Annotated in this window: 55 protein-coding genes (1 of these 55 running past the window's edge); 32 read left to right on the forward strand and 23 right to left on the reverse strand. The window is 65.9% G+C overall.

The window, feature by feature from the left end:
• Positions 1 to 347 precede the first annotated feature (347 nt).
• Both A7V84_RS04135 and ubiE read right to left on the reverse strand, forming a co-directional pair.
• Positions 348 to 1355 carry a Tim44 domain-containing protein gene (locus tag A7V84_RS04135; RefSeq protein ID WP_063491609.1) on the reverse strand — a complete coding sequence of 336 codons (1008 nt, stop codon included), beginning with the start codon at positions 1353 to 1355 and terminating at the stop codon, positions 348 to 350.
• A gap of 133 nt (positions 1356 to 1488) precedes the next feature.
• On the reverse strand, positions 1489 to 2259 hold the full coding sequence (ubiE, locus tag A7V84_RS04140) for a bifunctional demethylmenaquinone methyltransferase/2-methoxy-6-polyprenyl-1,4-benzoquinol methylase UbiE (protein WP_025515338.1): 771 nt from the start codon (positions 2257 to 2259) through the stop codon (positions 1489 to 1491).
• A gap of 141 nt (positions 2260 to 2400) precedes the next feature.
• Between ubiE and phoB the strand changes: the two genes are divergently transcribed.
• The 4 genes from phoB (at position 2401) to serA (ending at position 6334) form a co-directional block, all read left to right on the forward strand.
• Entirely contained in the window at positions 2401 to 3099 is a 699-nt protein-coding gene (gene phoB, locus A7V84_RS04145; protein WP_025515336.1) for a phosphate regulon transcriptional regulator PhoB, read from the forward strand.
• Between the two features lie 30 nt (positions 3100 to 3129).
• Complete coding sequence (phoR, locus tag A7V84_RS04150) at positions 3130 to 4446, forward strand: phosphate regulon sensor histidine kinase PhoR (RefSeq protein WP_025515334.1); 1317 nt, start codon at positions 3130 to 3132, stop codon at positions 4444 to 4446.
• Positions 4447 to 4533: 87 nt separating this feature from the next.
• Positions 4534 to 5007, forward strand: a complete 474-nt coding sequence (locus A7V84_RS04155) for a DUF411 domain-containing protein (protein WP_025515332.1) — start codon at positions 4534 to 4536, stop codon at positions 5005 to 5007.
• Positions 5008 to 5134: 127 nt separating this feature from the next.
• Positions 5135 to 6334 carry a phosphoglycerate dehydrogenase gene (serA, locus tag A7V84_RS04160; protein WP_033534956.1) on the forward strand — a complete coding sequence of 400 codons (1200 nt, stop codon included), beginning with the start codon at positions 5135 to 5137 and terminating at the stop codon, positions 6332 to 6334.
• Between the two features lie 8 nt (positions 6335 to 6342).
• Here the strand turns inward: serA and A7V84_RS04165 are convergent, their stop codons facing one another.
• Positions 6343 to 7215 carry a LysR family transcriptional regulator gene (locus A7V84_RS04165; protein WP_025515328.1) on the reverse strand — a complete coding sequence of 291 codons (873 nt, stop codon included), beginning with the start codon at positions 7213 to 7215 and terminating at the stop codon, positions 6343 to 6345.
• Positions 7216 to 7361: 146 nt separating this feature from the next.
• Here A7V84_RS04165 and A7V84_RS04170 point away from each other — a divergent pair, with 146 nt between their 5' ends.
• Genes A7V84_RS04170 through A7V84_RS04185 form a run of 4 tightly spaced genes read left to right on the forward strand, consistent with a single transcriptional unit; the run spans position 7362 to position 10326 of the window.
• Positions 7362 to 7787, forward strand: coding sequence for a VOC family protein (locus A7V84_RS04170; protein WP_063491610.1), 426 nt, complete (start codon positions 7362 to 7364; stop codon positions 7785 to 7787).
• A 24-nt stretch (positions 7788 to 7811) separates the two neighbouring features.
• Entirely contained in the window at positions 7812 to 8549 is a 738-nt protein-coding gene (gene pxpB, locus A7V84_RS04175) for a 5-oxoprolinase subunit PxpB (RefSeq protein WP_025515325.1), read from the forward strand.
• Entirely contained in the window at positions 8546 to 9565 is a 1020-nt protein-coding gene (locus tag A7V84_RS04180) for a 5-oxoprolinase subunit C family protein (protein WP_063491611.1), read from the forward strand. The genes pxpB and A7V84_RS04180 overlap by 4 nt, the downstream gene beginning before the upstream one ends.
• On the forward strand, positions 9562 to 10326 hold the full coding sequence (locus A7V84_RS04185; protein WP_025515321.1) for a LamB/YcsF family protein: 765 nt from the start codon (positions 9562 to 9564) through the stop codon (positions 10324 to 10326). The genes A7V84_RS04180 and A7V84_RS04185 overlap by 4 nt, the downstream gene beginning before the upstream one ends.
• A gap of 3 nt (positions 10327 to 10329) precedes the next feature.
• On the opposite strand, the gene A7V84_RS04190 is transcribed toward A7V84_RS04185, so the two are convergent.
• Both A7V84_RS04190 and A7V84_RS04195 read right to left on the reverse strand, forming a co-directional pair.
• On the reverse strand, positions 10330 to 11007 hold the full coding sequence (locus tag A7V84_RS04190) for a GntR family transcriptional regulator (protein WP_063491612.1): 678 nt from the start codon (positions 11005 to 11007) through the stop codon (positions 10330 to 10332).
• Between the two features lie 173 nt (positions 11008 to 11180).
• Positions 11181 to 15143, reverse strand: a complete 3963-nt coding sequence (locus tag A7V84_RS04195; RefSeq protein WP_025515318.1) for a DUF3683 domain-containing protein — start codon at positions 15141 to 15143, stop codon at positions 11181 to 11183.
• A gap of 245 nt (positions 15144 to 15388) precedes the next feature.
• On the opposite strand from A7V84_RS04195, the gene ilvA reads away from it, so the two are divergent.
• On the forward strand, positions 15389 to 16897 hold the full coding sequence (gene ilvA / locus A7V84_RS04200) for a threonine ammonia-lyase, biosynthetic (RefSeq protein WP_025515317.1): 1509 nt from the start codon (positions 15389 to 15391) through the stop codon (positions 16895 to 16897).
• Between the two features lie 177 nt (positions 16898 to 17074).
• Here ilvA and A7V84_RS04205 read toward each other — a convergent pair whose 3' ends face one another.
• Entirely contained in the window at positions 17075 to 18187 is a 1113-nt protein-coding gene (locus A7V84_RS04205) for a porin (RefSeq protein WP_033534953.1), read from the reverse strand.
• Between the two features lie 556 nt (positions 18188 to 18743).
• On the opposite strand from A7V84_RS04205, the gene A7V84_RS04210 reads away from it, so the two are divergent.
• Complete coding sequence (locus A7V84_RS04210; protein WP_025515314.1) at positions 18744 to 19640, forward strand: LysR family transcriptional regulator; 897 nt, start codon at positions 18744 to 18746, stop codon at positions 19638 to 19640.
• Positions 19641 to 19646: 6 nt separating this feature from the next.
• Here A7V84_RS04210 and A7V84_RS04215 read toward each other — a convergent pair whose 3' ends face one another.
• The 8 genes from A7V84_RS04215 to purT form a co-directional block, all read right to left on the reverse strand.
• Complete coding sequence (locus A7V84_RS04215; protein ID WP_025515312.1) at positions 19647 to 20195, reverse strand: adenine phosphoribosyltransferase; 549 nt, start codon at positions 20193 to 20195, stop codon at positions 19647 to 19649.
• 51 nt (positions 20196 to 20246) lie between these two features.
• Positions 20247 to 21896, reverse strand: a complete 1650-nt coding sequence (gene cydC, locus A7V84_RS04220; protein WP_025515311.1) for a thiol reductant ABC exporter subunit CydC — start codon at positions 21894 to 21896, stop codon at positions 20247 to 20249.
• A gap of 1 nt (position 21897) precedes the next feature.
• Positions 21898 to 23643, reverse strand: coding sequence for a thiol reductant ABC exporter subunit CydD (gene cydD / locus A7V84_RS04225; protein ID WP_025515309.1), 1746 nt, complete (start codon positions 23641 to 23643; stop codon positions 21898 to 21900).
• Entirely contained in the window at positions 23640 to 23765 is a 126-nt protein-coding gene (gene cydX, locus A7V84_RS04230; RefSeq protein ID WP_025515307.1) for a cytochrome bd-I oxidase subunit CydX, read from the reverse strand. Before cydX ends, cydD begins: the two co-directional genes overlap by 4 nt.
• A gap of 15 nt (positions 23766 to 23780) precedes the next feature.
• Positions 23781 to 24932 carry a cytochrome d ubiquinol oxidase subunit II gene (cydB, locus tag A7V84_RS04235; protein WP_025515305.1) on the reverse strand — a complete coding sequence of 384 codons (1152 nt, stop codon included), beginning with the start codon at positions 24930 to 24932 and terminating at the stop codon, positions 23781 to 23783.
• 14 nt (positions 24933 to 24946) lie between these two features.
• Positions 24947 to 26524, reverse strand: coding sequence for a cytochrome ubiquinol oxidase subunit I (locus tag A7V84_RS04240; protein ID WP_025515304.1), 1578 nt, complete (start codon positions 26522 to 26524; stop codon positions 24947 to 24949).
• 98 nt (positions 26525 to 26622) lie between these two features.
• Positions 26623 to 27195, reverse strand: coding sequence for a GbsR/MarR family transcriptional regulator (locus tag A7V84_RS04245; protein ID WP_025515303.1), 573 nt, complete (start codon positions 27193 to 27195; stop codon positions 26623 to 26625).
• Positions 27196 to 27431: 236 nt separating this feature from the next.
• Complete coding sequence (purT, locus tag A7V84_RS04250) at positions 27432 to 28649, reverse strand: formate-dependent phosphoribosylglycinamide formyltransferase (RefSeq protein ID WP_025515301.1); 1218 nt, start codon at positions 28647 to 28649, stop codon at positions 27432 to 27434.
• A 126-nt stretch (positions 28650 to 28775) separates the two neighbouring features.
• On the opposite strand from purT, the gene A7V84_RS04255 reads away from it, so the two are divergent.
• The 10 genes from A7V84_RS04255 to A7V84_RS04300 all read left to right on the forward strand — a co-directional run bounded on the left by A7V84_RS04255 (position 28776) and on the right by A7V84_RS04300 (position 36541).
• Positions 28776 to 29762 carry a KpsF/GutQ family sugar-phosphate isomerase gene (locus A7V84_RS04255; protein WP_025515299.1) on the forward strand — a complete coding sequence of 329 codons (987 nt, stop codon included), beginning with the start codon at positions 28776 to 28778 and terminating at the stop codon, positions 29760 to 29762.
• Positions 29759 to 30370, forward strand: a complete 612-nt coding sequence (locus tag A7V84_RS04260) for a KdsC family phosphatase (protein ID WP_025515297.1) — start codon at positions 29759 to 29761, stop codon at positions 30368 to 30370. The genes A7V84_RS04255 and A7V84_RS04260 overlap by 4 nt, the downstream gene beginning before the upstream one ends.
• A 13-nt stretch (positions 30371 to 30383) precedes the next feature.
• Positions 30384 to 31013: an LPS export ABC transporter periplasmic protein LptC gene (lptC, locus tag A7V84_RS04265; RefSeq protein WP_025515296.1), complete on the forward strand. Its 630-nt coding sequence runs from the start codon at positions 30384 to 30386 to the stop codon at positions 31011 to 31013.
• Positions 31010 to 31609, forward strand: a complete 600-nt coding sequence (lptA, locus tag A7V84_RS04270) for a lipopolysaccharide transport periplasmic protein LptA (protein ID WP_025515294.1) — start codon at positions 31010 to 31012, stop codon at positions 31607 to 31609. Before lptC ends, lptA begins: the two co-directional genes overlap by 4 nt.
• A 16-nt stretch (positions 31610 to 31625) precedes the next feature.
• Positions 31626 to 32417 (forward strand): LPS export ABC transporter ATP-binding protein, encoded by a 792-nt coding sequence (gene lptB / locus A7V84_RS04275; RefSeq protein ID WP_025515293.1) that lies wholly within the window; start codon positions 31626 to 31628, stop codon positions 32415 to 32417.
• 319 nt (positions 32418 to 32736) lie between these two features.
• Positions 32737 to 33075, forward strand: a complete 339-nt coding sequence (gene hpf / locus A7V84_RS04280) for a ribosome hibernation-promoting factor, HPF/YfiA family (protein WP_025515291.1) — start codon at positions 32737 to 32739, stop codon at positions 33073 to 33075.
• Positions 33076 to 33314: 239 nt separating this feature from the next.
• Positions 33315 to 33770 carry a PTS sugar transporter subunit IIA gene (locus tag A7V84_RS04285; RefSeq protein WP_025515289.1) on the forward strand — a complete coding sequence of 152 codons (456 nt, stop codon included), beginning with the start codon at positions 33315 to 33317 and terminating at the stop codon, positions 33768 to 33770.
• 11 nt (positions 33771 to 33781) lie between these two features.
• The gene (gene hprK, locus A7V84_RS04290) at positions 33782 to 34708 is read left to right on the forward strand and encodes an HPr(Ser) kinase/phosphatase (RefSeq protein WP_063491613.1); all 927 of its coding nucleotides are present in this window, start codon (positions 33782 to 33784) and stop codon (positions 34706 to 34708) included.
• Positions 34709 to 34805: 97 nt separating this feature from the next.
• A complete protein-coding gene (rapZ, locus tag A7V84_RS04295; protein WP_025515285.1) occupies positions 34806 to 35678 on the forward strand; it encodes an RNase adapter RapZ in 873 nt (290 codons plus the stop codon).
• A complete protein-coding gene (locus tag A7V84_RS04300) occupies positions 35675 to 36541 on the forward strand; it encodes a septal ring lytic transglycosylase RlpA family protein (RefSeq protein ID WP_025515283.1) in 867 nt (288 codons plus the stop codon). Before rapZ ends, A7V84_RS04300 begins: the two co-directional genes overlap by 4 nt.
• Before the next feature lie 16 nt (positions 36542 to 36557).
• On the opposite strand, the gene A7V84_RS04305 is transcribed toward A7V84_RS04300, so the two are convergent.
• On the reverse strand, positions 36558 to 37115 hold the full coding sequence (locus A7V84_RS04305; protein WP_033534948.1) for a methylated-DNA--[protein]-cysteine S-methyltransferase: 558 nt from the start codon (positions 37113 to 37115) through the stop codon (positions 36558 to 36560).
• Positions 37112 to 38044 (reverse strand): 16S rRNA (cytidine(1402)-2'-O)-methyltransferase, encoded by a 933-nt coding sequence (gene rsmI, locus A7V84_RS04310; protein WP_063491614.1) that lies wholly within the window; start codon positions 38042 to 38044, stop codon positions 37112 to 37114. Before rsmI ends, A7V84_RS04305 begins: the two co-directional genes overlap by 4 nt.
• Positions 38045 to 38085: 41 nt before the next feature.
• Here rsmI and A7V84_RS04315 point away from each other — a divergent pair, with 41 nt between their 5' ends.
• Genes A7V84_RS04315 through A7V84_RS04330 form a run of 4 tightly spaced genes read left to right on the forward strand, consistent with a single transcriptional unit; the run spans position 38086 to position 40399 of the window.
• The gene (locus A7V84_RS04315) at positions 38086 to 38535 is read left to right on the forward strand and encodes a YraN family protein (RefSeq protein ID WP_033534947.1); all 450 of its coding nucleotides are present in this window, start codon (positions 38086 to 38088) and stop codon (positions 38533 to 38535) included.
• 33 nt (positions 38536 to 38568) lie between these two features.
• Positions 38569 to 39162: a phosphoheptose isomerase gene (locus tag A7V84_RS04320; RefSeq protein ID WP_033534946.1), complete on the forward strand. Its 594-nt coding sequence runs from the start codon at positions 38569 to 38571 to the stop codon at positions 39160 to 39162.
• On the forward strand, positions 39159 to 39908 hold the full coding sequence (locus A7V84_RS04325) for a BON domain-containing protein (RefSeq protein ID WP_025515274.1): 750 nt from the start codon (positions 39159 to 39161) through the stop codon (positions 39906 to 39908). The genes A7V84_RS04320 and A7V84_RS04325 overlap by 4 nt, the downstream gene beginning before the upstream one ends.
• Positions 39905 to 40399, forward strand: coding sequence for a peroxiredoxin family protein (locus tag A7V84_RS04330; protein ID WP_025515272.1), 495 nt, complete (start codon positions 39905 to 39907; stop codon positions 40397 to 40399). The genes A7V84_RS04325 and A7V84_RS04330 overlap by 4 nt, the downstream gene beginning before the upstream one ends.
• A gap of 17 nt (positions 40400 to 40416) precedes the next feature.
• Here the strand turns inward: A7V84_RS04330 and A7V84_RS04335 are convergent, their stop codons facing one another.
• Entirely contained in the window at positions 40417 to 41199 is a 783-nt protein-coding gene (locus A7V84_RS04335; RefSeq protein WP_025515271.1) for a MetQ/NlpA family ABC transporter substrate-binding protein, read from the reverse strand.
• A gap of 236 nt (positions 41200 to 41435) precedes the next feature.
• Here A7V84_RS04335 and argB point away from each other — a divergent pair, with 236 nt between their 5' ends.
• The 5 genes from argB (at position 41436) to A7V84_RS04360 (ending at position 46405) form a co-directional block, all read left to right on the forward strand.
• Entirely contained in the window at positions 41436 to 42338 is a 903-nt protein-coding gene (gene argB, locus A7V84_RS04340) for an acetylglutamate kinase (protein ID WP_025515268.1), read from the forward strand.
• The gene (locus tag A7V84_RS04345) at positions 42338 to 43081 is read left to right on the forward strand and encodes a pyrimidine 5'-nucleotidase (protein WP_025515266.1); all 744 of its coding nucleotides are present in this window, start codon (positions 42338 to 42340) and stop codon (positions 43079 to 43081) included. Before argB ends, A7V84_RS04345 begins: the two co-directional genes overlap by 1 nt.
• A gap of 30 nt (positions 43082 to 43111) precedes the next feature.
• The gene (gene slmA / locus A7V84_RS04350) at positions 43112 to 43687 is read left to right on the forward strand and encodes a nucleoid occlusion factor SlmA (protein ID WP_025515265.1); all 576 of its coding nucleotides are present in this window, start codon (positions 43112 to 43114) and stop codon (positions 43685 to 43687) included.
• A 165-nt stretch (positions 43688 to 43852) separates the two neighbouring features.
• Positions 43853 to 45343: a DASS family sodium-coupled anion symporter gene (locus A7V84_RS04355; protein WP_025515263.1), complete on the forward strand. Its 1491-nt coding sequence runs from the start codon at positions 43853 to 43855 to the stop codon at positions 45341 to 45343.
• A gap of 12 nt (positions 45344 to 45355) precedes the next feature.
• Positions 45356 to 46405, forward strand: coding sequence for an Ldh family oxidoreductase (locus A7V84_RS04360; protein ID WP_025515262.1), 1050 nt, complete (start codon positions 45356 to 45358; stop codon positions 46403 to 46405).
• Positions 46406 to 46433: 28 nt separating this feature from the next.
• Here A7V84_RS04360 and rodA read toward each other — a convergent pair whose 3' ends face one another.
• The 5 genes from rodA to A7V84_RS04385 form a co-directional block, all read right to left on the reverse strand.
• A complete protein-coding gene (rodA, locus tag A7V84_RS04365; protein ID WP_025515260.1) occupies positions 46434 to 47570 on the reverse strand; it encodes a rod shape-determining protein RodA in 1137 nt (378 codons plus the stop codon).
• The gene (mrdA, locus tag A7V84_RS04370; protein ID WP_231940161.1) at positions 47567 to 49579 is read right to left on the reverse strand and encodes a penicillin-binding protein 2; all 2013 of its coding nucleotides are present in this window, start codon (positions 49577 to 49579) and stop codon (positions 47567 to 47569) included. Before mrdA ends, rodA begins: the two co-directional genes overlap by 4 nt.
• Positions 49580 to 49590: 11 nt before the next feature.
• Positions 49591 to 50109, reverse strand: a complete 519-nt coding sequence (mreD, locus tag A7V84_RS04375) for a rod shape-determining protein MreD (RefSeq protein ID WP_101605163.1) — start codon at positions 50107 to 50109, stop codon at positions 49591 to 49593.
• Between the two features lie 34 nt (positions 50110 to 50143).
• Positions 50144 to 51025 carry a rod shape-determining protein MreC gene (mreC, locus tag A7V84_RS04380; protein ID WP_025515255.1) on the reverse strand — a complete coding sequence of 294 codons (882 nt, stop codon included), beginning with the start codon at positions 51023 to 51025 and terminating at the stop codon, positions 50144 to 50146.
• A gap of 88 nt (positions 51026 to 51113) precedes the next feature.
• On the reverse strand, positions 51114 to 52157 hold the full coding sequence (locus A7V84_RS04385) for a rod shape-determining protein (RefSeq protein WP_025515253.1): 1044 nt from the start codon (positions 52155 to 52157) through the stop codon (positions 51114 to 51116).
• A 224-nt stretch (positions 52158 to 52381) separates the two neighbouring features.
• On the opposite strand from A7V84_RS04385, the gene gatC reads away from it, so the two are divergent.
• Genes gatC through gatB form a run of 3 tightly spaced genes read left to right on the forward strand, consistent with a single transcriptional unit; the run spans position 52382 to position 55681 of the window.
• A complete protein-coding gene (gene gatC, locus A7V84_RS04390) occupies positions 52382 to 52690 on the forward strand; it encodes an Asp-tRNA(Asn)/Glu-tRNA(Gln) amidotransferase subunit GatC (protein WP_025515250.1) in 309 nt (102 codons plus the stop codon).
• A gap of 3 nt (positions 52691 to 52693) precedes the next feature.
• Positions 52694 to 54223, forward strand: a complete 1530-nt coding sequence (gene gatA / locus A7V84_RS04395; protein ID WP_033534945.1) for an Asp-tRNA(Asn)/Glu-tRNA(Gln) amidotransferase subunit GatA — start codon at positions 52694 to 52696, stop codon at positions 54221 to 54223.
• Between the two features lie 3 nt (positions 54224 to 54226).
• Complete coding sequence (gene gatB, locus A7V84_RS04400; RefSeq protein WP_033534944.1) at positions 54227 to 55681, forward strand: Asp-tRNA(Asn)/Glu-tRNA(Gln) amidotransferase subunit GatB; 1455 nt, start codon at positions 54227 to 54229, stop codon at positions 55679 to 55681.
• 78 nt (positions 55682 to 55759) lie between these two features.
• On the opposite strand, the gene pyrE is transcribed toward gatB, so the two are convergent.
• Positions 55760 to 56171 carry the 3' portion of an orotate phosphoribosyltransferase gene (pyrE, locus tag A7V84_RS04405; RefSeq protein ID WP_025515245.1) on the reverse strand. 257 nt of this gene lie beyond the right edge of the window, so only the last 412 of its 669 coding nucleotides appear in the window; the start codon falls outside the window, past its right edge; its stop codon occupies positions 55760 to 55762.

Raw genomic sequence — 56171 nt, forward strand, 5'->3', positions numbered from 1 at the left:
ACAGCCATTACAGGGCACGGTGGGGATTAATGTAGTCTGGTAGGAACCGCCACCGCATTTTGAGCCAGGGCAGCAGCCCTGGCTTTTTGCTGTGTGATTCTCCATCGATGCGGCCGGTTTTTTTATCTGGGGAGGATCGGCCGGGATAGCCCAGGCTGTTTTGATGCCAGCCCGGCTCAATGGGAAAGCATTGCGGGCATAGCGCTAGAGAAAGGCGCAAGCCCTGACCCGCGCCGCCAGCCAGCGCTGCGCCCACACGGGTTCTGCGGCGGACGGCCAGGCATAAAAAAGCCCGCGCAAAGCGCGGGCCAAAAAACAGGATTGGGGTACTACAGAACTGCCGCCAATCAGCTGGCGTACTCGACCGGAATCTGTTGAATCCCGGCCAGCAGCCAACCGCCGCTGTTGGGTTTGAACAGGTTCCAGACTTCTTCAAAGCGGAAGGCCTCAGTACCTGGGGCTTCACGCAGCATGCCGGAGAAACGCACACTGGCCAGGTGACCGTCGGAGACGGTTTCGATGCCCAGGAGTTCGGCGTTCAGCAGCACGACTTCGGTTTTGTTGGCTTGCTCGCCACGGGCTTCAAGCTGCGGCTTGAGTTCGGCGATCAGATCGTCGGTCAGCAGATCGCGCAGCTGGCTGACGTCGCCGCTGTCCCAGATGCCCTGGATGCGAACGAACTGGTCCTTGGCCTGCTGCAGAAAGCGCGGGGTGTCGAAATCGCCCGGCACGAACCAGTTGCCGTCGTCGCCCGCCTTGGGCGCAGCGGCATCCTGGACCGGCGCAGCGGGCGCAGCGGCAGCCGCAGGCGCGGCAGCCGGCTTCAGCGCCTCACGCCACATGGGTTGCTGGCCTTGCTGGCCGCCTTGCGGCGCATTGTTGCCGCCATAGGCACCTTGCATGGCCTGGCGCGGCGCGGAAGCCCCCCGCAGACGGCGCACGATGAACAGCACGGCAAAAATGACCAGGCCGATCAGCAGGGCGCTGCTGAGGAATTCGGCCAGCGCACCGCCCAGCCCGAGGCTGGAGAACAGCGCAGCCAGGCCCAGGCCCGCGGCGATGCCGGCGATGGGGCCGAGCCAGCGGGATGCGCCGCTCTTGGCGGCCGCGCCTGCCGCGGCCGTACCGGCGGCAGCCGTACCCGCGGCGCCTGCCGTGGTGGCGCCAGCGCTGGGCGAAGTGGGCGGCTTGGTGGCCTGACGTTGGGTGGTTACGTTGGAAGATTGACGCCCGACGCTCATGCCGCCGCCAGCGCGACGGGCTTCGGCGTCAAAGGACGCGGTGACGAGCGCTGCGCCGGACACGGCGATCAGCGCTGCAGCCAGCCCACGGGACAGGCCAGACTTGATGGACATTAAAGAAGCTCCTCTTGTAGTACGCGCCCGAAAGCGCGGGCGGCGGACGATCGCCACCGCTTTCTTACAACAAACTGAATGGTGACAAGAATAACGGACAAGCGTATGCGCCACAAGTTCCGAATTTCTTTTTTCAGGCCAGCCGGGTTCCTTCGTGCAGGGCGGCCACACCGGCAGTCATGTTGAAGTACTGCACGCGCTCGAGCCCGGCAGCGCGCATCATGTCGGCCAGGGTGTCCTGGTCGGGATGCATGCGGATGGATTCGGCCAGGTAGCGGTAACTTGCCTCGTCCTGGGCCACCTTCTTGCCCAGCCAGGGCAGCACATTGAAGGAATACCAGTCGTAGGCCGGCGCCAGCGGCTTGGCGACCCGCGAAAACTCCAGCACCAGAAGCTTGCCGCCCGGCTTGAGCACACGCGTCATTTCGGCCAGGGCACGATCCTTGTGCGTCATGTTGCGCAGGCCAAAAGCCACGCTGACCCGGTCGAAATGGCCGTCCGGAAAGGGCAGTTTCTCGGCGTCACAGACCGCCACCGGCAACAGCAGGCCCTGGTCGGCCAGACGATCCCGCCCGACACGCAGCATCGAGTCATTGATGTCTGTCAGCCAGACCTCGCCCGTAGGGCCGGCGCGCTTGGCGAAAGCCCGCGCCAGATCACCCGTGCCGCCGGCAATGTCCAGCACCTTCATGCCGGGGCGCACGGCCGCGCGGCTGATGGTGAAGGCCTTCCAGACGCGGTGCAGGCCCGCCGACATGAGATCGTTCATGACGTCATAGCGGGAGGCCACCGAGTGGAAGACCTCGGCCACTTTGCGGGCTTTGTCGCTTTCAGGCACGGACTGGAAGCCGAAGTGCGTGCTGCCAGACGGGGACGAATCAGGGGAGGAGGAAGGGTTTTGCATAGAGAATTCCCGGAATTTGGCCCAATGGTAGCCGATTGGCGCGGGACGATCGGCGCCGCCGTCAGTCACATACCTGAAATATTGCGGCCATACTATGGCAACGTTCGCGCCATCTGGCGCATTGCAACGAACCTCGCCACCATGTCTAGCACCATTCTTGTCGTCGAAGACGAACCCGCCATCCAGGAATTGATCGCGGTGAACCTATCTTTCGCCGGCCACAAGGTTCTGCGGGCTTTCGACGCCGAACAGGCCCAGACCCTGATCCGCGCGGAACTGCCCGATCTCATTCTGCTGGACTGGATGCTTCCCGGCATTTCCGGCCTGGCTCTGGCGCGCAAGCTGCGCGACGATGAACGCACCCGCAACGTCCCGGTGATCATGCTGACGGCCAAAGGCGCCGAGCAGGACAAGGTCGATGGCCTGGAGGCCGGCGCCGATGACTACATCACCAAGCCGTTCTCGCCCAAGGAACTGATGGCCCGCATCAAGGCTGTGCTGCGCCGCCGTGCGCCCCAGCTGACGGACGACCTGATCGACGTCGGCGGCCTGCGCCTGGACCCGGTCACGCATCGGCTGTCCGGCAACGGCCTGGCACTGCAGATCGGGCCAACCGAATTCCGCCTGCTGCACTTCTTCATGACGCACCCGGAACGCGTTTTCTCGCGCTCGCAGCTGCTGGACCAGGTGTGGGGCGATCACGTCTTCGTCGAAGAGCGTACGGTCGACGTGCATATCCGCCGCCTGCGCAAAGCGCTGGAACCCAGCGGCCACGACATCCACGTGGAAACCGTGCGCGGCAGCGGCTATCGTTTCACGGCTCAGGTGCCGGCGCGGTAAGCTACCCTCCCTGCCCTAGAATCCGCGACGATGATCTGGTTGCGCACGCTTACGCTGATCGCCCTCTGGGGCATCCTCAGTCTTCTGCTTCACAGTGTGGCCGGTTCCCCGGCCGGCTGGGTGTTGTTCTCGGCTGCCATGATGGCCATGGTGCTGTGGCGCAGCTGGCGACTGCAGCGGGTCTCTGCCTGGGCCCACGACCCGGACTCCGCCCCCCCGGCAGGCGTGGGGCCCTGGGAAGACATCCTGGCGCCGCTGTATCGCTACACGCGCGCGCGCCGTCGCGAACTGGCCGAGCAGCAGGAAACCATGCGCAGCATGCTGGCTGCCGCCCAGGCCCTGCCCGATGGCGTGGTCACCCTGAACGAAGAATTCCAGATCGAGTGGGCCAACCGGATGGCCCGCCGCCATCTGGTGCTGCGCCTGCCGGCCGATCGTGGCCAGAACATCCTGAACCTGCTGCGCGCGCCTGAATTCGTGGCCTATGCGCACCGCGGCCACTGGCCCGAACCCATGCTGGTTCGCCTGGGCCACAACGGTCAGGAACGGGTCATGATGATCCAGCTGGCGGCCTATGGCAGCAACCGCCGTTTGCTGATCTCGCGCGATGTCACGCAGATCGAAAAGCTGGAAACCACCCGGCGCGACTTCGTGGCCAACGTCTCGCACGAATTGCGCACGCCCCTGACGGTGCTGGCCGGTTTCCTGGAAACGCTGCAGGACATGCCCGACGATGCGCTGGACGAGGCCCAGCGGGCCCAGTACATGGCCATGATGCTGGAGCAGGCGCAGCGCATGAAGGCCATCGTCGAGGACCTGCTGACGCTTTCCACGCTGGAGTCATCACCCGAGTCGGACCCGCAGGCCGTGGACATTTCCTCGCTGCTGCAGACCATACGCCAGCAGGCTGAGGCGCTGTCGGCAGGCCGACATCAGTTTCATTGGGACATCGCCCCGGGCCTGGATGTCCTGGGCAGCGCCACCGAGCTGTCCTCGGCGCTGGCCAATCTGCTGACCAACGCGGTGCGCTACACCCCGGAAGGGGGTGACATCACCATCACCTGGCAAGGGCACCCCGAACAGGGCGCGCGCTACAGCGTGCGAGACACCGGCATCGGCATCCCGGCGCGCCATATCCCCCGCCTGACGGAGCGTTTCTATCGGGTGGATCGCGGCCGCTCGCGCGCCGTAGGCGGCACCGGTCTGGGGCTCGCCATCACCAAGCACATCGCCTTGCGTCACGATGCCGAACTGCTGATCGAAAGCGAGCCGGGCAAGGGCAGTACGTTCTCGCTGCAGTTTCCCGCCGACCGTGTCACGCCGGCCGACAGCGACGCCAAGGACTGAGCCCGGCCGACGAACGAGCCGGACTATGATGCGCCCATCACCCCGCAGCAGGCTGCGGGGCCTGTACGACTGACTTCGAGGCGAATCATGACCCACCTTGTTGCTTCCCGCCGCCGGCTGCTGGCCGCCGCGCTGCTTGCCCCCTTGTCTGCGCCGCTGATGGCGCAGAGCGCGCCGGTGCTGGAGGTCTGGAAGACCCCCTCCTGCGGCTGTTGCGGCGTCTGGGCCGAACGCATGCGCCAGGCCGGTTTCTCACTGCGCCTGCATGATGTGCCCGATACCGCGCCGGTGCGCGCCCGCGCCGGGCTGGCGCCCCGCTATGCCTCCTGCCACACGGCCCTGATTGGCGCTTACGCCATCGAAGGCCATGTGCCGGCCGAAGATATCCAGCGCCTGCTACGCGAGCGCCCCCAGGCCGTGGGCCTGGCCGTGCCGGGGATGCCGATTGGTTCGCCCGGCATGGACGACCCGGCCTACGGCGGACGCCGCGACGCCTATGCCGTCCTGTTGGTGCAGGCGGATGGCGGCGCCAGCGTATGGCGCAGCATCGCCGGCGCGTAGGCCACACTGTTACCGGGGGATTGCGGCCCTGCAGCAAAAATCTGAGCCACAATGGGGCTGCCAGTGCCAGCCGGCACTGGCGCCGGGAAATTCCCCGGCGCTTTCTCTTTCTTTACGGCAAGCATCCATGGCTCAAATCGTTTTGTTCGAGAACGTTCATCCCAGCGCCCGCGAAGTTTTCGAGGCCGCGGGGTATTCCGACATCGCTACCCACAGCACGGCCCTGCCCCCGGCGCAGTTGCGCGCCGCGCTGCAGGGTGCGCAAGTCGTGGGGATACGCTCTCGCACGCACCTTGACCGCGACGTGCTGGCCGAATGTCCCGACCTGCGCGTGATCGGCTGCTTCTGCATCGGCACCAACCAGGTCGACCTGGACGCCGCCATGATGCGCGGCATCCCGGTCTTCAATGCACCGTTCTCCAACACCCGCTCGGTCGCTGAACTGGTGCTGGCCGAAGCAATCCTGCTGCTGCGCCGCATTCCGGAGAAGAACACCCGGGTCCACCAGGGACATTGGGACAAGACCGCCACCGGCGCCTTCGAGGCGCGCGGCAAGACCCTGGGCATCGTCGGCTACGGCAACATCGGCTCGCAGATCAGCACGCTGGCCGAGGCAATCGGCATGCGCGTGGTGTTCTTCGACGTCGAGGGCAAGCTGCCCCTGGGCAATGCGCGGGCGGCCGCCTCGCTGACCGAGCTGCTCAACCAGTCCGATGTCGTCACGCTGCACGTGCCCGGCGGCAAGAGCACCGAGAACATCATCGACGCCCAGGCCCTGGCCCAGATGCGCCGCGGCGCCATCCTCATCAACGCCTCGCGCGGCACGGTAGTCGACATCGAAGCCCTGAACCGCTCGCTGCGCGACGGCCACCTGGCGGGCGCGGCGCTGGATGTCTTTCCCACCGAGCCCAAGGGTCCGGACGAGCCGCTGGCCAGCCCGCTGATCGGGCTGCCCAACGTGATCCTGACGCCGCACATCGGCGGCAGCACACAGGAGTCGCAGGAGAACATCGGCCGTGAAGTAGCCGAGAAGCTGGTGCGCTACCTGCAGGCCGGCACCACCAAGACCGCCGTCAACTTCCCGGAGCTCGCCTACGTCGAGCCGGCCGGCACGGCGCGCATTCTGCACGTGCACCGCAACGCCCCGGGCGCACTGGGCACGCTGACCAACACACTGGCCGAGCACGGTCTGAATATCGTCAGCCAGACCCTGCAGACGCGCGGCCAGATCGGCTACGTACTGACCGATGTGGACGGCGTCGTGGGCGACCCGGTCATCGAGGCGCTGCGCCAGCACCCGACCACGGTGCGTTGCGACCGCCTGTAAAACCGGCCTCAGGCCGCTGGCGCAGGGGGCCTGAGCGCCGCCTGCGCCAGGCAGTCGATCATGCTTTGTACCAGTGGCGAGCGCGAGGGACGGCCGATCACGCCGATCTCGCGCTCGAATGCCGCCTCATCCAGCGTCAGCAGACGCAAGCCCCGGCCGTCCAACAGGCGGGTGCGCGGCAGCAGGGCTACGCCCAGACCGGCGCGAGCCAGGTGAGCCAGGGCATCGATTTCATCCAGTTCGACCGCCTCCTGCACGCGCACGCGATGGCGGCGCAGAAAGCCTTCGACCAGACGCCCCCCGAATGACGCGCGATCGTAGCGAATGAAGGGCTGAGTCTGCAGCAGCTCGCGCCATGGCAGCAGCGGCAGCGTGTCCGCCACAGCCAGGACCATCGGCTCGCGCAACAACACCTGCCAATCCAGTTCGGGCGGCAAGGCGAAAGGCGGACGGATCAGCACCACCAGATCGAGTTCGCCGGCATCGACCTGCCCAAGCAAAGACAGCGACACCCCCGGCACCACACGCACCTGCACTTCGGGAAAGGCGGCGCGGAAATCCATCAGCGCGCGCACCAGCAGATCCTGTTGCACTGAAGCAATGGCCCCGATACGCAGCACCCCGCGCACCCGCCCGCCGGCCTGCGATACCGTGCGATCGGCCAGCGCCAGCAAGGCTTCGGCCTGCGGCAGCAGCTCACGGCCGTGGGCATTGAGCAGCGCCGTCCTGGCCCCCCGGTCAAACAGCGCCAGGCCCAGCTGCTCTTCGAGCCGGCGGATCTGCGCACTGACGGCCGACTGGGTCAAGCCCAACTGCCGCCCGGCCGCGGTGAAGCTGCCTTCGCGGACCACCGCAATGAACGTCCTGAATTCTCTGAGCATCACGCATGCCTGGTTGGAGCAAGTGGAAAAGCATCAATTATTTTGTTGCTTAGGGCAAAAAATTATCGTTTTTCTATCAAAAAAACAATACGTACACTATCCAGGCCGCAGCCTCCCGCGCTGCCTGATGCAATGGAAATCCAGCCATGACCCAAGCCATCCCGCCCTTTCACCTCGCTTTCCCCGTGCGCGACCTGGCCGAGGCCCGCCGTTTCTATGGCGAGCTGCTCGGCTGTCCGGAGGGGCGCAGCTCCCCCGAATGGATCGATTTCAATTTTTATGGCCACCAGATCGTGGCTCACCTGGCCCCTGGCGAGTGCGGCGCGAATGCCACCAATGCCGTAGACTCTCACAACGTTCCGGTGCGCCATTTCGGGGTCGTGCTCTCCATGGACCAATGGGAAGCCCTGGCCGACAAACTCAAGGCCGCCGGCACGGAATTTGTCATCGAGCCCTATATCCGCTTCAAGGGCGAAGTGGGTGAGCAGGCCACCATGTTCTTCCTCGACCCGTCGGGCAACGCCCTGGAGTTCAAGGCCTTCAAGCACATGGAATCCCTGTTCGCCAAATAAGCCCTGGCGCCATGCAGGTTTGCCTTGTCCGAGACTGTTGCCGCTTCTCCCTGCCTCGCCCCTGCCTGGCGCCTCCAACCCCAGGGTGACCGCTGTGTGCTCGTCAGCCTGGAGGACGACCTGAATGAGTCGGCCGCCCGCCGCTGTCTGGCCCTGGCCCGCCAGATCCGTCAGGCAGGCTGGCCGGGCGTCAGCGACGTGGTGCCTGCCTTCACGTCAGTAGCCGTGCACTATCAGCCGCAGGAGCCCGGCAACCTCGACCATGCCGAACTGACACGGCGCCTGCAGGCCCTGCTCGCAAAGCCGCTGCCTGACACGGCGCAGACAGGACGCCTGATCGACATCCCGGTCTGTTACGGCGGCATCCACGGCCCGGACCTGGCGCAGGTAGCACAGGCCAGCGGCCTTAGCGAGGCCGAGGTCATCGCCCTGCACAGCCAGACCCCATGTACGGTGCTGATGCTGGGCTTTGCACCCGGCTTCGCCTATCTGGGCATCCATGACGCCCGCCTGGACATCCCGCGCCGCGCCGAGCCCCGCACCGAAGTGCCTGCCGGCTCGATCGCCGTGGCTAACCGGCAGAGCGTGATCTATCCCGGCCGGCTGCCCGGCGGCTGGAACATCATCGGCGCGACCACGCTGACCCTTTTCGACCCCGCCCGGGAACCCGCCGCGCTGCTGCAGCCCGGCGACCGGCTGCGCTTCGTGCCGATCACGGCCGATGCCTTCGCAGTTGCCCGACGCAAGGCAGCCACGCCATGAGCCTGAGCGTGCTGAAACCCGGCTTGCTGTCGACCTTCCAGGACGCAGGCCGCCACGGCCACCAGCACCTGGGCATCCCGGTCAGCGGCGCCATGGACTGGCGCGCCCACGCCCTGGCCAATCTGCTGGCCGGCAACGACACCCGGCCGGCAACGCTGGAAATCACCCTGGCCGGCCCGGTGCTGCGCTTCGAGGCGCCGACCTGTTTCGCGCTGGCCGGCGCCGATCTGAGCGCTACGCTCGATGGCGAACCGCTGGCCTGGAGCCGCCCGCAATGGGCCCAGGCCGGGCAGGTACTGGCCTTCGGGGCTCCGCGCCACGGCGCCCGCACCTATCTCGCAGTCCACGGCGGTTTTGCGCTCACTCCGGTCATGGGCAGTTGCAGCACCTATGTCCGCAGCGCCCTGGGCGGCTGGCAGGGACGTGCCCTGCGCGCCGGCGACCGTATCGGCCTGGCCCGCGCCCTGCCCCCGCATGTCGATGGCCTCCAGGCGCTGCTGGACAACCTGCGCATCTATCTGCCTGCGGCGCTGGGCGACCCGGCCCGGGCGCGCCTGCGCGTACTGCCCGGCGCCCACTGGGATGCCTTCAGCACCGTCAGCCAGCAGACATTGCTGGAAGCCGAGTTCCGCATCAGCGCCCAGGCCGATCGCATGGGCTATCGCCTGCAGGGACCTATGCTGGCCCTGAGTTCGCCGCGCCAGTTCCTCTCCGAAGCCGTGAGTTTCGGCACCGTCCAGGTACCCCCCGGCGGCGAGGCCATCGTGCTCATGGCAGACCGCCAGACCACGGGCGGCTACCCCAAGCTGGCGCAGGTGGCCAGTATCGATCTGCCTGCCCTGGCCCAGCGCCTGCCGGGCGCCACGCTGCGTTTTTCCCTGATCGACCTTGAGACGGCGCAGCGTCTGGATCAGGCCCGCCACGCCGCCCTGATGACGCTGCACGATGCCCTGCAACCTTTGCGCGCCTGCCTGCACGCTGCGCGCCGCCCGCTGCCCGAGGAAAATACCCCATGACCATCACCACGCTCGACCTGAACTGCGATATGGGCGAGAGCTACGGCGCCTGGCGCATGGGCGATGACGCCGCCGTGCTGCCACTGGTGAGCTCGGCCAATATCGCCTGTGGCTTCCATGGCGGCGATCCCGGCACCATGCGCCAAACGGTGGCGCTGGCCCTGCAGCATGGCGTGGCGCTGGGCGCCCATCCCAGCTTGCCTGACCTGGCAGGCTTTGGCCGACGGGTCATGCAGCTCTCACCTCAGGAGGCCTATGACGCGGTGGTGTACCAGATCGGCGCCCTGGCCGGCGTTGCCGCCTCGCAAGGCGCACGCCTGCATCATGTGAAAGCCCACGGCGCGCTCTACAACATGGCCGCCCGCGACCCCGCACTGGCACGGGCCATCTGCGCAGCGGTGCGCGACGTCGACCCCGGCCTGATGCTCTATGGGCTGGCCGGCAGCGCATGGATAGAACAGGGCCATGCAGCCGGGCTGCGCGTGGCCCAGGAAGTGTTCGCCGATCGGTCATACCAGGATGACGGCAGCCTCACGGCGCGCCATCAGCCGGGCGCCATGATCACCGACCCCGCACAGGCCGTGGCGCAAGTACTGCAGATGGTGCGCGAGGGCAGTGTGACCAGCGTGTCGGGCAAGACCGTGCGTCTGCAGGCCGACACCTTGTGCATCCATGGCGATCAGCCGGGCGCGGCCGACTTTGCCCGCGCCATCCGCCAGGCCTTGCAGACCGCCGGCATCGCCGTGCGCGCAGCGGCCTGACGCTCAGCCGGGCTCGCCCTCGATAGCCGCGGCATCCTGAGCGCTGACCGCGGGCTGGATCATATCCAGCACTCCCTGTCTGGCCGCCTCGGCAGCGGCGCCCGTATCTGCCTGAGCCAAGGCAGCGAGGATGCCGCCGTGAAAACGGTCATAAGCCAGGCTGCCCATCGCTGTGCGCAAGTACAGGTAGTGCACCGGTTCGAGTTGCGCGCACAGACGGCTCAGCGTATCGAGCAGCGCCTGGTCGCCCAGCAGACGACTTGGCGCCAGATAGCTGTCGCGAAGCCGGGCCACGTAGGTGTCGATGTCACCGGCCCCATGGGCCTGGCGCAGCTGCTCATCCAGCTCGCGCAGCTGCGTCTCCAGCTGGGCGATCTCGGGTGCTGACTGGATCTGGCGCAGGCCATAGGCAGCCAGTTCGGCATAAAGCGCATAGAGATGACGGATTTCAGTGACGGAATAGTGCCGCACGCGAAATCCCTTGCGCTGGATGTGCTGGACCATGCCCGAGAGCTCCAGCAGCCGCAATGCCTCGCGAATCGGGCTGCGGCTGGTGCCGAAGCGCTGTTCCAGGTCCTGCTCGCGCAGTGGTTGTCCGGGCCGGAACGTACCGTCAATGATCAGACTGCGAATCTGATCTTTGAGAAAGTAGGGGATCGTGGCAAGTGCTTGAAAGGGCACGAAGGGTTCCTCAATCGGACCAGTGGCAGGATTTGCTCGCAAGAATGACACAAATGAAATTTTATTCAATAAAAATTTCACTGTTAGACGATTTATCCATGGATTACCGCTTTCTTGCCGCAAAAAAAACTCAACCGGCAGTTGCCGGTTGAGTATCTGCTAGCCCGGGTGGATCACACCAGTACGCGTTCGATGCCGCCGGTATTGGCCTGGCGCACGTAATCCTCCATCCAGGTGTCGCCCAGGATGTGGCGCGCCATTTCGACCACGATGTAGTCGGCGTCCATGCCGGTGTCGCCCTGGTAGCGCGACAAGCCCTGCAAGCAGGAGGGGCAGGACGTCAGGACCTTGACCTCGCCGTCGTAACCGTCGCTGCGCACCGCCTCGCGGCCCTTGAGCAGCTCTTCCTGCTTGCGGAAGCGCACCTGGGTGGAAATATCCGGGCGGGTAACCGCCAGCGTGCCCGACTCGCCACAGCAGCGATCGCTCTTGATGGCTTCTTCGCCCACCAGCGAACGCACCGTCTTCATCGGATCCTGTTGCTTCAGGGGGCTATGGCAAGGATCGTGGTACATGTAGCGCACGCCCTTGGCCCCCTCCAGCTTGAGCCCCTTTTCGAGCAGGAATTCGTGGATGTCGATCAGGCGACAGCCGGGGAAGATCTTCTCGAATTCATAGCCGGCCAGCTGGTCATAGCAGGTGCCGCAGCTCACCACCACCGTCTTGATGTCCAGGTAGTTGAGCGTGGTGGCCATCCGGTGGAACAACACCCGGTTGTCGGTGATGATCTGCTCGGCCTTGTCCATCTGGCCATTGCCGCGCTGCGGATAGCCGCAGCACAGATAGCCCGGCGGCAGCACCGTCTGCACGCCTGCATGCCAGAGCATGGCCTGCGTGGCCAGGCCGACCTGCGAGAACAAACGCTCCGAACCGCAACCCGGGAAGTAGAACACCGCTTCGGTATCCACCGTCGTGGCCTTGGGGTCACGAATGATGGGCACGTAGTTGGCGTCCTCGATATCCAGCAGCTTGCGCGCCGTCTGCTTGGGCAAGCCGCCCGGCATCTTCTTGTTGACGAAGTGCACCACCTGCTCGCGCAGGGTTGGTTTGCCCACCGATGCGGGCGGGTGCGCGGTCTGTTTGCGCGCGGCACCGGCCAGCAGATCGTGGGCGGCGCGCTGGACCTTGTAGCCCACGCCTACCATCGCCTTACGGGTGACGTTGATGGTGGCCGGATCCTTGGCGTTGAGGAAGAACATCGCCGCCGCCGTGCCCGGATTGAAGGACTTGCGACCCATGCGCTGCAACAGCGCGCGCATGTTCATCGACACGTCCCCGAAGTCGATATCGACCGGACAGGGGGTATAGCACTTGTGGCAGACCGTGCAGTGGTCGGCCACGTCTTCGAATTCTTCCCAGTGCCTCAGGCTCACGCCACGGCGGGTCTGCTCTTCGTACAGGAAGGCCTCGACCAGCAACGACGTCGCCAGAATCTTGTTGCGCGGCGAGTAGAGCAGGTTGGCGCGCGGCACGTGGGTGGCGCACACCGGCTTGCACTTGCCGCAACGCAGACAGTCCTTGACCGACTCGGATATCGCCCCGATGTCGCTTTGCTGCATGATGAGCGACTCGTGGCCCATCAGGCTGAAGCTGGGCGTCCAGGCATGGCGCAGGTCCGCGCCCGGCATGAGTTTGCCGGCGTTGAAGTGGTTGTTGGGATCGACGCGGCGCTTGTAATCCTGGAAGGGAGCCAGCTCCGCTTCGGTCAGGAACTCATATTTGGTCAGTCCGATGCCATGCTCGCCCGAGATCACGCCATCGAGATCGCGCGCAATCTGCATGATGCGATCGACCGCCTCGTGGGCCTCGCGCAGCATGCCGTAGTCATCCGAGTTGACCGGCAGATTGGTGTGCACGTTGCCATCGCCGGCGTGCATGTGCAGGGCCACGAATACGCGGCTCTTGAGCACGCGCGCGTGCGTGGCCTTGATGCCATCCAGGATGGGCTTGGCAGCCGCGCCGGCAAAGATGCCCTGCAGCCCCGCCAATACTTCTTTCTTCCAGGACACGCGGACCGTGCGGTCCTGCACGACGTCAAAGACGCGCGCCTGGGGCTGGCTGCGCAGACGCTCGGTCAGCACCCCGGCCAGGCTGGCCAGACCGACGTCGCCCAGCTGCGGGATGGCAGCCGCCAGCGGCAGGTCCAGGTTGTCCAGCAACCACTGCCAGCGCAGACGCGCCTCGGTCAGCAGTTCGGCCGCCAGACGCGTACGCTCGCTCAGGACCTCTTCGCGGGTCAGGGCGGCGTCGGCGGCATCTTCGGGCTTGCCCACCGGCAGCGGCTGGGCCAGATACTCGCTCAAGGCGTCGAGCAGACGCAGCTTGTTGCGCGTGGACAGTTCGATATTGATGCGTTCGATATGGTCGGTGTACTCGCCCATGCGGTCGAGCGGAATCACCACGTCTTCGTTGATCTTGAAGGCGTTGGTGTGCCGCGCGATGGCCGCCGTGCGGGCACGATCGGCCCAGAATTTCTTGCGCGCCTCGGGGCTGACGGCCACGAAGCCTTCGCCATGGCGGCTATTGGCCAGACGCACCACTTCGCTGGCTGCCGCGGCCACGGCGTTCTCGTCGTCGCCGACGATGTCGCCGATCAGCACCATCTTGGGCAGCTCGGCGCGCTTGCTCTTGGTGGCATAACCCACCGCGCGCAGATAGCGCTCGTCAAGGTGCTCCAGCCCGGCCAGGATGGCGCCGCGCTTGCGGCCTTCGCCATCCAGGTAATCCTTGACCTCGACGATGGACGGAATCGCATCGCGCGCCTGGCCGAAGAACTCCATACAGACCGTGCGCGTGTGGCTCGGCATACGATGCACTACCCAGCGCGCCGAAGTGATCAGGCCATCACAGCCTTCTTTCTGCACGCCCGGCAGGCCGGCCAGGAATTTGTCGGTCACGTCCTTGCCCAGGCCTTCCTTGCGGAAGACGCGACCCGGAATTTCCAGGGTTTCGCTGCGCAGGGGACGGGCGCCCGGGGCGGCCTTGCCATCGAACCACTGCAGTTCGAAGCGCGCCACCTCGACATCATGGATCTTGCCCATGTTGTGGTCCAGGCGCGTGACCTCGAGCCAATCGCCCTGCGGATCGACCATCCGCCACCAGGCCAGGTTGTCCAGCGCCGTACCCCAGAGCACGGCTTTCTTGCCGCCGGCGTTCATGGCGATGTTGCCGCCCACACAGGAGGCCTCGGAAGACGTGGGGTCCACCGCGAATACGAAACCGCCGCGTTCGGCCGCCTCGGCCACGCGCTTGGTGACCACGCCGGCGCCGGTGTCGATCACGCCGACCTCGTCGTCGCGCCCGGGCAGACGCACGCGCTGCACTTCGCTGATCTGGTCGAATTTTTCGGTGTTGATCACCGCCGAGCGCCAGGTCAGGGGGATGGCGCCGCCGGTGTAACCGGTACCGCCTCCGCGCGGCACGATGGTCAGGCCCAGTTCGATACAGGCGCGCACCAGAGCGGCCGTTTCAGCCTCATTGTCCGGCGTGAGCACCACAAAGGGGTACTCCACCCGCCAGTCGGTGGCATCGGTGACGTGCGCCACGCGCGACAGGCCATCGAACTTGATGTTGCCCCGGTGCGTGATGCGTCCCAGCTCCTTGACGGCCTGCTTGCGCAGTTGCTCGGTCAGATCGAACTGGGCTTCGAACTCGGCCACGGCGGCGCGGGCGCGCTTGAGCAGCTCGACCACCTTGGCATCGCGTTGCGGGTCGTGCCCCTCTTCGGCCACTGCACCCGGCTCGCGACGCTTGTCCACTTCGCCCAGGCGATGGTGCAAAGCATCGATGAGCAAGCGGCGGCGCTTGGGATTGTGCAGCAGGTCGTCCTGCAGATAGGGGTTGCGGCGCACCACCCAGATATCGCCCAGCACCTCGTAGAGCATGCGGGCGGAACGGCCGGTGCGACGTTCACCGCGCAGATCGGAAATCAACCGCCAGGCGTCATCGCCCAACAGCCGGGCGACGATCTCACGGTCGGAGAACGACGTGTAGTTGTAGGGAATTTCACGCAGGCGCGCGCCGGTTGCCGGCGGGATCGCCGAAGTCAGTATTTGGCTGGCGAGAGGGGCATTCATGAGAGCAACAGGGAGGGGCCCTAAAAAAGCATTTTAAGACATTACAAAAAACCTTTCTTTCCGCCTTATAAATGACACCCCGTGCGCCAGCGGGTAAAGCCCTCGAATTATTAAGGGACACATGGACAAAGCCTTGTGAATCTGCCCCCCTCCCTGCCGGGACCCGGCCGGCGGACGCGCCGGGCGGGGCTTTTCGCTGTGGTAATCTGCCCCACGCTCATTTTCTACGCACCTACGGCTGTACCATGTCCACCGACTATCTGAAACGCATTCTGACCTCCAAGGTCTACGACGTCGCTGTCGAATCCCCGCTTGAACCCGCTCCCCTGGTGTCCCAGCGAATTTCGAACACGGTGTTGCTAAAGCGCGAAGATACGCAGCCGGTGTTCAGCTTCAAGTTGCGCGGCGCCTACAACAAGATGGCCAATCTGCCCGCTGCCGCGCTGGCGCGGGGCGTGATCGCCGCCTCGGCGGGCAACCATGCGCAAGGCGTGGCCCTGGCCGCCAAGCGCCTGGGCTGCCGCGCCGTGATCGTCATGCCGACGACCAGCCCGCAGGTCAAGGTCGATGCCGTGCGCCGCCTGGGCGGCGAGGTCGTGCTGGCCGGCGAAAGTTTCACCGATGCCTACCAGCATTCGCAGAAGCTGGAAAAGGAAGAAAAGCTCACCTTCGTACACCCCTTTGACGACCCCGACGTGATCGCCGGGCAAGGCACCGTGGGCATGGAGATCCTGCGCCAGCACCCCGGTCCCATCGAAGCGGTTTTCGTGGCCATCGGCGGCGGCGGCCTGATCGCCGGCGTGGCCGCCTACATCAAGCAATTGCGCCCCGAGATCAAGATCATCGGCGTGCAGACCGAAGACTCCGACGCCATGGTACGCAGCGTGCGCGCCGGGCGCAGGGTAACGCTCAACGACGTGGGCCTGTTCTCCGACGGCACGGCCGTCAAGCTGGTCGGCTCGGAAACCTTCCGCCTGACCCGGCAATACGTCGATGACTTCGTGGTGGTCAACACGGACGCCATCAGCGCCGCCATCAAGGATGTCTTCCAGGATCGCCGCAGCGTCCTGGAGCCGGCCGGCGCGCTGGCTCTGGCCGGAGCCAAGCAGTACGCCGCCGAGCACAAGCTCAAGGGCAAGACCCTGATCGCCATCACCAGCGGCGCCAACATGAACTTCGACCGCCTGCGCTTCGTCTCCGAGCGCGCCGAGGTGGGCGAAATGCGCGAAGCCGTCTTCGCCGTCAGCATGCCGGAGCAGCGCGGCAGCTTCCGCCGCTTCTGCGAACTGGTCGGGGCTCGCAACGTGACCGAGTTCAACTACCGCATCTCCGACGCCGAGCAGGCGCATGTCTTCGTCGGGCTGCAGGTGGACTCGCCCGCCGAGCCGGCCAAGATCGCGGCCCACTTTCGCAAGCACGGGTTCGAGACGCTCGACCTGACCCACGACGAAATGGCCAAGACCCACTTGCGCCACATGGTCGGCGGCCGCTCGCCACTGGCGCGCAACGAACTGCTCTATCGCTTCGAGTTTCCCGAACGGCCGGGCGCCCTGATGCGCTTTCTGAACGCCATGAACGCCGACTGGAACATCAGCCTGTTCCATTACCGCAACCAGGGCGCCGACTACGGCCGCATCCTGATCGGCATCCAGGTGCCGCCCTCCGACAAAAAACTGTTCCGCGCCTTCGTGGCCGAGCTGGGCTACCCCCACTGGAACGAATCGGAGAACCCGGCGTACAAGCTGTTCCTCTAAGCCACTCCACGGCGCCAGCAAGGCGCCCCGGAAAAGAACAGGGCCTCCCTTGCGGGAGGCCCTGTTTTCCAGACGACGGCGGCTTGCCGCCACAAACCGGCGGGGGTCGTGTCACTCACGGTCTACGGAGATAGGCGCCGCGAATTCCTGCAAGCAGAGGCGGCCAGCCGTCGTCGCTTAGAACTTGTGACGCAGGCCGACGGCCACGGCCGTGTCGCGCGCATCGCGCTGGAAGGCGTAGTTGTCGGCGTAGGCAGCGTAGGCGTAGAGGTTGGTACGCTTGCTCAGGTCGTAGGTGTAGCCCAGGCTGTAGACGTTGAAAGTGGCGTCGTCACCCGTGAGCTTGCTGTTCTTGGGCTCGGCACGTTGCCAGGAGCCGAACACCGCGTGGCGGCCCATCGGCACCGTGGCGCCCAGCATGTAGGAGTTGGCGCGGAATCCGTCGGCGCCCCGGAAAGAACCCAGGTCCTGCATGCCGTTGGGGGTCGTGCCCATGTCCTGGCCGACGAACCAGCCGTTGCGGGTCTGGCCGAAGGCAGCAGCCACCTTGACCACTTCGAAATCGTACGAACCGGCGATGGCATAAGCCTGAACGGAGTCGGTCGTCTTGCCGCCCTTCAGGTTGTTGCTGACGTTCATGCGGTCATAGACCACCGCAACGTTGACCGGGCCATTGAGGTACTGCAGGCCGGTCGTGATGACGCGGTTGTTGTCGTTGGTCTGGAAGCCCTTGCTGCCGTCTTCGTCCAGCGTGTCATCGGCATTGAAGGCATAACCGATGCCGAACTTCAGGCCATCAAAGCTCGGGGTCTGGTACAGCACCATGTTGTCCAGGCGCATGGTGTTGGCCGAGCTGAACGTGGTACCCAGGTTGGCGGTGTTGTAGCTGATCGAGAACGGATCGATGGAGCCGAGGAACTTGGACGCCATATTGGTCTGGCGGCCGAACTCCAGGCGCCCCCAGTCGTCGCTGTCCAGGCCCACCGTGGCCTGACGGCCGAACAGACGACCGTTCTGGGCCGACTTGCCGTTCATCGGGCCAAAACCGGCTTCCAGGGTGAAGATGGCGCGCACGCCATCGCCCAGATCCTCGACGCCACGCATGCCGAAACGCGAGCCGCTGCTCACGCCCTGCACCGTGCCGACGCGGCTTTGCTTGTGGCCCTTGAACTTGACTTGCTCGTAACCCATACCGGCGTCGATCAGGCCATACAGCGTGACCGAGTCAGCCGCCTGTGCCGCGCCGCCAAAGCCAGCCAGCAGCGCCATGGCCAAAAATGTCTTTTTCATCGTGAATTCCCATGGTGAAAGGGATTGAACAGGCTTGCGCGCGCAACACCCTGAAGAGTGCCTACGCCGTCGCAGCTTGCGTCGGCCCGGCGCGCACCTATGCAGTGTCAGGCAGCGCACGGGACGCGAATAAGCCCGTATCTTGGGAACACTTTTTCATCAATGGGATTATTTGGACGATATTTGTAGATAAAGGGCATTCGTGGGAAGACGCTTTCCCCAGAAAAATCCGGGGTTTGCATACCTCGTCACGAAGCTTCTCGACCCTGCTTCGTCTTATCCGTTGGGCTGGAAAGAATCCGTGCTCCTGTTGTAACCAGGCATCAAACGGAAGCGAACAACCTGCCTGGGCAGCTCATCGCCGTGCCAGCCATCCCGATCTCAATATTTCCATAAATGGAAAAAAGACCGCCATATTGGAGATAAATGTCCAATTCACATAGCAATCAGCGCCCTCTCCGAGCATGCTGCCGCTGCGATGAAATTGAGATTTCCACTGACGCAATAAATGGCGCACGTATGATAGAAAGCTAGCAAGTTTGTTTCGGGAAACACCATGGACATACAGCTCAACGACATCGCGCTATTCGTCGAGGTCGCCAAGCGCAAAAATTTCAGCCATGCAGCCGAGGCACTGAGCATCCCCACCTCCACGCTGTCGCGCCGCGTCAGCGAACTGGAACGCAGCATCGGCATGAAGCTGCTGAACCGCAGCACGCGCCGCATCGACCTGACGGAAGCCGGGGTGATCTATTTCGAGCGTTGCCGCCACATCGTCGAAGAAGCCCGCGTAGCCCACGAACAGCTGCAGGACATGGCGGCACAGCCCAAGGGCAGGCTGCGCATTTCCATGCCGACCAGCCTGGCACAGTTGTTCCTGCCGATCGTCATCCGCGACTTCCGCGAGCAGTACCCCGACATCGAGTGCGACTTCGATCTGAGCATGCGGCCGATCGATCCGATCAGCAACCCCTTCGATCTGGTGCTGCGCTTCGGCCCCCAACCGGACTCCAGCCTGGTGGCCAGGCAGATCGTGCTGATGACGCAGCAGCTCTACGCCTCGCCGGAATATCTGGAGCGCCACGGCGAGCCCCGCGTGCCAGCCGACCTGGGGCACCACGAATGCCTGCGCCCGGCCATGAACGAAGCCTATTCGTACTGGGTGCTGCACTCAGGGGAGAAGGTCGAACGCGTTCAAGTCACCGGCCGCTTGGCGGCCAACAACGTCGGCATGCTGGGCAGATTGGCCAGCAACGGCTTGGGCATCACGCCCTTGCTGGTCTTCGATGCGATGGAACGGGCCATTTCGCAAGGGGGGCTGCTGCGGGTGTTGCCACAGTGGAGCCTGACCCCGATCCCGCTGTTTGCGCTGCTGCCCTCGCGCCGCATTCCGGCCAAGACGAGGGCATTCCTGGATTTCATCCAGCCGCGCCTGGCAGAAGCCGACGCTTGATGCCGGCTATTCGCCGGCGTCGAACTGACAGACGGTGTAGAGCGGCGTGCCGGTATCGGCGATATGTTGCGAACCGCCCAGATAGGGCAGGTCGATGATGGCTGCAGCCTCGACCACGTTAGCGCCCAGGCGCTGCAACAATTTGATGGCTGCCACCATGGTCCCGCCGGTGGCGATCAGATCATCGACCAGCAGCACGCGTTGACCGGTGCGCACGGCATCGGTATGCATCTCGACCGTGGCGTTGCCGTATTCGAGCGAGTATTCCTCTGCCACCGTACGGTAGGGCAGCTTGCCCTTTTTGCGCACCGGCACAAAACCCAGGTTGAGCTCGTAGGCCAGCACGCTGCCCAGGATGAAGCCGCGCGCATCGACGCCGGCCACCAGATCCAGGCGCTGGCGCATATAACGGTAGACGAAGAGATCGATCAGAACGCGGAAGGTGCGCGGATCCTGCAGCACGGGGGTAATGTCACGAAAGGTCACCCCAGGCTGCGGCCAGTCGGGGACGCTGCGGATTGTGCGCCGGATCAGCTCGGCGTAGTCGGTCTGCATGGAGATACCCCCGGTTTTGAAGCAAGGCGAACTATACCCGCGCCGGCGCGCCTAGGCCAGCCGCCCGTCATGCAGGCGCAACACCCTGTGGACAGCCCCCTCGGGCAGGCGCGCATGCGTCGCCAGCACCACGCTGCGGCCGCCGCAGGCGTGGGCAAGATCAGCCAGAAAGGCCTCCTCGTTGTCGCGGTCCAGGCCCGCCGTCGGTTCGTCCAGGAGGATGACCGTAGCCGGCGACAGCAGGACCCGCGCCAGACACAGGCGACGCGCCTGGCCCGCCGACAGACCCGCACCGGTCTCACCGACCCAGGTATCCAGCCCCTGAGGCAAGGAGCGCACGAAGTCGGCCAGACGCGCAGCCTGCAATGCGCGCCACAGCGCCGGCTCGTCTGCTTCGGGCGCGCCGATCAGCAAATTGCTGCGCAAGGTGCCCAGAAACACCGGAGAGTCCTGAGAAAGCAGGCCGATACGGGCGTGCACCTCGGCCTGGGCCGCCTGGCGCAGATCCTGCCCGCCATAGCTGACCACGCCTTCAAGGGGGTCTTCCAGACGCAGCAACAGGTGCAGCAGGGTCGATTTTCCGGATCCGCTGGGGCCCACGATGGCGACCCGCTCGCCGGGCGCCACGCACAACGACACCCCATCGAGAACGGCGGCCGCACGCCCCGGATAAGCAAAGCGCAGGTCCGCTGCCGCCAGGTCGCCGGCTTGCGGCAGAGGCCGGGCCAGCGGCGGGTCCTGCAGATCGGGCTCGGCGCGGGTAAGGTCGCCGATGCGGCGCGCCGCGGCGCGCGCGGCTCCCAGGCGCGAGACGCCGCGCATGATGGGACCGGCCACCTCGAACACGGCCAGCGTGGCCAACACCAGACCTGCCATCAGCGGCCCGGAAATCTCCCCCGCCGCCAGCGCCGGCAGGCCATACCAGAGCACGGCCACCACGGCGGCCCCGGCCGCCAGCTGCACCAGCCACAAGCCCAGCGCCGCCACGTTGGCCTGCGCCTTGCGGGCAGACTGCACCTGGGCGCAATGTTCTGCGAACCGGGCACGCACCGGCCCCTGCGCATGCAGGGCGGCGATGTCCACATGCCCCTCGACGGCTTCAAGCACCGCATGGCGCATTGCCCCCGAACTGGCCTGGATGCGCTCGCCGGGACGGCGCGCGGCGCGCGACAGCCACCCGGGCACGAGCACGCAAGCCAGCAGCAACGCCAACGCCAGCGCCAGGCCGGCGGCCGGCACGTGATAGCCCATCACCAGACAGAAGATGGCGCCGCCCAGCACGGCCGTGCCGACCGGAATGATCACAAACAGGAAGATCGTATCCAGCGCATCGACGTCGCCGGTAAGCCGCGCCACCAGATCGCCGGCCCGGTAGCGTGCCAGCTGGCGCGGCGTCAGACGCAGCAGGGAGCGGAAGACGGTAGCGCGCAGGTCGGCCAGAAGGCGCAGGGTGGCCGAGTGGCCGGCCAGGCGTTCCGCATAGCGCGAGATGATGCGCAGAAAGGACAGCCCGCGCACCAGCGCCGAGGGCACGAACAGATTGAAGGCCACGCCCACGCCGGCCAGGGCGGTCGCCGTGAGGAACCAGCCCGCAACGCCCAGCAGCCCCACCCCGGCAGCCAGCGTCAGCACTGCCAGCAGCAATGCGCCCAGAAGCGCGCCGCGGCGTTTGCCATACAGGTTTTTCAGCAACGCCCACATCTCAGTGCGTCTCCAGGCGACCGTCGGTCAACTGCCAGCGACGCGGCAGGCGTTCGGCCACGGCGGCCGAATGGGTGGCCAGCACCAGGGTGCGGCCCTGGGCAAAGGCCAGGATCTCATCGATGACGCGCGCCTGGGTGTCTTCATCGAGATGGGCCGTGGGCTCATCCAGCAGGATAAGCGCCGGATCGCGCAGAAAGAGACGCGCCAGCGCCAGACGCTGGGCCTGCCCGCCCGACAAGCCGCGTCCGCGGTCGTCCAGCGGCGTTTGCAGCCCCTCGGGCCAATCCTGGATGAATTCCAGCACCCGGGCGCGCCGGGCAGCCTCGGCCACTGCGGCATCGTCGGCCAGCGGACGCGCCAGGCGGATGTTGTCGGCCAGGGTGCCGGCCAGGAGATAGGGCCGCTGCCCGATGAAGGCCACGCGCTCGCGCAAGGCCGCCTCATCCCAGTCGGCCAATGGCCTGCCATCCAGCCAGAGGCCGCCCTCGGCCTGTACGCCCAGGCGTCCGAGCACCTGCAACAGAGAGGATTTGCCCGCGCCGCTGGCGCCCATGAGGGCCACGTGATCGCCAGGCAGCAGTTCGAATGCGGCGCCCTCAAATACCGGTTGCGGACGCCCCGGCATGCGTAGCGACAGGTCCTGCGCCCGCAGGCCGGCTGCCTGGCTGGCGCCCTCGTGCGAGGACGGCGCCTGCGGCATGGCCGGCGTCGTGTCGGGCAGCTCGTCGAACAAGGCGGCCAATTGATGAACGGCCGCTCGCGCCGTACCGCGATCATGGTAGTGCGCAGCAAACTGGCGCAGCGGCGCATAGACCTCGGGCGCCATCAGCAGACAGAAGAACGCCGCCTGCAGGGTCAGGGGCGTACTGCGGATATCGATATAGCCCAGAAAGGTCAGGCCGATATAGACCGCCACGCCTGCCACACCCAGGGCCGCGAAGAATTCGAGCACGGCCGAAGACAGAAAGGCAATGCGCAGCACCGAGAGCGTGCGCCGGCGCAGCGATTCGCTGGCCTGCACTACGGTTTCGGCCTCGGCCTCGGCGCGGCCGAACAGCTTCAGGGTGGCCATGCCGCGCAAGCGGTCGGCGAAAAAGCCCGACAGGCGTGCGAAGGCCTGCAGATGGCGACGGCTGGCGGCCTCTGCGCCCCAGCCGACCAGCGCCATGAACAAGGGAATCAGCGGCGCGGTCACCAGCAGCAGCAGGCCGGAGACCACATCGAAAGGCAGCACCACCACGGCAAAGGCGACCGGCAACACCGCGGCCGCCCCCATGGCGGGAATGTATTTGGAGAAAAAGCCATCCAGCGCATCGACCTGCTCGATCATGCCGCTGGCCAGTTCACCGGAGGCGCGCTCGCGCGACCATTGCGGGCCACGTGCCAGCAGGTTGGCGAACAATGCCTCACGCACCTGGCGCTTGATGGTTTCGGCAGCGCTGGCGCCCGCCCGCTCGCCCACCCAGCCCAGGCAGGCGCGCAGCACGATCAGGCCCGCGATGGCAAGAATGGGCGTCAGCAGGACTTCCCGCGTGACACCCTCCATGATGGCCCTGTGCAGCACCTGGGCCAGCAGCCAGGCCTGCACCACCAGCAACACCCCGGACAACAAGGGCGCCAGCGCAGCCAGGCCGATGGCCCGGCTGGCCAGCCGTCGACGCGACATCAGCCAGCGCGACTGCTCCTTGGGAAGCTGCAGGAGCACGGCCGAGGGGTCGTGCTCCATTGCCGAACGGCCGCTCACTCGCCGGCCGGCGTATGACGCGGATCGTGGGCATGGCCCTCGCGCAGCTCAAACCACATTGCATTGAGGATGGCAAAGGCGCATGCCAGACCCAGGCCGAGAATCCATGAGAAATACCACATGACCGGGCTCCTTCTTCAGTATGAGTTGGGCGTGTCGCCGACGGTTTCCGGGGTCACCTTGCCACGCATGACGCGGTACACCCAGGCGGTGTAGGCCGTCACGATGGGCAGGAACACCACCACGGCAATGACCATGATCCACAGGGTGAGATGGCTGGACGACGCATCCCAGACCGTCAGACCGGCGACCGGGTTGACCGAGGAAGGCATGATAAACGGAAACAGCGCAAAACCGACCGTCAGGATGATGCCTGCCAGCGTCAGCGACGACGCCAGGAAGGACAGCACGTTGGCGCGCATGGCCAGCAAGGCGATGGTCAGCAGCGCGCCGCCCACGCCCAGCGCCGGGGCGATCCAGAACAGCGGCCATTTGTCGAAATTGTGCAACCAGGCTCCCTGCTCGGCGACGACCGTCTTGATCATGGGATTGGCCGGGCCGTTGGGATCGATGGCGCTGGTGATGACATAGCCATCCAGCTTGGCCACCCAGAAGCCGGCCGCCACGAACAGCACCGCCGTCAGCAATGCGGCCAGCTGACCGATGCTGCGCGCACGCCCCGAGATCGGGTCGGTGGTACGCCAGGCCAGCAGCACGGCGCCGTGCATCACCAGCATCAGCACACTGATCACACCGGCGAGCAGCGCAAAAGGCGTGAAGAGCTGGAAGAAATGGCCTTCCCAGAAGGGGCGCAGGGTGATGGCGTCAAAGTTCTGGGGCACGCCCAGGATGACGTTGCCCATGGCCACGCCGAACACCAGCGAGGCGACCACGCCGGAGAAGCACAGCACGTAGTCCCAGTTGTTGCGCCAGCGCGGGTTCTCCATCTTGCTGCGGTACTTGAAAGCCACCGGACGCAGGATGAGCGCCAGCAGCAGCAGCAGCATGGCCAGGTAGAAGCCCGAGAACGAGGCGGCGTAAAGCAAGGGCCAGGCCGCGAAGATCGCGCCGCCGGCGGTCACCAGCCAGACCTGGTTGCCTTCCCAGACCGGGCCGACCACGTTGATGACGACACGGCGCTCGGTGTCGTTCTTGGCGACGACCGGCAGCAGCGCGGCCACGCCGAGGTCAAAGCCGTCCATGATGGCGAAGCCGATCAACAGGGCGCCGAGCAGCACCCACCAGATCACGCGCAGCGTGTCCAGCTCCAGGGGAATCAAGGTATCCATATGCGTTCTCCGGATCAGGCGTCAACAGCGGCGATGACAGGGTTGGCGTCGCGTCCCTGCGGACCCTCGCCCTTCTCGGGCTTGGGACCGGCCTTGATGGCATGCGTCATGACCTTGATGCCGATGATCAGCAGCACGGTGTAGAGCACGATGAACACCGTCAGGCTGATGGCCAGGTCCAGCACCGACAGGCCAGAGGCGGCGTAATACGTCGGCAGCACGCCCTCGATCACCCAGGGCTGGCGGCCGTACTCGGCCACGAACCAGCCGCACTCGATCGCCACCCACGGCAGCGGCATGCTCCAGAAGGCAATCTTCAGCAGGCGCGGATGCGCAGCCAGCTTGCCCCGGGTCGACAGCCAGAAGGCGACTGCGAAGAACACGATGAAATAAAAGCCCAGCGCCACCATGATGCGGAAGGTCCAGAACAGCGGCGCCACGGTGGGCACCGTGTCCACGGCAGCCTGCCGGATATCGGCGTCCGTCACCTTGCTCATGTCGGACTGGTAGCGTTTGAGCAGCAGGGCGTACCCGAGGTCTTCCCAGGTGCGGTCGAAGATGGCGCGCGCCTCGGCATCCTTGGGATTGGCGCGGATGCGTTCGAGCGCCTCGGCCGCCACCATGCCGTCGCGGATGCGCGTTTCGGCGCGGGCGATGAGGTCATCGATGCCCAGCAGCGGCGTGGTGAGCGAACGCGTGCCGATCAGGCCCATCACATAGGGGATGGAGATCGAGAAGTCGTTCTTGCGATCTTCCTGGTTGGGCCAGGCGATCAGGTGAAAGCCGGCCGGAGCAGGTTCGGTCTCCCACATCGCTTCAATGGCTGCAACCTTCATTTTCTGGTGTTCGGTGGTGAGGTAGCCGCTTTCGTCACCCAGCACCACGACCGACAGCGCCGAGGCCAGGCCGAAGCTGGCCGCCACCGCCATCGAGCGCTTGGCCAGATCGATGTGACGGCCGCGCAGCAGATACCAGGCGCTGATCGCCATGACGAACATGGCCGCACAGACATAACCGGCGCTGACGGTGTGCACGAACTTGGCCTGCGCCACGGGGTTGAACAGCACCGCCGCGAAGTCGGTCATTTCCATGCGCATGGTGTCGGGGTTGAAAACCGCGCCCACCGGGTTCTGCATCCAGCCGTTGGCAATCAGGATCCACAGCGCCGACAGGTTGGTGCCCAGCGCGACCAGCCAGGTGACCACCAGGTGGGACACCTTGGACATGCGGTTCCAGCCGAAGAAGAACAGGCCGACGAAGGTGGCTTCCAGGAAGAAAGCCATCAGGCCCTCGAGCGCGAGCGGGGCGCCGAAGATGTCACCCACGTAGTGGCTGTAGTACGACCAGTTCATGCCGAACTGGAACTCCATCACCACGCCGGTGGCCACGCCAAGGGCAAAGTTGATGCCGAAGAGCGTGCCCCAGAAGAGGGTCATCTTTTTCCAGATGGCCCGCCCGGTCATCACATAGACGCTCTCCATGATGGCCACCAGGAAGGACAGGCCCAGCGTGAGCGGCACGAAGATGAAGTGATAGAGGGCCGTCGCCGCAAATTGAAAACGCGACAGGTTGACGACATCGAGGTCAATCATGAGTACGCTCCTCAATAGGCGAGAGGCCGGCGCCGCCGACATGGCCGTCCGGCATCCTTGTCGGCCATGATACGGCCCGTGTATACAGCTTCATAGACTTATTCCCGATTGCTCGCGGGCCGGCCCGAATTCCTGCCCCGCAACTTCCCGGCAAAATCCAGCACCTTCTGGACCTTGGACCCCAGGCGCATCAGGTTCTGGAGGGTCTCGGGCGGCAGGCGCTGCACCTCATCGAACCAGCCGGTAGACAGCTCGATGAGTTCCAACATTTCGTACATTCGTTGTTGCGCATAAGCCTCGTCTTCGCCCGAGGCGGGCGCCAGCAAGGTGTCGCGCAACAACGTGAGCGTGGGATCGATTTCGCGTTTGCGCTTTTCTTCCATGAGGATGCGGAAGATCTCCCAGACATCCTTGGGCGTCTCGAAGTACTCCCGGCGATCCCCCACCTGGTGCATCAGCTTGACCAGGCGCCACGACTGCAGCTCTTTGAGGCCCATGCTCACGTTGGAGCGCGAGAACCCCAGCGCCTCGGCGATGTCATCGGCATGCAGCGGGCGGGGCGACAGGAACAGCAGCGCATAGATCTGACCGACCGTGCGGTTGACCCCCCAACGGCTGCCCATTTCACCGAAATGCAGCACAAAACGTTCAATCTGGGGAGATAGCGCCACGAAAAATCCTGTTACTTTGATTTCAGAAATTCCTGAAATTATCGAATTTCGTGAACAAAAAGGCAAGTTGCAGGCGCCATCGCCCTCTTTACTCTACGTCAGCAGGCATTGTCGTGCGTCGGCGCGCAAAAAGTTCACACGGCCGGCGCACTCCTTTGATCTGGAGCAAACCGGCCGTGCTTGAGGCCATCGGGCAAGGCCGACGCCAGGGCAGGAAACAGCAGCGCGAAGCGGGCTCAGCCCGGCTGCACGCTCACGGCAGCGGACACCCGGCGGGCCTTCTCGCGCGCAGCCTCCGGCGTCTCGGCCGTCGCCAGGCCAACGCCCATGCGGCGTTTGGCAAAGGCTTCGGGCTTGCCGAAAAGGCGCAGATCGGTGCCCGGCTCGGCCAGCGCCTGGGCCACGCCATGGTAGGTCACGCCACGGCCGTCCTGGCCGCCGTAGATGACACTGCTGGCGCCCGGCTGCCGCAGGCTGGTGTCGACCGGCAGCCCCAGCAGAGCGCGGGCATGCAGTTCGAATTCGTTCTGGACCTGGGTGATCATGGTCACCATGCCGGTGTCATGCGGACGCGGGCTGACCTCGGAGAACCACACCTCGTCGCCCGCCACGAACAGCTCGACGCCAAAGATGCCCAGGCCGCCCAGATTCTGCGTCACCTTGAACGCCATGTCCTGGGCGCGCGACAGCGCCAGGGCAGACATCGGATGAGGCTGCCAGCTCTCGACGTAGTCGCCATCGACCTGCAGATGGCCGATAGGGTCGCAGAAACGGGTCTGCACCTGACCGTCGGCGCCACGTGCGCGCACGGTCAGCAGGGTGATTTCATAATCGAAATCGATGAAACCCTCGACGATGACCCGGCCCGCGCCATTGCGCCCGCCTTCCTGGGCGTAGCGCCAGGCCGGGGCGACGTCCTCGGGCCGGCGGATGACCGACTGCCCCTTGCCGGAGGAGGACATCACGGGCTTGATCACGCAGGGGTAGCCGATGGCCTCGTCGATGGCGGCCTGCAGCGCCTGCTCGGTGTCCACGAAGCGATAGGGCGAGGTGGCCAGGCCCAGCGTCTCGGCGGCCAGCCGGCGGATGCCCTCGCGATCCATGGTCAGGCGCGCCGCGCGCGCGGTGGGCGTGACACGCACCTGGCCGGCGTTCTCGAGCTCCACCAGCACGTCGGTGGCGATGGCCTCGATCTCGGGCACCACTACCTGCGGCCGTTCCTGTTCGATCACGGCGCGCAGGGCGACGGGGTCGGTCATGGGGATGACATGGGCGCGATGCGCCACCTGGTGGCCCGGCGCGTCCGCATAGCGGTCGACCGCGATGACTTCGACGCCCAGGCGCTGCAGGGCAATGATGACTTCCTTGCCCAGTTCGCCGCTGCCAAGCAGCATGACGCGGGTAGCCGAAGCCGACAAGGGGGTGCCAAGCACCGGAGCGGGGAAAGTGGTCATGGAATGAGCAGAAGAGACAGGCGACAATGACGGCGGGCGGCCCGGCGCCGCCCCAAAATCGAGCCGCCAGAATGCCATAGCCGCCCGCGCCGGGCAAATGCGCCGGGCTGCGTTTAAAATCGGTCCATGAGCGAACATGTCCCTTCTTCCGCCGATGCGCTGACATCCGCGCGCAACACCCTTCAGACCGAGGCGCAGGCCATCCTGGACCTGCGCGAGCGCCTGGACACCAGTTTCTTCCACGCCGTGGCCATGCTGCTGGCCTGCAAGGGGCGGGTCGTGGTCAGCGGGCTGGGCAAGACGGGACACATCGCACGCAAGATCGCCGCCACCCTGGCCTCGACCGGCACGCCCGCTTTCTTCATGCATGCGGCCGAAGCCGCCCATGGCGATCTTGGCATGCTGACCGCCGACGATGTGCTGGTGGCGCTGTCGCACTCCGGCAGCAGCAGCGAGTTGCTGACCATTCTGCCGCTGGCCCGCCGCCTGGGCGCGGGCGTGATCGCGATTACGGGCAACCCCGACTCCGAGCTGGCGCAACAGGCCGACATCCACCTGGACGCCAGCGTCGAACACGAGGCCTGCCCCCTCAACCTGGCCCCGACCGCCAGCACCACCACGGCACTGGCGCTGGGCGATGCCCTGGCGGTCGCCTGTCTGGAGGCGCGCGGTTTCGGCCCGGCCGACTTCGCCCGCTCGCATCCGGGCGGCGCCCTGGGCCGCCGCCTGCTGACCCATGTGCGCGACGTCATGCGCCACGGATCGGCGCTGCCCACGGTGGCCAGCACCGATCCGCTGTTCCGCGCCCTGGAGGAAATGTCGGCCAAGGGCATGGGCATGACGGTCGTGGTCGATGATCACTTCCGCCCGGTGGGCATCTTCACCGACGGCGACCTGCGTCGCCTGATCGAGCGCCAGGGCGACGTACGCGGCCTGATGGTGGCCGAAGGCATGACGCGCAATCCACGCAACATCGATCCCAATGCGCTGGCCGCCGAGGCAGCCGGCATCATGGACACACACCGCCTGAACCAGATGCTGGTCGTCGACGACGACGGCGTGCTGATCGGCGCCCTCCACATGCATGACTTGATGGCAGCCAAAGTAGTATGACGATGACGACGCCCCCCCGCCTTGCCCATCCGGCCGAAGCCCTGCTGCTGGCCCGTGTCGCCCAGCCGGTACGCGAACGCGCAGCCGCCGTACGCCTCATGGTGTTCGATGTCGACGGCGTGCTGACCGACGGCAGCCTATACTTCGGCGAACAGGGCGAGATGCTCAAGCGTTTCAATGCGCTGGACGGCCATGGCCTGCGTCTGCTGATGGAAAGCGGCATCAAAGTGGCGTTGATCACCGGGCGCGCCGGCCCGATCACGGCGCGCCGGGCCGCCGAACTGGGCATTGCCGAACTGATGCAGGGCGTGCGCGACAAGGGCGCAGCCCTGACTGAACTTGCGCAACGCCTGGGCATCCAACTCAATCAGACCGGGTTCATGGGCGATGACATCATCGACCTGCCCGCCATGCAGCGCGCCGGCTTTGCCGCCAGCGTAAGCAACGCGCCGGCCTATGTGGCGCAGGCTGCGCACTGGGTATCGACCCAGCCGGGCGGCAGCGGTGCGGCACGCGAGTGCTGCGACCTGCTGCTGGCAGCCCAGGGCCGGCTGGGTGCCTTCCTGAACACGCCCGCCGTCCTGACCGGCCCCGGCGCCATCCAGTAACCCATAGGTTTCCATGAAAGACCGCTTCCCCTCGCTGATTGCGCTGTTCCTGCTGCTGAGCCTGGTGGCCGGCACCTGGTGGGCAGCCGATTATGCGCAGCGGGCCATCCCCATCGATCCGCCGCGCCGCATCACCCACGAAAAGGACGCCTGGTCGCGTAATTTCGTGATGTTGCGCACCGACGCGCAGGGCAAGCCCATCAACCGCCTGGAGGGCGCCTACGGCGAGCACTTCCCGGACGACGACTCGTATCACATCACCTCGCCACGGGCGATCGGCCAGCAGGCCAACAACCCCATCACGGTGGCGGTCTCCAAGACCGCCATCATGGAAGACGGCGGCAAGCGCATCGTCATGAATGGCCAGGCGCACGTCTCGCGCAGCGCCGATGCCCGCAATGACGCGCTCGATGTACGCAGCGAGCAGCTGATCCTGCTGCCCGACGACGACGTGGTCTATACCGACCTGCCCGCCCGGGTCGTCAAAGGCAACTCACGCATGAACGGCACCGGCATGCGATACAACAACAAGACGCGCCAGCTGGAAGTGCATGCCTCGACCGGTGTCGAGATCGCCCCGGCCGACTCCCGCCCGGCGGCCCCCCGCAGCGCGCCTGACAACCAGAACCCGACAACACCATGACCCCTTTCCGGACTTTCCTGGCGTCCAGCCTGGCCGGCCTCGCCACGGCCCTGTGCACGCCGGCCCTGGCCCAATCATCCTCGGCCGAAGCTCCCAGCACGCTGATTCTCTCCGACTCGCTGCACTATGACGACGTCAAGCGGCAAAGCGTCTTCACCGGCAACGTGTCCCTGACCCGCGGCCTGATGACCCTGCATGCCGACAAGCTGGACGTACGCGAAGACGCCAAGGGCGGCCAGTTCGGCACCGCCACCGCCAACAAGGGCAAGCTGGTACGCATCCGCCAGGAGCGGCCCGAAACCTTCGAGGTGATCGAGGGCGAAGGCCTGCGGGCCGAGTACGACGGCAGCAAAAGCCAGTTCGATCTGATCGGCAAGGCCGTGGTCACGCGCTTCATCTGTGGCAAGCCCTTCGACACCATTCGTGGCGAACGGGTGCGCTACAACGAAAAAACCGGCACCTACCAGGCCGAAGGCGGACCCAACTCGTCGGCCCCGGGAGGACGGGTGCGTTCGTTCTCGCCGCCGCGCGCCAAGGCCGACGCCGCCATCGCCGAATGCCGCGCCCAGTCCGGCCGTGGCGCCAAATCGAAGTAAATCGCCGCCCCCACTTATGACGCACCCTTTCGCGAACACCTCCTCCGCCACGCTTGCCGCGGGCCAGCAAGGCAATCTGCGCGCCACCGGACTGCGCAAGACCTATAACGGCCGCACTGTGGTGCAGGACGTCTCGCTATCCGTGCAAAGCGGCGAAGTGGTCGGCCTGCTTGGCCCCAACGGCGCTGGCAAGACAACCAGCTTCTACATGATCGTCGGGCTGGTGCCGGCCGATGCCGGACGCATCGAGATCGACGGCGACGACATCACGGCCATGCCCATCCACAAGCGCGCGCGCAAGGGGTTGTCGTACCTGCCCCAGGACGCCTCGGTGTTCCGCCGCCTGACGGTAGAGCAGAACATCCGCGCCGTGCTGGAACTGCAGCTCGATGCGCAGGGCAAACCGCTGTCGGGCCCGCGCATCAACGAGGGCCTGGAAGCCCTGCTGGACGAATTGCAGATCGGCCATATCCGCAGCAGCACCGCCATCTCGCTGTCGGGTGGCGAGCGCCGGCGCGTCGAGATCGCGCGCGCCCTGGCCACCAACCCGCGCTTCATCCTGCTCGACGAACCGTTTGCCGGCGTGGACCCGATCGCGGTCATCGAGATCCAGCGCATCGTGCGCTTTCTCAAGGGCCGGGGCATCGGGGTGCTGATCACCGACCACAACGTGCGTGAAACCCTGGGGATCTGCGACCGGGCCTACATCATCAGCGAAGGCAAGGTGCTGACCGACGGCCACCCCGACGAGATCGTGGGCGATCCGGCCGTGCGGCGCGTCTATCTGGGCGAACACTTCCGCATGTAGCCATGCCCCCGCTGCGTCCTGCAAACCGCTGTCCCGCGACAGCGGTTTTTTTTGCCTGCGCAGTGTGCAGCGCAACACGGGAGGGTCAGTCCCCGGAGAGATCGGCCAACGCCGGATACCCCTTGTCAGAAGCGCTATCCGTCTCTTTCCAAGGCTTGATCCAACACCCTTGTATTCGGGCAAGGAGTCTATACACTAGTACTCAAGGAGCCGGATTTTCCGGCCCGTATCCGCAAAGCAAAGGAGGCTGTCCAACGCGGTACAACGCGCAATCTGCGCAACCTGTTTTCCCATTCTCTTTCTGGAAGGAGAGCGCACTATGAACCTGAGCATCAGCGGTCGTCGCCTCGACGTCACCCCGGCCATCCGGGAATATGTCACGAACAAACTGGCGCGTGTATTGCGACACTTCGACCATGTGATCGATACCCAGGTCATGCTCTCGGTGGAGCCCCTGCGGCACAAAGCCGAAATCACGATGCATCTCAGCGGCAAGGATATCCATTGCGAAGCCGTGGATGAGAACCTGTACGCCGCGATAGACCTTCTGATCGACAAACTGGACCGCCAGGTCATCAAGCACAAGGACAAGCTGCAAAATCACGCCAACGAGTCCGTGAAGCGACACAGCGCCGCCGAAAGCGCGCCGCAACCCTAATCCCGCGCCTCACACCCTCTCGTGGCGGCCCGCCGCCCATCCTGACCTGAGCTGAAACAGCTCGTATCGGAACCGATGTCCCCCCTTTTGCATTACCGGGCGGACATCGGCCCCCTTCCCCGGCTTTCCCAAAATCCAACACCTCGCTTCCCACCAGTGCGCAGTCGGTCTATGCTTGCGTGCTCATCGCCTGCATCGCCTTTTTTTGCACCGCGTCATATAACCCTATAATGATCCGCATGAATCACTTGTCGCGCATCCTCCCCGCCGGCAACGTCGTGCTCGATATGCTCGCTACCAGCAAAAAACGGGCGTTCGAACAAGCCGGTCTGCTCTTTGAAAACCACCATGGGCTGGCCCGATCGGTCGTGTTCGACAGCCTGTTCGCCCGCGAGCGTCTGGGCTCCACGGCGCTGGGGCAAGGCGTGGCCGTGCCGCACGGCCGCGTCAAGGGCCTGGACCAGGCTGTGGCCGCCTTCATCCGCCTGGCGCAGCCCATTCCCTTCGATGCGCCTGACGGCCAACCCGTTTCGATGCTGCTGTGCCTGCTGGTCCCCGAGACCGCAACGCAGCAGCACCTGGACATCCTGGCCGAACTGGCGCAGCTGATGTCCAACAAGACCCTGCGTGAAGCACTGGCCACCGAGACAGACCCGGCCGAAGTGCACCGCATCCTCACGACAGGTCAGCTCTGAGGCACCGTCCCATGCTCACCGTCCAGGAACTGATCGACGACAACGCCGACACCATCCCCTTTCACTGGATTGCCGGGCAGGGGTCGGCCGATCGCAGCATCTCCGACGACGGCCTGGGCGCCGCCGACCTGGTCGGCCACCTGAATCTGATCCACCCCTCGCGCATCCAGGTCTTCGGCCAGGAAGAACTGGCCTACTACACCCGCTTTGACCTGCGCCGCCGCATCCATCACATGGATGAGTTGCTGATCGGCGGCGTGCCGGCGATCCTGCTGGCCGATGGCCTGTCCCCTCCCCAGGACCTGATCGACCAGTGCGACCAGCATCAGGTGCCGCTGTTGTCCACGCCGGTGGCGGCAGCCCAGCTCATCGACCTGCTGCGCATCTATCTGGGCAAGAAACTCGCCCCCACCACCACGGTGCACGGCGTGTTCATGGACGTGCTGGGCGTGGGCGTGCTGATTACCGGCGAATCCGGCCTGGGCAAGAGCGAGCTGGCGCTGGAACTGATCTCGCGCGGGCACGGCCTGGTGGCCGATGACGCGGTCGAGTTTTCCCGCACCGCCCCCAACATGATCGAGGGCCACTGCCCGCAACTGCTGCAGAACCTGCTGGAAGTGCGCGGCCTGGGCCTGCTCGATATCCGCACCATCTTCGGCGAGACCTCGGTGCGCCGCAAGATGCGCCTGAAGCTCATCGTGCACCTGGTGCGTGCCACGGCCCAGGACAAATTCGAACGCCTGCCGCTGCAGGACATCACCCAGGACATGCTGGGCCTGCCGGTGCGCAAAGTGATGCTGCAGGTGGCGGCCGGACGCAACCTGGCCGTGCTGGTCGAGGCGGCCGTGCGCAATACCATACTGAAGCTGCGCGGCATCGATACCCTGGGCGAATTCATGGAACGCCAGGCCATGGCGATCCTGCAAAGCAGCAAATAGGCGGGGCCATACCCCTCATTGATGCATGCGCGCAACCTCGCCGCCGGCGAGGCCGCCGGCCCGGCCGTGGCCGCGCAATTCATGCCACAATCACAGCATGTTAAGAGTCGTCCTCATTACCGGCATCTCCGGCTCTGGCAAGTCGGTGGCCCTGCGTATGCTCGAAGACGCAGGTTTTACCTGCGTGGACAACCTGCCGCTGCGCTTTCTGACCGAGTTCGTCGCAGCCGCCCGCGATGACGGCATGGAGCGCGTGGCGGCCGCCATCGACGTGCGTTCGCCGGGCCAGCTGGCCGAGTTGCCCAACGTCATCACGGCCTTGCGCGCCATGGGCACGCAGCTCTCGGTGGTCTTCCTGGACGCCAGCACCGCCACCCTGACCCAACGCTATTCCGAATCGCGCCGCCGCCACCCCCTCACCGATCGGGCGGCACGCGGCGGACAATCGCTGTCGCTGGCCGACTGCATCGACATGGAGCGCGAACTGCTCGCGCCGGTGCGTGACCAGGAACATGTCATCGACACCTCCGACCTGACTCCGGGCCAGCTGCGCGCCTGGATCCGCGAGCTGATCGACGCCGACCGCTCCCCGCTGGTGCTGACCTTCGAATCCTTTGCGTTCAAGCGGGGCGTACCCAACGACGCCGACCTGGTGTTCGACGTGCGCTGCCTGCCCAACCCCTATTACGACCGCCACCTGCGCCCGCTCACCGGGCGCGACCAGCCGGTGGCCGAGTGGCTGTCGGGCTTCGAGATCGTCCAGCGCATGGTCGATGACATCGACGGCTTTCTGCGCCGTTGGCTGCCGCAATACACCCTGGACACCCGCAACTACCTGACGGTCGCCATCGGCTGTACGGGGGGACAGCACCGCTCGGTCTATGTGGTCGAGGAACTGGCCCGCCGCTTCAGCGAGCACGACCCGCTGCTGGTGCGCCACCGCTCCCAGTTGCCCAAAGACCCGGCATGAGCGTGCGCCGCCTGCCGACCCTGGCCGTCCTGATGCTGGTCCTGATCCTGGCCGGCTGCGGCACCAGCAGCAAGCGCGGCGGCGCCTATTACAAGGATGACGGCCCGCACGCTTCGGTGCCCTCCAACCTGGACAGCATCCCGGACGCCGTGCCACGCCTGGAACCCCTGGCCAGCGGCCCGAACCGTCCCTACGTGGTATTCGGCAAGCGCTATGTGCCCGACACCTCGGAGCGCCCCTATCGAAAGGAAGGCCTGGCCTCCTGGTACGGCAAGAAGTTCCACGGCAACCCGACGTCCAATGGCGAGTCCTACGACATGTACCAGATGACGGCGGCCCACCCGACCCTGCCCATCCCCAGCTACGCGCGGGTGACGAGCCGGATCAATGGGCGCAGCATCATCGTGCGGGTCAACGACCGCGGCCCCTTTCACAGCGACCGCATCATGGATCTGTCTTATGTAGCGGCGCACAAACTGGGCATCATCGGCCCGGGCAGCGGCCCCGTGCTGGTCGAGCGCATCCTGCCGGCCGAAATCCGCGCCATGCAAAACGCTGAGCCCGGCACAGCGCCGCAGGTCTATGCCCTGCCGCAAGCGCCTGCGGCGCGCCCCGTGACCCTGGCGACGGGGCCGGGGATCTATCTGCAACTGGGTGCCTTCAGCCAGGCGGACAACGCCCACAAGCTGGCCAACCGGGTCAATGACATCCTGGCCAGCGCCGGCCCCGCAGCCACCATCGAGCAGACCTCCGGCCTGTTCCGCGTACGGATGGGGCCCTATGCCTCGCGCGAGGCGGCCCAGCAGGCAGCCTCGCAGCTGGCCGAGCAGACCGGCCTGATGCCCAGCGTGGCCGCGCAATAAGCGCATCCTCGCCTTCTTACCAGGGCAGATCCATCTGACCGTCGTTCACACGCCGTGCCCGGGCGGCCTGGCTGCTGTAGCGGTTACCTTCGTGCAGCAGCAGTTCGCGCTTGCGGGCCAGGCCGCCACCGAAACCGGTCAAGGAGGTGTCGCTGCCGATCACCCGGTGACAGGGAATGATGATGGAAATGGGGTTGCGCCCGACCGCCTGGGCCAGGGCGCGCGCCGCGCCCGGCTGCCCCAGCCGGCGCGCCAGTTCGCCGTAACCGACGGTCGTCCCGAAGGGCAGCGCCAACAGGCCATCCCAGACCTTGCGTTGAAATGGCGTGCCTTGCGGCGCCAGCGGCAGATCGAAATCCCGCCGCTCGCCGGCGAACCAGGCCTTCAGTTGCCCCGCGGCCTGCACAAGCCAGCGTTGCTGCTGGGGCGAGGCCTCGGCCACGCCAGGCTCTGCCAGATCTGTCTGATCCATGAACCACAGGCCACACAGCCCGGCCTCGCTGGCCATCAAGCGCACCGCGCCCAGCGGCGTACCGGTTTCCAGGGCTGCCGCCTCGGCGATCACCCGGCTCATGCACGTTCCTTGCGCGCCAGGGCGCGCTGATACAGCACGTCGCGCGGCTGGCCGGTGACCTTGGCGGCCACCCGGGCCGCGTCGCGCACCGACACGGTTTCCAGCAGCGCATCGAGCAGGGTGTCGACCGCCGGGTCGGCCTGCGCGTCTTCGTCTTCGAGCGGCGCCGCATGCAGGATGAGAACGAACTCGCCCTGCTCGCGGTGGCTGTCGGCTGCCAGCCAGGCGGCGGCCTCGCCCAGGGCAAAGGTGTCGATCTCCTCGAAACGTTTGGTGAGTTCGCGCGCCACGGTGAGCTGGCGTTGCGGGCCGCAGACCTGCAACAGATCGGCCAGGGTGGCCGCCAGCCGATGCGGCGATTCGAACATCAGCACCGGCGCGGGCAAGGCGGCCCACTGGGCCAGCCAGCGCTGGCGGGCAACCGCCTTGGGCGGCGCGAATCCGGCAAAAGCGAAGGCCGGATTCTCGTCGCTGGTCACGCCGCTGCCCATGAGGGCGGTGATGACGGCGCTGGGCCCGGGGATGGGCAACACCGGATGGCCGGCGGCCCGCACCGCACGCACGATGCGTGCGCCCGGGTCGCTCACGGCCGGCGCACCGGCATCGGACACCAGCGCCACACGCTCTCCGCGAGCCAGACGGTCGCAGATGGCCTGGGCGGCCTGGGCCTCGTTGTGCCGATGGGCAGCCATCAGCGGCGTACTCACGCCCCAGGCATCGAGCAGCGCACGGCTGGCGCGCGTGTCTTCCGCAGCGATCACATCGGCGCGCGCCAGCGCCTGCCAGGCGCGCAGCCCCAGATCGCCCAGATTGCCGATCGGGGTGGCCACCACGTACAGCGCGCCCTCGGGCCAATGCTGGCCCGCCACGCGTTCGGCGACCCGACGCCAGGCGTCGCCGGCAAGCTGAGGGGTGACTTCTTCATTCATACGGCAACCACTGCGGGGGGAAAGACTGTCAGTGTAGCCCCATGTGTCTGCTGAAATCTGCCCTGCGGGGCCTGGCGCGACTGCGCCCTGCGCCCGCCGACCCGCGCCACCGGGACGGCCGCCGCGCCGAGCGCGAGGCCTTGCGCCTGCTGCGCGCGCAGGGCCTCGCGCTGGTGGCCCGCAACGTGCGCAATCGTTGGGGCGAGCTGGATCTGATCATGCGCGACGGGCCCGTGCTGGTCGTGGTCGAAGTGCGCTGGCGGGCCGGCACGGCAGCCGGCGGCGCGGCAGCCAGCATCGGCCCGGCCAAGCAGGCGCGTCTGTGGCGCTGCACCCAATGCTGGCTGGCCGGCCTGCCCTGGCCGCCGCCCGCCGTACGCTTTGACGTGGTGCTGTTCGAGGCCGGCCGGGCACGCTGGCTGCGCGACGCCCTGCCGCCACCCGTTCATATTGCGTCACAGCACTTACACGGCCGACGGCGGTCACGCTGATACAGAAAGCGTGCGCGTGAGATAATCCGCGCCATGGATATGACCTCTCGCATGACGTCGCACTTCCGCGATGCGATGACGCTGTTCGAACAAAGCATGCACACGCTGGCCGAGCCCCTGGCCAGCGCCGTGGAGCTGCTTTTCGCGGCCCTGGCCAACAACGGCCGCATCCTGGCCTGCGGCAACGGCGGCTCGGCTTCGGACGCACAGCATTTCGTGGCCGAACTGGTGGGCCGCTTCGAGCGCGACCGCCTGCCACTGGCCGGCATCGCCCTGAATACCGACACGTCCATCCTCACGGCCGTGGCCAATGATTACGGCTTTGACGAAATCTATGAGCGCCAGGTCAATGCGCTGGGCCAGCCCGGCGATGTCCTGGTGGCCATTTCCACCAGCGGCAACTCCCCCAATGTAGTGCGCGCCATGGAAGCGGCGCGCGACCGCGAAATGCACGTCATCGCCCTGACAGGCAAGGGCGGCGGCGTCATGGGGGAACTGATCACGCCGCACGACGTCCATCTCTGTGTGCCGCACGATCGCACCATGCGCATCCAGGAAGTCCACATCCTGCTGCTGCATGCCCTGTGCGATGGTATCGACGCCCTTCTGCTCGGAGACACTGAATGATGCTGTCCAAGATCCGCTGCGCCCGTCCCCTGTTGCTGTCGGCCGCGCTGGCCGCCGCCACGGCTTCGCTGTCGGCCTGCGTGCCACTGGTCATCGGCGGCGCGGCCGCCACCACCGCCGTGGTCGCAACAGACCGCCGCAGCTCGGGCGTGCAACTCGATGACCAGAACACCACTTTCCGGGTCGAGAGCCAGATTGCCACCAAGCTCGGGCCCACGGCGCGCGTGAACGCCGCCGTCTACAACGGCCAGGTGCTGCTGACCGGCGATGTGCCCACCGAAGCCGCCAAGGCCGAAGCCGGCGCCATTGCGCAAAGCATCGAACGCGTCAAACGGGTGAGCAACCAGCTGACGGTCGGTCCGGCCGCCTCCTTCTCGACCCGCTCCAATGACACCTGGCTGACGTCCAAGGTGCGCAGCACCCTGATCAACACCAAGTACGTGCCCTCGCGCACCATCCTGGTCACGACCGACAAAGGGGTGGTCTACCTGATGGGGCTGGTCACCCAGGCCGAAGGCGACTACGCCGCCAATGCGACGGCTGGCGTGAGCGGCGTGAACAAGGTGGTCAAGTCGTTCGACATCATCAGCCGCGAAGAAGCCCTGCGGCTGTCGGGCAACGACAGCCAACAGGCCGGGGACAAACCAGCGGTCATCGAAAACAGCAACAGCCCGGCCGGCAGCAGCGGCACGGGCGCCGCAGGCGCCGGTGGCGACGGCGGGCTCGAAATCATGCCCATCCAATGAAAAAGCTCGCGATCGTCCTGGCCCTGGCCATCGTGGCCGGCATCGCCGCCTGGTTCGTCTGGCGGCCAGCGCCCTCGGCGCCCCAGGTGACCTATCAGCTGCTCGACGGCAAGACCCTCACCACCGAAGACCTGAAAGGCAAGGTGGTGCTGGTCAAGTTCTGGGCGACCAGCTGCGTGACCTGCGTCAAGCAGATGCCCGACACCATCAAGGCCTACCAGGCGTACCAGCCCAAGGGCTATGAAACCATCGCCGTGGCCATGCAATACGACCCGGTCAACTATGTCGAGGCTTTCGCCCGCTCGCGCGAGCTGCCGTTTCCGGTGGCCCTGGATCGCAGCGGGGAGATCGCGCGCGCCTTTGGCGACGTGCGCCTCACGCCGACAGCCTTCCTGATCGGCAAGGATGGCCGCATTCTCAAGCGCTATCTGGGTGACTACGACCGTGACGAATTCCACGCCACGGTCGAAAAGGCGCTGGCGGCCGGCTGAGACGGCCGCCAGCGCTCTCAGAACGCCGGAACGACGGCACCCTTGTACTTTTCCAGGATAAAGCTGCGCACGCCCTCGCTGTGCAGGGCCTGCACCAGCTTCTTGACGGCCGGATCATTCTGCTTGTCGCTGCGCGTGACCACGATGTTGGCGTAAGGCGAATCGGCACCCTCGATGAACAGCGCGTCGCGGGTCGGCACCAGGCCGGCCTCCAGGGCGTAGTTGGTGTTGATCAGGGCCAGATCCACGTCATCGAGCGAGCGCGGCAGCATGGCGGCCTCCAGTTCGCGGAACTTGAGCTTCTTGGGGTTCTCGACCACATCCACCGGGGTGGCGACGATATTCGACGGATCCTTCAGCTTGATCAAGCCCTGATTCTGCAGCAGCAGCAGGGCACGTCCGCTGTTGGACGGATCGTTGGGGATCGCCACCGACGCCCCCGGCTTGAGATCGTCCAGCGACTTGATCTTCTTCGAATAGGCGCCGAACGGCTCGACGTGCACCAGCGCGACCGGCACCAGGTCAGTCTTGCGATCCTTGTTGAAGGTATCCAGATAGGGCTTGTGCTGGAAGAAATTGGCGTCCATCTGCTTGTCGGCAACCTGCAGGTTGGGTTGCACGTAATCGCTGAACACCTTGATGTCGAGAGTAACGCCTTCCTTGGCCAGCACCGGTTTGACCACCTCCAGGATTTCCGCATGCGGCACCTGGGTGGCGGCGATGGTCAGCGTCTCGGCCTGCGCCGCGCCCAGCGTCAGGGCGCTGCCCAGCAGCACGGTTTGGAGAATCTTGAACGTCATGTCACTTGCCTCTGGTATGGTGGTTGGCGCAGGCTGTCCGCAGGGCGAACGGCCTGACGTTGCAAAAACGCCCCCAATTTACTCGAAAGCCGGCGGGTTGTCGGGCATATCGTTATGGCGGCGGCGCAAGTTCCCGAGGTCTTGACTACAATCCGGGAAGTGCTTGCCGCCATGTCGATTCCCGCCATGGGCGCAGGCATTTTTTCCATCTTTTTTCCGGGTACCCCCCTATCGCCATGAACGACACCCCCGACCCTGCTGCCGTAATGTCTCCCGCCGTCAAAGCGGCCGTACTCTCCGAAGCCTTGCCGTACATCCGACGATTTCATGGCAAGACCATCGTGGTGAAATACGGCGGCAATGCCATGACGGAAGAGCGATTGCAGCGCAGCTTCGCCCACGACGTGGTGCTTCTGAAGCTGGTCGGCCTGAACCCGGTGGTGGTGCACGGCGGCGGCCCGCAAATCGACGACGCGCTGCGCCGTATCGGCAAGCAGGGCACCTTCATGCAGGGCATGCGCGTGACCGACGCCGAGACCATGGAAGTGGTCGAGTGGGTCCTGGGCGGCCAGGTGCAGCAGGACATCGTCATGATGATCAACGAAGCCGGTGGCAAGGCCGTCGGCCTGACGGGCAAGGACGGCATGCTGATCCAGGCCCGCAAGAAGCTGATGACCAACAAGGAAAATCCGGACGAGCCGCTGGATATCGGCTACGTGGGCGACATCACCCGCGTGGAACCGGCCGTGGTCAAGGCGCTGCAGGATGATCAGTTCATTCCGGTGATCTCGCCCATCGGCAACGGCGAGGACGGCCAGGCCTACAACATCAACGCCGACGTGGTCGCCGGCAAGATGGCAGAGGTGCTGGGCGCCGAGAAGCTGCTCATGATGACCAACACCCCGGGCGTGCTCGACAAGAGCGGCAATCTGCTGCGCAGCCTGTCGGCGCAGACCATCGACGAGCTGTTCGCCGACGGCACCATCTCGGGCGGCATGCTGCCGAAGATCTCCTCGGCCCTGGACGCCGCCAAGAATGGCGTGAACTCGGTGCACATCGTCGACGGCCGCGTGCCGCACTGCCTGCTGCTGGAGATCCTGACGGATCGCGGCGTGGGCACCATGATCAGCTCGCACTGATGCGGGCGCGCCGGCAGTTGAGCGGCCCGGCAACGCGGCCGCGCCGCTCGCCCGGCGCCCCGCCCAGCGCCGGACGGCTGTGGCTGTTCGACCTGGACAACACCCTGCATGACACCTCGCATGCCATCTTCCCGCGCATCGACGCGGGCATGACGCAGGCCGTGGCCGAAGCGCTGGAGGTCGACGCCCCCACGGCCGACCGCCTGCGCACGCTCTACTGGAAACGCTACGGCGCCACCGTCATCGGCCTGGTGCGCCACCATGGCGTGGACCCGCATGCCTTCCTGCACCGCAGCCATGACTTCGACGTGGCGCCGCTGGTGCGGGCCGAGAAGGCCCTGGCCGACAAACTGCGCCGCTTGCCCGGACGCAAGGTGCTGCTGACCAACGCGCCGCTGCACTACGCGCGCGCCGTGCTGCGCCATCTTGGCATCCTGCATTGCTTCGATGCGCTGTGGGGCATCGAGCAGATGCGCCTGCACGGCGAGTTCCGGCCCAAGCCCTCGCCGGCGCTGCTGCGCCACGTGCTCGCGCGCGAGGGCGTGCCGGCCTGGCGCACCGTGCTGGTCGAAGACACGCTGGACAACCTGCGCAGCGCGCGCCAGGTGGGCATGCGCACGGTGCATGTCTATCATCCCGGCACGCCGTTCTCGCGCGGCCATCGGCAACGCCCGGGCTATGTCGACTTGCGGGTAAACTGCGTCAGTGATCTGCTGCTGCGCCGCCGCCCGCTGCGCCGCTGACACCCATACCGTCCTGACCGCAGCCCAGCCATGGCGACCAAACCCGGCGAGAGAAAAACCCAGATCCTGCAGATGCTGGCAGAAATGCTAGAGCAGCCCCACGCCGCGCGTGTCACGACCGCGGCCCTGGCCGCGCGTCTGCAGGTCTCGGAAGCCGCGCTCTATCGCCATTTCGCCAGCAAGGCCCAGATGTTCGAGGGGCTGATCGAGTTCATCGAAAGCACGCTGTTCACGCTGGTGAACCAGATCGCCGTGGCCGAACCTCAGGCCCTGCCTCAGGCCCGCAAGACCGTCTCGATGCTGCTGGCCTTCTCGGAGCGCAACCGGGGCATCACGCGGGTGCTGACCGGCGATGCGCTGGTCACCGAAGACAATCGCCTGCAGGAACGCATCAATCACGTCAACGACCGCATCGAGGCTTCGCTCAAACAATGCCTGCGCAATGCGGTGGCCGAAGGCACCCTGTCAGCCCAGACCGACATCGCCGCCTATGCCAGCCTGCTGACCCACCTGGTCATGGGACGCTGGCTGCGCTATGCCCAAAGTGGCTGGCGCATTGCGCCCACGCTGCACCTGGACGAACAGCTTCGCCTGGTGCTGCCCTGAAATTTCGGTCAAATAAGCTTGCCCTTTCGGGCAACCGTTCAGGATAATCAGACCAACCCACCGCATCCAGCCAGCATTCGGGTCGGCTTGATCGCCCTCAATACGGGTTTTCATCTATTTCTTACACTTGTTTCTTCGTAGTCTGACTTAAGAACGGAGATGGATATGAGCGCGCAAGCCGCCTCCCCTGCCTCGCAAGTCCCCAAGAAAAAAATCCCCATTGGCTTGATCGCCGGCATCCTTGCCCTGATTGCGGTGCTGCTGGTTCCCACACCGGACAGCCTGCCCATAGCCGGGCATCGCATGCTGGCCATCCTGGTTTTCGCCGTGGTGGTCTGGATCACCGAAGCGGTCTCCTACGAAGCCAGCGCCATCATGGTCACCACCTTGATGGCCTTTCTTTTGGGGACCGCCCCCGCCGTCAAGAATCCAGAGGTACTGATCGGCACCTCGGCAGCCATCACCATGGCGCTGCAGGGGTTCGCCAACTCGGCGCTCGCGCTGGTGGCTGGCGCGCTATTCATCGCCGCGGCCATGACCTTCACCGGGCTGGACCGCCGCATCGCCCTGGTCACACTGTCCAAGATCGGCACCAGCACGCGCCGCATTCTGATCGGCGCGATCGCAGTGACCATCGTGCTCAGCCTGGTGGTGCCCAGCGCCACGGCCCGCAGCGCCGCCGTGGTGCCCATCATGATGGGCGTGATCGCCGCCTTCGGCGTGGACAAGCGCTCCAACATCGCCGCCGGCATCATGATCATCGTGGCCCAGGCCACCAGCATCTGGAACGTCGGCATCCAGACCGCCGCGGCCCAGAACCTGCTGACCGTCGGCTTCATGGAGAAGATGCTCGGCGAGCGTGTGAGCTGGGCCGAATGGCTGATCGCCGGGGTACCCTGGTCGCTCATCATGTCGGCCGTGCTGATCGTGGTGGTGCTGAAGATGCTGCCGCCGGAAAGCAATGAAATCGCCGGCGGCAAGGAAGCGGTGGAACGCGAGCTGCGCGAGCTGGGTCCCATGACCGGGCCGCAGAAGCGCCTGATGGCCGTCTCCATCCTGCTGCTGCTGTGCTGGTCCACCGAGAAGGTGCTGCACAACTTCGACACGACCTCGACCACTTATTTCGGCCTGGTACTGCTGCTGCTGCCGCGCTTTGGCGTGATGACCTGGAAAGACGTGCAAAGCCGCATTCCGTGGGGCACGGTGATCGTGTTCGGCGTGGGCATCAGCCTGGGCTCGGCATTGCTCTCGACCCAGGCCGGTCAGTGGCTGGGCAACCAGGTGGTGACGCACACCGGCCTGGACCATGTCAGCCCCCTCATGATCTTCGGCATCCTGTCGGCATTCCTGATCCTGATCCACCTCGGTTTCGCCAGCGCCACCGCACTGACCTCGGCCATGCTGCCGATCCTGATTTCAGTGCTGCAGACGCTGCCGGGCGACTTCAACCGCCTGGGCATGACGATGCTGCTGGGCTTCGTGGTCAGCTATGGCTTCATCCTGCCCATCAACGCCCCCCAGAACATGGTGTGCCTGGGCACGGAAACATTTACCGCGCGGCAGTTCGCCAAGGTCGGCATCCTGATCACGATCATCGGTTTCGCGCTGATGATGGTGATGGGCATGACCTACTGGCGCTGGCTGGGCCTGCTGTAAGGAAGGATGGGCATGCAAATCCGTATCGAAGACGCCCTGGCCTATGGCCAGGCCATCCTGACCGCCCTGGACGTGCCGGCCGACATCGCCTTTGATGTGGCCGAGCACCTGGTGGAGTCCGATCGCGTCGGCTACACCAGCCATGGCCTGTCCATCCTGCCCAACTATGCCCGCGTGCTGCGCGCCGGCAATCTGCGCGGCGACGGCCGCCTGCAGCTGTTGACCGACAGCGGCTCGCTGCTGGCTTTTGACGGCGACAACGGCTTCGGCCAGCACATCGGCAAGATGGCCATGAAAGCGGCCATCGAACGCTGCGACGAGACCGGCTCGTGCATCCTGACGCTGCGCCGCAGCCACCACCTGGGCCGCATGGGCTATTACGGCGAGATGGCAGCCCATGCCGGCCTGATCCTGCTGGCCTTCACCAACGTGGTCAACCGCGAGCCGACGGTGGCGCCCTATGGCGGCGCGCGAGCCTGCATGACGACCAATCCGCTGTGTTTCGCCGGCCCGCTGCCGGGCGGACGCCCGCCCTTCATCGTGGATATGGCGACCAGCTCGATCGCGGTCAACAAGGCTCGCGTACTGGCCACCAACGGCGAGCCGGCTCCGGCCGGCTCCCTGATCGACGCCCAGGGCTTTCCGACCACCGATCCGGCGGCGCTCTTCACGGATCCGCCCGGCGCGCTGCTGCCTTTCGGCGGGCATAAGGGCTATGCACTGGGTCTGGTGGCCGAATTGCTGGCCGGCGTCCTCTCGGGCGGCGGCACCATTCAGCCCGAACATCCGCGCCAGGGGGTGGCGACCAACAACCTGTTCGCCGTGCTCTTCAATCCCCAGGTGGACTTCAATACCAGCTGGCGCACGCACGAAGTGGACGCCTTCATCGAATATTTGCACGCCTGCCCGCCGCAACCCGGCGTGGATCGGGTGCAGTATCCGGGAGAGTACGAGGCCGCCAACCGTGCGCGCAACGCCACGGCCATCACGTTCGCACCTGCCATCTGGCAATCCCTGCAGGCATTGGGCGATGAACTGGGCGTTGCCGCCCCGCAAGCCTGAACCGAAGGCCGGGGCCGCAAGGCCCCGGCTAGTCCTTGACCGCCCGATGGCGGCTGATGCTCATCATGATGCCGAAGGCCACGCCCATGGTAAGCAGGGCCGTGCCGCCATAGCTCATGAAAGGCAGGGGCACGCCCACCACCGGCAGGATGCCGGTCACCATGCCGACGTTCACGAAGACGTAGATAAGCATCATCATGGCCATGGAACCGGCCATGAGACGCCCGAACTGGGTCACGCTGCGCGCGGCGATGGCCAGCCCGCGCGCGATCAGCAAGGCATAGAGCACCAGCATCGCCACCCCGCCATAGAGGCCGAATTCTTCGGCGTAGACCGCGAAGATGAAGTCGGTGGTGCGCTCGGGGATGAAGTCCAGGTGGGTCTGGGTGCCTTGCATGTAACCCTTGCCATACAGCCCGCCCGAGCCCACCGCGATCATCGACTGGATGGTGTGAAAGCCCTTGCCCAGCGGATCGGAACTGGGATTGAGCAGCGTGCAGACCCGATGCTTCTGGTAATTGTGCAGCACCACCCAATCCACATCGGGCTCGCACAGCTGGTCTTCGTAGTAGATCAGGGTACCGATGGCCAGCACGCCCGCCACCACCGCCGGCACCAGCAGCTTGAAGGACAGGCCGGCGAAATAGATCACGAAGAAACCGGCGCCAAACACCAGCAAGGCGGTACCCAGGTCGGGCTGCAGCACGATCAGCACGAAAGGGCCTGCCAGCATCAGGGCCGCCACCAGGAAGTCACGGATGCGCACCTCGCCCTCGTGGCGCTGGAAATACCAGGCCAGCATCATGGGCACGGCGATCTTCATCATTTCCGAGGGCTGGATGCGCGTAAAGCCCAGATTGAGCCAACGTGTCGCGCCCTTGCTGGTTTCGCCGACGAACTCCACGCCTAGCAGCAGCACCACGCCCACGACGTAGAACGGCACTGCCAGCCTGAGCAGCGTTTTGGGAGGCACCAGCGCCGTGATCCACATGGCGCCGAAGGCGATGACGAAATTGCGCGACTGATCGGAGAAGCGCCAGTCGGTGCTGCCTACTGCCGAATGCATGACCGTAAGCCCCAGCACGGCCAGCAGCACCAGCACCAGCAGCAAGGGCCAGTCAAAGGCCGTGAACACACGCAGCAGGATCAGACCCAGACGCTTCATGGTTTTTCCTCTCCTGCGGCCTGGGGCTTGGGTTTGGCCCGGGACGGGATCTGGGCCTTGGCCGGGGTATCCTCCGGCGCCTCGGGCGCATCATCTGCCGGCGACGCGGCCGCAGCCGGCAAGGCGTCCACCTCGATCGCACGGGCACGCACGATCTTGTCCTGGCGTTGCGGCGAGAGCCAGTAATCGAAGATCTCGCGCGCCACCGGGGCCGCCGCACTCGCCCCCCAGCCGGCGTTCTCGACGATCAGCGCCACCGCGATCTGAGGGTTGTCGACCGGTGCAAAACCCATGAACAGGGCGTGATCGCGCAGACGCTCCTGCAGGGCGGCGGCCCGATACTGCCCGCCGCGCAGACTGAACACCTGAGCGGTGCCGGTCTTGCCCGCCGCCTGGTACTTGGTGCCGACGAATGCACGCCGGGCGGTCCCCACACGCACCACATCGGCCATGGCGTTCTTGATCACGTCCACATTGGCCTGTTTGAGCGGGATACGGTAGTCGGGCGTGGACGGAGTGGCGGTCAGTTCGCCGGTGCGCGGATCGCGCACCGCGTGCACCAGGTGCGGCCGGCGATACAGGCCATTGTTGGCCAGCGTGGCCGTGCCCTGGGCCAGTTGCAGCAGGGTGAACGCGTTGTAACCCTGGCCTACGGCGACCGAGATCGTCTCGCCGGCATACCAGCGCTGGCGCTCGCGATCCTTGTAGGTGCGGCGCTTCCATTCGGTGGAGGGCAGCACGCCGGCCCGCTCGCCCTCCAGATCGATGCCGGTGACTTTGCCGAAGCCGAACTGCTGCACGAAGTCATGCAGCGCATTCACGCCGATCTCCGGCCCGAGCGAGTAGAAATAGGTGTCGGAGGACACCACCAATGCCCGGTGCAGGTCGGTCATGCCGTAGACCGCACCGCCGGCATTGCGAAAGCGCTGCCCCCCGAACTCGTAGTAGCCCGGATCGGGGATGCGGTCGGTGGCGCGGCGCTTGCCCAGCTCCAGGGCAGCCAGACCCACGAAAGGCTTGTAGGTCGAACCGATGGGGTAGGTACCCGACAGCGGGCGGTTGATCAGGGGATGATCGGGCGATTCGTTCAGACGCCGCCAGTTCTCGACGTCGATGCCATCGACGAACAGATTGGGGTCAAACGAAGGCTGCGACACGAAGGCCAGCACTTCCCCGGTATTCGGATCGAGCGCCACCAGCGCACCACGCCGCCCGGCGAAGGCTTTTTCGGCCACACGCTGCAGGCCCAGGTCGATGGACAACATGATGTCCGAGCCCGGCACCGGATCGATGCGCCGCAGCGTGCGCACCGGACGCCCGCCCGCGGTCACCTCGACCTCTTCGAGGCCGGTGCGGCCGTGCAGGGCCTTTTCCCAGGTTTTCTCGATACCCTTCTTGCCGATGACATCCGTGCCGCGGTAGTTGCCGAGCTGCCCGCTTTTCTCGAGATTCTCGACGTCGTTGTCGGCAATACGTCCGATGTAACCGACGACATGGCCGGCGACCTCGCCCTGAGGATACTCGCGCACCCAGCGCGCGCGCAGCTCCACCCCGGGAAACTCATAGGCATGGGCCGAGAACCAGGCCGCCTCGGTGTCGTTCAGGTTGTTGCGCAACACCAGGCTGGCATAGCGGCTCGACTCGCCTACCCGGCGCCGGAAGCGGCGCTGATCGGCCGGGCTCAGATAGACCACCGGCGTAAGGCGTTCAAACAGTTCGTCGAGGGGGCCGGCGCGAGCCGGCACGACCTCCAGCGTATAGGTGCGGTAATTGCGGGCCAGCACCTCGCCGTTGCGGTCCAGCACTTCGCCACGGCGCGGCGGGATGGGCAGCACGGCGATCCGGTTGCGGTCGGCACGCTCGGAGAAGCCTTCGTAGCGATCGACCTGCAAATACCAGAAACGGCCGGTCAGAATGCCGAAGCAGACCAGCGCAAACAAGCCGCCGACCCAGGCACGCAAGCGGAAGCGCTGCTTCTGCTGCTGACCGGTTTTCTTGAACTCGAACATGGACAGCCCGCTTAACCGGCGGACGACTCGCCATCATCGCGGCGGCGTTGCGGTAGTTGCAGGACCCAGCCGCAGACCGGCCAGAGCGCCGTGGTCAACAGCACCCCCAGGGCCCAGTCCCAGCCGGCCCAGCGCCCGGCCAGCCAGGCCAGGATGATCTGGGGCAGCAGCCGCGCGCCGAAGAACACCGGCAACATATGCAGGGCCTGGCTCCAGAGATCGAAGCGCTGCATGCGCCGGCTCAGCGCCAGCGCGCCATAGGCGGTCAATGTGTAGGCCAGGGCGTGACCGCCCAGCAGACCGGCGTCATGAACGTCCATGAGCAGACCGAAGATGAAGGCAGTGAACATGCCGATCCGGCGCGGCTCGTAGGCGCTCCAGAAGGCGATCACCAGCAACAGGATATCGGGCGAGGCCGGCCATTGCCGCCACGGCAGCATCGACAGCAGCCAGGCCAGCAACACCGTTCCCCAGACGAAGGCGCCATGCGCCGGTTGCGACAGGCGGTCAGGCTGGACGTTGCCGGGCATGCCCAGCGTACGCCGCGAGGGGCGCGCCGGGGAATTAGGGGGTGCCAAGATCGGCCTCCTGGCGGTTGGCTTCCGCCCCCGCGACATCGACCTGCAACACCAGGAAGTGGCGGTAGCGCTCGGGATGCGCCAGCGGCTCGGCCAGCGCGCGCGCGAAACCCGAAGCGGTGTCGCGTTCGACCGTCGTGATCCGTGCGACCGGCAGGCCGGCCGGGAACAGCCCGCCCACGCCGGACGTGACGATGGTGTCACCGGCCTTCAGGTCGGCATTGGCAGCCAGGTAGCGTACTTCGATCACACCCGGAGTATTGCTGCCGAAGGCGATCAGGCGCAAGCCGTTGCGCAGAACCTGCACCGGAATGGAAACACGCTCATCGGTCACCATGGCGGCTTCGGCGGTCATGGGCGTGACGCGCACGATCTGCCCGACCACGCCGCCCTCATCGATGACTGGCATGCCGGGCGCGATACCCGCCTCGCTGCCCTTGTTGAACACCAGGCGCTGATGAAAGGCATTGGGCGGCTCGTACAGCACCTCGACCACGGTAGCCGGCTGGCCGACGGTGTCGGTCACGCCCAGCAGGCGACGCAGTTGCGCGTTCTCGGCCGCCAGCTGCGCGGCATGGGTGGCCACCTGCGACAGCTCGATGCGCTGACGCTGCAAGGCTTCGTTTTCCGTACGAATACGATTCGCGGCATTGATCCATTCATCGACCCGCTGGACGGCGTCGCGCGGCCACAGTACGGCACGCTGAAACGGATACAGCCCTTGCGCGACAACATTGCGCACCGGCTCGAGGATGCGCATCTGCGAATCCACCACGATCAGGACCAGCGCCAACACGACCAGCACCGCCAGCCTGACCTCGGCCGGCGGTCCGCGCCGAAATAGCGGTGGGGTGCTTTGTCGTTGCATGGATGCTCAGCCCGGACCCGCGGGCCCGGCGCCTTCAGGCCGGCCCGGAATGCGCCTGGGCGCCCCGGAAGCCGGCGGGTAATGAAACTCAGTCGTTGATGAAGATCGCACCGAGTTTTTCAAGATGCTCAAGCGCCTCGCCACAACCGCGTACGACGCAGGTCAGGGGATCGTCGGCCACCACCACGGGCAGGCCGGTCTCTTCCTGCAGCAGGCGGTCGAGATCGCGCAGCAGCGCGCCACCGCCGGTCAGGGCGATGCCCTTGTCGGTGATGTCGGCGCCCAGTTCGGGCGGGGTCTGTTCCAGGGCGATCTTGACGGCCGACACGATCTGATTGAGCGGATCGGTCAGCGACTCCAGGATCTCGTTGGACGACACCGTGAAGCTGCGCGGCACGCCTTCTGCCAGGTTGCGGCCCTTGACCTCGATCTCGCGAACTTCCGAGCCGGGAAATGCCGAACCGATCTCTTTCTTGATGAGCTCGGCCGTGGGCTCGCCGATCAGCATGCCGTAGTTGCGGCGGATGTAGTTGACGATGGCCTCGTCGAACTTGTCACCGCCCACGCGCACCGAACCCTTGTAGACCATGCCGCCCAGCGAAATCACCGCGACTTCGGTGGTGCCGCCGCCGATATCCACCACCATCGAGCCGCTGGCGTCGGAGACGGCCAGGCCGGCGCCGATGGCCGCGGCCATCGGCTCCTCGATGAGGTAGACATGAGAAGCGCCCGCACCCAGCGCGGATTCGCGGATGGCGCGGCGCTCGACCTGGGTCGAGCCGCAGGGCACGCACACGATGATGCGCGGGCTGGGCGCCAGCATGTTGCGCGGGTGCACCATGCGGATGAATTGCTTGAGCATCTGCTCGGTGACCGTGAAGTCGGCGATCACGCCATCCTTCATGGGCCGGATGGCCTCTATGTTGCCGGGAACGCGCCCCAGCATCTGTTTGGCCTCATGACCGACGGCTTGAATGACTTTCTTGCCGTTGGGTCCACCTTCGTGGCGAATCGCGACGACAGATGGTTCATCCAGCACGATGCCCTTGCCCCGGACGTAGATCAGCGTATTGGCGGTACCGAGGTCGATCGCCATGTCGCTGGAAAAATAACTGCGGAGGAATCCGAACATGAGAGCTCAGCTAGATTCAGGAATTGGAGTCGAGCCGCGACCTCCGGGGCCCGGACTGCACTATCGGGGCCTCTGTGCCGCAGCGATTAAACCGTGAATCATAACTTATAATTTCCTTGGAAATAGCGCATAAATCGAGGCTATTGATGCTTTGTAACGGGTCAGCGCCGGGCGTGGCTTCCGGTTACTCTTTCCTGTTACGCCCTTTTTTCTAGACTTTTCCCATGGCGCTAAACGAACAAGACGTGGCTCGCATCGCCCGCCTGGCCCGCATCGAGCTGACGCCCGAGCAGCGTGGCCGCGCGCAGGACGAACTGAATGGCATTCTGCACCTGATCGAACGCCTGCAGGCCGTCGACACCGCCGGCGTGGAACCGCTGGCCCATCCTCTGTCGGCACACGAGGACATTGTGCTGCGCCTGCGCGAGGATGCCGTCACCGAACAGGCCTCGGCAGACCAGCGCGAAGCGCTGATGGCCAATGCCCCCGAACAGAACGCCGGCCTCTTCCTGGTTCCCAAGGTCATCGAGTAAGCCATGACATCCGCACTGCATACTGAATTCGGCGATATCGCCGGCCTGCGCACGGCCCTGGCCGAGCGCCGCGTGAGCGCGGTCGAACTGGCCGAGAGCGGCCTGAAAGCCGCCCAGGCGGCCGCCTCCCTGAACGCTTTCCTGCACATCGAGCCCGAGCTGACGCTGGCCCAGGCGCGCGCCGCCGATGCGGCGCTGGCCGCCGGCCAGGCCGGCCCGCTGGCAGGCATTCCCATCGCCCACAAGGACGCCTTCGTCACGCGTGGCTGGCGCAGCACCGCGGGCAGCAAGATGCTGGCCGACTATGTCAGTCCTTTCGACGCGACCGTGGTCGAGCGTCTGCAGGCCGCCGGCGCCGTGTCGCTGGGCAAACTGAACTGCGATGAATTCGCCATGGGCTCGGGCAACGAGAACTCGGCCTTCGGGCCGGTGCGCAATCCCTGGGACACGCGTGCCGTGCCTGGCGGCTCCTCGGGGGGCTCTGCCGCTGCCGTGGCGGCCCGCCTGGTGGCCGCAGCCACCGGCACCGACACCGGCGGCTCGGTGCGCCAGCCGGCCGCCCTGTGCGGCGTGAGCGGCATCAAGCCCACCTACGGCACGGTATCGCGCTACGGCATGATCGCCTTCGGCTCCAGCCTGGACCAGGCCGGCCCGCTGGCCGCCAGCAGCCGCGACCTGCTCGAACTGCTGGACGTCATGAGCGGCTTTGACCCGCGCGACGCCACCAGCCTGGAGCACTGCGACGGCACGGCCAACGCCCCGGGCCGCATCCGCGGCGCCTTCGAGGCGGCCGTCCAGGCCCAGGAACAAGCCGCCAGCCAGCCCCTCAAGGGCCTGCGCATCGGCGTGCCGGCCGAGTACTTCGGCGCCGGCCTGGCCCCCGACGTGGCCGCAGCCGTCGAAGCCGCCCTGCAGCAGTTCGAGGCGCTCGGCGCCGAACGCGTGGCGATCTCGCTGCCGCGCACCGAGCTGGCAATCCCGGCCTACTACGTCATCGCCCCGGCCGAGGCCTCCAGCAACCTGGCCCGCTTCGACGGCGTGCGCTACGGCCATCGCGCCGCGCAGTACGGCGACCTGAACGAGATGATCAGCCGCTCGCGCGCCGAAGGGTTCGGCGACGAGGTCAAGCGCCGCATCCTGACCGGCGCCTACGTGCTGTCCCACGGCTACTACGACGCCTACTACCTGCAGGCCCAGCGCCTGCGCCGCCTGATCGCCCAGGATTTCCAGCGCGCCTTCGCGGGCCAGTGCGACGTGATCATGGGGCCGGTCAGCCCGAGCGTGGCCAAGAACATCGGCGAGAACCGCGACGACCCGACGGCCGACTGGCTGGCCGATATCTACACGCTGGGCGTGAGCCTGGCCGGCCTGCCTGCCATGTCGGTGCCTTGCGGCTTCGGCCACGAAGGCCGCCCGGTGGGCCTGCAGATCATCGGCAATTATTTCGACGAAGGCCGTCTGCTGGCCATCGCCGACCGCTATCAACACGTGACCGACTGGCATCAACGCACGCCGGCAACGCAGGACGCCTGAACCATGGATTGGGAAATCGTCATCGGGCTGGAAACACACGTCCAGCTCTCCACCGAGTCGAAGATCTTCTCCGGCAGCAGCACGCGCTTTGGCGCCGCGCCCAACACGCAGGCCAATGCGGTCGACCTGGCCCTGCCAGGCAGCCTGCCGGTGATGAACCGCGGCGCGGCCGAGCGGGCCATCCTGTTCGGCCTGGCCATCGGCGCCAAGATCGCGCCGCGCTCGGTCTTCGCACGCAAGAATTACTTCTACCCCGACCTGCCCAAGGGCTATCAGATCAGCCAGTACGAGCTGCCGGTGGTGCAGGGCGGCACGCTGTCCTTCTTCGTGGGCGAAGAAGAAAAAACGATCAATCTCACGCGCGCCCACCTCGAAGAAGACGCCGGAAAGTCCTTGCACGATGATTTCGCGCTGGCCAATGGCGCCCCGGCCAGCGGCATCGACCTGAACCGTGCCGGCACGCCGCTGCTGGAGATCGTCACCGAGCCCGAGATGCGCTCGGCGGCCGAGGCGGTCGCCTATGCCCGCGCCCTGCACAGCCTGGTCGTGTGGCTGGGCATCTGCGATGGCAACATGCAGGAAGGCTCCTTCCGCTGCGACGCCAACGTCTCGGTGCGCCCGCGCGGACAGGCCGAGTTCGGCACCCGCGCCGAGATCAAGAACGTCAACTCCTTCCGCTTCCTGGAGCGCGCCATCCTGTTCGAGGCGCGCCGCCAGATCGAGCTCATCGAGGACGGCGGCACGGTGGTGCAGGAAACCCGCCTGTACGATGCCGACCGCGACGAAACGCGCAGCATGCGCAGCAAGGAAGACGCGCACGACTACCGCTATTTCCCCGACCCCGACCTGCCCACGCTGGTGATCGGCCAGGATTGGGTCGATGCCGTGCGCAGCACCATGCCCGAGCTGCCCAGCGCCATGCGCGCGCGTTTCGCCGCCGACTATGGCCTGCCGGCCTATGACGCGGCCCAACTGACCGTCAGCCGCAGCCTGGCTGCCTACTTCGAGGCCGTGGCGCGCGCGCTGCCGGCCGGGCAGGCCAAGCTGGCGGCCAACTGGGTCATGGGCGAATTCACCGCCGCCCTGAACCGCGACGAAAAAGACGTTGCCGACGCGCCGGTGCAGGCCGCCGCGCTGGCCGGGCTCATCAACCGCATCATCGACGGCACCATCTCGAACAAGATCGCCCGCGATGTCTTCAGCGCCATGTGGGCCGGTGAGCAGGGCGGGCAGGCCGACGCCATCATCGAGGCGCGCGGGCTCAAGCAGATCAGCGACAGCGGCGCCATCGGCGCCATGATCGACGAAGTGCTGGCTGCCAACCCTGCCATCGTGGCCGAGTATCGCGCCGGCAAGGAGAAGGCCTTCAACTCGCTGGTCGGCCAGATCATGAAGGCCGCCCGGGGCAAGGCCAACCCGCAGCAGGTCAACGAGCTGCTGCGCGCCAAGCTGGCTTGAGGCCAGGCTTGCCAGCAACAAAAAGGCGGCCCTGGAGGGCCGCCTTTTTGTTTAACCGACGGGTCACGCCGGCGGCGGTCAGACGCCGTATTTTTCGCGATAGGCCTGCACGGCAGGGCCATGTTCGGCGAACTGGCTGTCATTTTGCAGCAACGCCATGATGTCGGCCAGCGAGGCAATGCTGATGACCGGCATGCCGTAGGTCTGGGCCACATCCTGGACGGCCGAGTGCGCCGACAGCGCATCATCGGGACCGGCGCGCTCCATGCGGTCCAGGGCAATCAGTACGGCGGCCGGTTCGGCGCCGGCGGCACGGATGATATCCACCGACTCGCGCACCGAGGTGCCGGCCGTGATGACATCGTCGATGATCACTACCTTGCCTGCCAGCGGCGCGCCGACCAGCGTGCCGCCCTCGCCGTGGTCCTTGGCTTCCTTGCGGTTGTAGGCAAACGGGACGTCGCGCCCACGCCCCTGCGGATGCGAGGCC

Source organism: Bordetella trematum (assembly GCF_900078335.1).
Lineage (GTDB): Bacteria > Pseudomonadota > Gammaproteobacteria > Burkholderiales > Burkholderiaceae_B > Bordetella > Bordetella trematum.

Coding starts and splice junctions, on each gene's coding strand:
- A7V84_RS04345 (WP_025515266.1), top strand. CDS start 42,338: ATGCGGGCGCGCCGGCAGTTGAGCGGCCCGGCAACGCGGCCGCGCCGC.
- gatB (WP_033534944.1), top strand. CDS start 54,227: ATGGATTGGGAAATCGTCATCGGGCTGGAAACACACGTCCAGCTCTCC.
- A7V84_RS04155 (WP_025515332.1), top strand. CDS start 4,534: ATGACCCACCTTGTTGCTTCCCGCCGCCGGCTGCTGGCCGCCGCGCTG.
- cydC (WP_025515311.1), bottom strand. CDS start 21,896: ATGTGGGCGTTGCTGAAAAACCTGTATGGCAAACGCCGCGGCGCGCTT.
- A7V84_RS04255 (WP_025515299.1), top strand. CDS start 28,776: ATGAGCGAACATGTCCCTTCTTCCGCCGATGCGCTGACATCCGCGCGC.
- A7V84_RS04185 (WP_025515321.1), top strand. CDS start 9,562: ATGACCATCACCACGCTCGACCTGAACTGCGATATGGGCGAGAGCTAC.
- argB (WP_025515268.1), top strand. CDS start 41,436: ATGAACGACACCCCCGACCCTGCTGCCGTAATGTCTCCCGCCGTCAAA.
- A7V84_RS04315 (WP_033534947.1), top strand. CDS start 38,086: ATGTGTCTGCTGAAATCTGCCCTGCGGGGCCTGGCGCGACTGCGCCCT.
- lptB (WP_025515293.1), top strand. CDS start 31,626: ATGACGCACCCTTTCGCGAACACCTCCTCCGCCACGCTTGCCGCGGGC.
- mreD (WP_101605163.1), bottom strand. CDS start 50,109: ATGCCCGGCAACGTCCAGCCTGACCGCCTGTCGCAACCGGCGCATGGC.
- cydB (WP_025515305.1), bottom strand. CDS start 24,932: ATGGATACCTTGATTCCCCTGGAGCTGGACACGCTGCGCGTGATCTGG.
- A7V84_RS04325 (WP_025515274.1), top strand. CDS start 39,159: ATGATGCTGTCCAAGATCCGCTGCGCCCGTCCCCTGTTGCTGTCGGCC.
- A7V84_RS04165 (WP_025515328.1), bottom strand. CDS start 7,215: ATGCTCAGAGAATTCAGGACGTTCATTGCGGTGGTCCGCGAAGGCAGC.
- lptC (WP_025515296.1), top strand. CDS start 30,384: ATGAAAGACCGCTTCCCCTCGCTGATTGCGCTGTTCCTGCTGCTGAGC.
- hprK (WP_063491613.1), top strand. CDS start 33,782: ATGCTCACCGTCCAGGAACTGATCGACGACAACGCCGACACCATCCCC.
- A7V84_RS04260 (WP_025515297.1), top strand. CDS start 29,759: ATGACGATGACGACGCCCCCCCGCCTTGCCCATCCGGCCGAAGCCCTG.
- A7V84_RS04205 (WP_033534953.1), bottom strand. CDS start 18,187: ATGAAAAAGACATTTTTGGCCATGGCGCTGCTGGCTGGCTTTGGCGGC.
- phoB (WP_025515336.1), top strand. CDS start 2,401: ATGTCTAGCACCATTCTTGTCGTCGAAGACGAACCCGCCATCCAGGAA.
- gatA (WP_033534945.1), top strand. CDS start 52,694: ATGACATCCGCACTGCATACTGAATTCGGCGATATCGCCGGCCTGCGC.
- A7V84_RS04320 (WP_033534946.1), top strand. CDS start 38,569: ATGGATATGACCTCTCGCATGACGTCGCACTTCCGCGATGCGATGACG.
- slmA (WP_025515265.1), top strand. CDS start 43,112: ATGGCGACCAAACCCGGCGAGAGAAAAACCCAGATCCTGCAGATGCTG.
- phoR (WP_025515334.1), top strand. CDS start 3,130: ATGATCTGGTTGCGCACGCTTACGCTGATCGCCCTCTGGGGCATCCTC.
- rapZ (WP_025515285.1), top strand. CDS start 34,806: ATGTTAAGAGTCGTCCTCATTACCGGCATCTCCGGCTCTGGCAAGTCG.
- gatC (WP_025515250.1), top strand. CDS start 52,382: ATGGCGCTAAACGAACAAGACGTGGCTCGCATCGCCCGCCTGGCCCGC.
- A7V84_RS04210 (WP_025515314.1), top strand. CDS start 18,744: ATGGACATACAGCTCAACGACATCGCGCTATTCGTCGAGGTCGCCAAG.
- hpf (WP_025515291.1), top strand. CDS start 32,737: ATGAACCTGAGCATCAGCGGTCGTCGCCTCGACGTCACCCCGGCCATC.
- A7V84_RS04135 (WP_063491609.1), bottom strand. CDS start 1,355: ATGTCCATCAAGTCTGGCCTGTCCCGTGGGCTGGCTGCAGCGCTGATC.
- ilvA (WP_025515317.1), top strand. CDS start 15,389: ATGTCCACCGACTATCTGAAACGCATTCTGACCTCCAAGGTCTACGAC.
- A7V84_RS04170 (WP_063491610.1), top strand. CDS start 7,362: ATGACCCAAGCCATCCCGCCCTTTCACCTCGCTTTCCCCGTGCGCGAC.
- serA (WP_033534956.1), top strand. CDS start 5,135: ATGGCTCAAATCGTTTTGTTCGAGAACGTTCATCCCAGCGCCCGCGAA.
- A7V84_RS04330 (WP_025515272.1), top strand. CDS start 39,905: ATGAAAAAGCTCGCGATCGTCCTGGCCCTGGCCATCGTGGCCGGCATC.
- A7V84_RS04355 (WP_025515263.1), top strand. CDS start 43,853: ATGAGCGCGCAAGCCGCCTCCCCTGCCTCGCAAGTCCCCAAGAAAAAA.
- mreC (WP_025515255.1), bottom strand. CDS start 51,025: ATGCAACGACAAAGCACCCCACCGCTATTTCGGCGCGGACCGCCGGCC.
- purT (WP_025515301.1), bottom strand. CDS start 28,649: ATGACCACTTTCCCCGCTCCGGTGCTTGGCACCCCCTTGTCGGCTTCG.
- A7V84_RS04195 (WP_025515318.1), bottom strand. CDS start 15,143: ATGAATGCCCCTCTCGCCAGCCAAATACTGACTTCGGCGATCCCGCCG.
- A7V84_RS04335 (WP_025515271.1), bottom strand. CDS start 41,199: ATGACGTTCAAGATTCTCCAAACCGTGCTGCTGGGCAGCGCCCTGACG.
- rodA (WP_025515260.1), bottom strand. CDS start 47,570: ATGAAGCGTCTGGGTCTGATCCTGCTGCGTGTGTTCACGGCCTTTGAC.
- cydX (WP_025515307.1), bottom strand. CDS start 23,765: ATGTGGTATTTCTCATGGATTCTCGGCCTGGGTCTGGCATGCGCCTTT.
- A7V84_RS04240 (WP_025515304.1), bottom strand. CDS start 26,524: ATGATTGACCTCGATGTCGTCAACCTGTCGCGTTTTCAATTTGCGGCG.
- A7V84_RS04285 (WP_025515289.1), top strand. CDS start 33,315: ATGAATCACTTGTCGCGCATCCTCCCCGCCGGCAACGTCGTGCTCGAT.
- rsmI (WP_063491614.1), bottom strand. CDS start 38,044: ATGAATGAAGAAGTCACCCCTCAGCTTGCCGGCGACGCCTGGCGTCGG.
- A7V84_RS04300 (WP_025515283.1), top strand. CDS start 35,675: ATGAGCGTGCGCCGCCTGCCGACCCTGGCCGTCCTGATGCTGGTCCTG.
- A7V84_RS04360 (WP_025515262.1), top strand. CDS start 45,356: ATGCAAATCCGTATCGAAGACGCCCTGGCCTATGGCCAGGCCATCCTG.
- A7V84_RS04180 (WP_063491611.1), top strand. CDS start 8,546: ATGAGCCTGAGCGTGCTGAAACCCGGCTTGCTGTCGACCTTCCAGGAC.
- ubiE (WP_025515338.1), bottom strand. CDS start 2,259: ATGCAAAACCCTTCCTCCTCCCCTGATTCGTCCCCGTCTGGCAGCACG.
- A7V84_RS04215 (WP_025515312.1), bottom strand. CDS start 20,195: ATGCAGACCGACTACGCCGAGCTGATCCGGCGCACAATCCGCAGCGTC.
- A7V84_RS04305 (WP_033534948.1), bottom strand. CDS start 37,115: ATGAGCCGGGTGATCGCCGAGGCGGCAGCCCTGGAAACCGGTACGCCG.
- mrdA (WP_231940161.1), bottom strand. CDS start 49,579: ATGTTCGAGTTCAAGAAAACCGGTCAGCAGCAGAAGCAGCGCTTCCGC.
- lptA (WP_025515294.1), top strand. CDS start 31,010: ATGACCCCTTTCCGGACTTTCCTGGCGTCCAGCCTGGCCGGCCTCGCC.
- A7V84_RS04385 (WP_025515253.1), bottom strand. CDS start 52,157: ATGTTCGGATTCCTCCGCAGTTATTTTTCCAGCGACATGGCGATCGAC.